The sequence below is a fragment of the Bradyrhizobium lablabi genome (assembly GCF_018131005.1).
Taxonomy (GTDB): domain Bacteria; phylum Pseudomonadota; class Alphaproteobacteria; order Rhizobiales; family Xanthobacteraceae; genus Bradyrhizobium; species Bradyrhizobium lablabi_D.
In genome coordinates this window covers 55,918-113,588 of the sequence record NZ_JAFCJK010000013.1, presented here as the reverse complement: position 1 = coordinate 113,588, position 57,671 = coordinate 55,918, and the positions used below count along the sequence as shown (strand labels likewise).

Here is a 57,671-nt window from a genome sequence, read left to right as displayed (position 1 = left end):
CCGGCGACCGAGGGGCAGGTGCTGCGCCTGCGCATTCCGGAGCTCAACCAGGAGCGCCGCAAGGAGCTCGTGAAGGTCGCACACAAATACACCGAAGCTGCGAAGGTCGCCGTGCGACACGTGCGCCGCGACGGACTCGATATCGTCAAGAAGCTCGAGAAGAATCACGAGATTTCCGAGGACGATCAGGAGCGCTTGTCCGCCGAGGTTCAGAAGGCGACTGACGGAGTGATCTCCGAAATCGACCAGCTGCTCGCCGCCAAGGAAAAGGAAATCCTGACGGTCTGAGGCGGCTTTGGTTTTGACGCGTTTTTTCGTGCGAACCGGTACCACCTCGCTTGAAAGGCGCCACGGGAACGAACTGATGCCGAACGCCGCCGCCCCCGCAACCGATGGCTCGGATCGATCGGGCGGTCCGTTGCATGTGGCGATCATCATGGACGGGAACGGCCGTTGGGCCGCCGCACGGGGCCTGCCGCGTGCGGAGGGGCACCGCCGCGGCGTCGAGGCACTGCGCCGCGTCGTGCGTGCGGCCCATGAACTTGGCGTGCTCTATCTGACCATATTTTCCTTCAGCTCGGAGAACTGGTCGCGGCCCGCGACCGAGATCGGCGATCTGTTTGGTTTGCTGCGCCGCTTCATCCGCAATGATCTGGCGACGCTGCATCGTGACGGCGTAAGAGTGCGCGTGATCGGCGAGCGCGACGGCCTGGATCCCGAGATCTGCGCGCTGCTCAGCGAGGCCGAGGAACTGACCAGTAACAACACCAAGCTCAACCTTGTCGTCGCGTTCAATTACGGCTCGCGGGCGGAAATCGCCTCCGCGGCGCGGCGGCTTGCCCGCGAGGTGGCCGAAGGCAGGCGCACCGCCGATTCCATCGACGCTGATACGCTGGGGCAATATCTTGATGCGCCCGATATTCCCGATCCCGATCTGATCATCCGCACCAGCGGCGAGCAGCGCCTGTCGAATTTCCTGATGTGGCAGGCCGCCTACAGCGAACTCGTGTTCGTGCCGATCCACTGGCCGGACTTCGACAAGGCGGCGCTGGAAAGCGCGATTGCCGAATATGGCAGGCGCGAGCGCCGCTTCGGCGGTCTTGCTGCGAAAACCGGGTCGTGACCGAGGACGACGCCGCGCCCGCGGCATCGAGCGAGCAAGGGTCACGCAATCTCCTGTTGCGCGTCGTCGCCGCATTGGTGATGGCGCCGCTCGCAATTGCCGTGGCCTATGCCGGCGGCATCGCCTGGGTCGCGCTCGTGACGCTGGCGGTGATTGGCATCTTCGTGGAATGGCTGATCATCGCAGGTCTAGCGCGGGAGCAGCGCGCCGTGACAACCGGCACCGCCGCGCTTCTGCTCACCGGCCTCTGCCTGATGGCCGGACGCGTCGATGCGGCGCTGGTCGTTCTCGCCATCGGCGTGGTTGTGCTCGCGCTGATTTCACGCGAGCGGCGGGGTTGGGCGACGGCGGGACTACTTTATGCGGCGGCCGCCGAAATCGCTTCGGTGCTGGTGCGGCTCGATGCGGCCAAGGGCTTTGCCGCGCTGATGTTCGTGTTCCTCATCGTCTGGGTCACCGACATCGGCGGCTATTTCGCCGGCCGCGGCATCGGCGGACCCAAGTTGTGGGTGCGCGTCAGTCCGAAGAAGACGTGGGCCGGCGCCATCGGGGGCTTCGTTGCGAGCCTGCTCGTCGCCGCGGGCTTTGCTGTCGTCGATATTGGCAGAACCGGACCGCTGTTGCTGCTCGGCGCGCTGCTGTCGGTGGTTTCGCAGCTTGGCGATCTCTTCGAATCCGCGGTGAAGCGTCGGTTCGGCGTGAAGGATTCAAGTCACATCATTCCCGGCCATGGCGGGCTATTGGACCGCCTGGACGGATTTGTCGCAGCCGTCATTGTGGCGGCAATTTTCGGCTTTCTTCGCGGCGGCGCCGATAGCGTCGGACGCGGTCTTATGGTTTGGTGAAGAGATGAGCGCAGTTCCATTGCGTAATAGCAAGGCCGCGGCGGCCGACGTGCGGACCGTGACCGTCCTGGGTGCCACCGGCTCGATCGGTGACAGCACTATGGACCTGCTGCGCGGTGCGCGCGACCGCTACCGCGTCGAGGCGCTGACCGCGAACAGCAACGCGCAGGGACTTGCCAAGCTCGCGAAGGAATTCGGCGCGCGGTTTGCCGCCGTTGCGGATCCGGCTCGGCTCTCCGAGTTGAAGGATGCGCTCGCAGGCGCGCGGATCGAATGCGGAGCGGGTGAAAGCGCGATCATCGAGGCGGCCGCACGCCCGGCGGAATGGGTGATGGCGGCGGTCAGTGGCGCGGCCGGGCTGAAGCCTGCGCTTGCGGCAGTCGATCGTGGAGCATCCGTCGCGCTCGCCAACAAGGAGTGCCTGGTCTGCGCCGGCGATTTCTTCATGCAGCGCGCATCGCAGGCGGGCGCCTGCATCCTGCCGGCTGACTCCGAACATAATGCGCTGTTCCAGGCGCTCGGTTGCGGCAACCGCGAGGAGCTGGTGCGGGTGATCATTACCGCCTCAGGCGGGCCGTTCCGCACCTGGGCCGCCGCGGACATCGAGCAGGCGACGCTCGAACAGGCGCTGAAACATCCGAACTGGAGCATGGGCCAGAAGATCACCATCGATTCAGCATCGATGATGAACAAGGGGCTCGAGGTGATCGAGGCTTCTTACCTGTTCGCGCTCACTCCCGACGAGATCGACGTGTTGGTGCATCCGCAATCGATCATTCACGGCATGGTCGAGTTCTCGGACCGTTCGGTGATGGCGCAGCTCGGCGCTCCCGACATGCGGATTCCGATCGCCCACTGTCTCGGCTGGCCCGACCGCATTGTCGGCCCGTCGGCGAGGCTCGATCTGGCCAAGATCGGCCAACTCACCTTCGAAGCGCCTGACTTCGAACGCTTCCCGGGACTGCGGCTCGCCTACGACGCGCTGCGGACCGGGCAGGGCGCGACCACGGTGTACAACGCCGCCAACGAAGTGGCGGTAGCCGCTTTCATCGCCGGCAAGATCAAGTTCGGCGCGATCGCCCGTCTCGTCGAAGCGACCATGAATGATTGGATTCGGTCCGGGAATCTGGCACCGCTGGGGTCGGCGGATGATGCGATTTCCGTTGACCATAAAGCACGAAATACGGCTGCCGCCCTGTTGCCTCAAATTGCCTTAAAGGCATCCTAGACCGTTGGGGGCGGAGCCTTTGGCTCATGTCGAGGGAAATCCGATGCCCGAGTTTTTTCTTCATAGTTTCAATGCGTTGAGCCATGGCCTGATCGGCTACATCGTACCCTTCCTGTTCGTTCTGACGATCGTGGTTTTCTTCCACGAGCTCGGCCACTTCCTGGTCGCGCGCTGGGCCGGTGTAAAAGTGTTGACCTTCTCGCTCGGTTTTGGCCCGGAACTCGTCGGCTTCAACGACCGCCAAGGTACGCGCTGGAAGATCTCCGCGATCCCGCTCGGCGGTTACGTAAGGTTCTTCGGCGACGACTCCGAAGCTTCGACGCCATCGGTGGAGACGCTCGCCGCGATGACGGCGGAGGAGCGCAAGGGCAGTTTCCATCACAAGACTGTCGGTCAGCGTGCCGCTATCGTCGCTGCGGGTCCGATTGCGAACTTCATCCTGGCGATCGTGATCTTCACCTGCCTGTTCACCTTCTTCGGCAAGCCGAGCACCACCGCTCGTGTCGACAAGATCGAGGCCAACAGCGCGGCTGCGGCTGCCGGGTTCCAGATCGGGGACGTCGTAACCGCAATCGATGGCAGCCCGATCGGCAGCTTTTCCGACATGCAGCGCGTCGTCAGCGTTCACGCCGGCGATACCCTGACTTTCACGGTTAAGCGCGGCGATTCGACCGTTCAGCTTCGCGGCACGCCGGAATTGCGCGAGGTGAAGGATCCCTTCGGCAATCCCCACCGCCTTGGTGTACTGGGGATCACCCGGGCGACCGCGCCTGGCGACGCCGTCACGGAACGGGTGGATCCCGCGACCGCGCTCTGGCTCGGGGTCAAGGAGACCTGGTTCGTGATTGACCGGACGTTCGCCTATATCGGCGGCATCTTCACGGGTCGGGAGGCCGCCGACCAGGTCGGCGGACCGCTACGCATCGCGCAGATCTCGGGGCAGGTTGCCACCATCGGCGTGGCAGCTTTGATTCACCTAGCTGCGGTACTCTCAATCTCGATCGGTCTTCTGAACCTGTTCCCGGTTCCATTGCTGGATGGCGGCCACCTTCTATTCTACGCGGTCGAAGCCGTCCGGGGCCGTCCCTTGTCGGAGCGGGCACAGGAGATGGGATACCGAATCGGACTGGGTTTGGTACTGATGCTGATGGTGTTTGCGACCTACAACGACATTCTGCATTTGGCGGCGTCCTGAAGGAGGCTTTTTTGTGGCGTTGCGGATAGGCAACGTCTTGGACCGAAAATGGAATTGCCCGGCGGCAGAACGTTTGCCCACAAGGCAAAATTGGCTACAAGCTGGTCAATGAGGTTGGGATTCTGTCGATCCGTAGAGGGGTATGGTTCGGCGGGGAATAATAAGGGCGCGCAGCGCATGATTTTTGGAATGCGAGTGAGGGGGGGCTTGTTCGCCACCTTGGTCATGTTCGCCGTGCCGGTGGTTGCCACCTTGGCGGCCGTGTCCACCTCTGTGCCGGCGGTCGCGCAGACCGTCGATTCGATCGTCGTCGAGGGGAATCGGCGTGTCGAAGTCGAGACGATTCGCTCCTATTTCCGTGCTGGCCCGGGCGGCCGGCTGAGCCAGGCTCAAATCGATGACGGCCTGAAGGCGCTGATCGAGACCGGCCTGTTCCAGGACGTCCGCATCGATCAGCGGGGTGGCCGACTGGTCGTGGTCGTGGTCGAGAATCCGGTGATCGGCCGCATCGCCTTTGAGGGCAACAAGAAGGTCAAGGACGAGCAGCTCACGTCGGAAATCCAGTCCAAGCCCCGCGGCACCTTTTCGCGCCCGATGGTTCAGTCGGATGCCCAGCGTATCGCCGAGATCTACCGCCGTTCGGGCCGCTACGACGTGCGGGTAAACCCGCAGATCATCGAGCAGCCGAACAATCGGGTCGACCTGATTTTCGAAATCACGGAAGGCGTGAAGACCGGCGTCCGCTCGATTGAATTCGTCGGCAACGTTGCCTATTCGTCCTATCGCTTGCGCGACGTCATCAAGACGCGCGAATCGAACATCCTGAGCTTCCTCGGCGGTAACGACGTCTACGATCCGGACCGCGTCGAGGCCGACCGCGATCTGCTGCGCCGCTTTTATCTCAAGAACGGCTACGCCGACGTCCAGGTTGTGGCCGCGCTGACCGAATATGACCCCGAGAAGAAGGGTTTTCTGGTCACGTTCAAGATCGAGGAAGGCCAGCAGTACCGCGTCGCCTCGGTTAACTATCAGTCCACGATCGCAACCCTCGACCCGAATTCGCTGAGTTCGTTCTCGCGCGTCAACGTCGGCTCGCTCTACAACGCCGAGGCGCTGGAGAAGTCGGTCGAGGAAATGCAGATTGAGGCGTCGCGGCGGGGCTACGCCTTCGCGGTGGTGCGGCCGCGCGGCGACCGCAATTTCGAGAATCACACAGTCTCGATCACCTTCGCCGTGGACGAGGGACCTCGCACTTATATTGAGCGCATCAATATCCGCGGCAACACCCGCACGCGTGACTACGTGATTCGCCGCGAGTTCGATCTCTCCGAAGGCGACGCCTATAACCGCGCGCTGGTCGATCGCGCCGAGCGGCGGTTGAAGAACCTCGACTTCTTCAAGAGCGTCAAGATCGTCACCGAGCCGGGATCCTCAAGCGATCGCGTCATCCTGATCGTCGACCTCGAGGAAAAATCGACCGGCGACTTCTCGGTCTCGGGCGGCTATTCGACGAGCGACGGTGCACTCGCCGAAGTCAGTGTCTCCGAGCGCAATCTGCTCGGGCGGGGTCTGTTCGCGAAGGCGTCGGTGACCTACGGCCAGTATGCACGCGGATATTCGCTGTCGTTTGTCGAGCCTTATCTGCTCGACTACCGCATCGCGCTCGGGCTCGACCTGTATCAGCGCCAGCAGCTTTCCAACAGCTTCATCTCGTACGGCACCAATACGCTGGGTTTCAGCCCGCGGCTCGGTTTCAGCCTCCGCGAAGACCTGTCGCTGCAGTTGCGCTACTCGATCTATCAGCAGGAAATCACGCTGCCGTCGACGCTCGCCAACTGTAACAACAACCCGTTCAACGGCTTGCTGGCGTTCAATCCGTCGCCGGCCTATGCGAACCTGAACGGAATTCCCGCCGGAGGCACGGCAACAGCAGGAGGCCAGTCCGCCACCGATACGGGTGGACAGGGCCTCTGGTGCTACAATGACGGCGAAGCTTCGCTGCCGGTCCGCAAGGAACTCGCGGGCGGCAAGACGCTGACCTCGGCGCTCGGCTACTCGTTGAATTACAACACGCTCGACAACAACAAGAACCCGACCGACGGCCTCATAATCGATTTCAAGCAGGACTTCGCCGGCGTCGGCGGCGACGTCAGCTACATCAAGTCCGCGATGGACGCGAAGTATTACACCCCGATCGTCTCCGACATCGTCGGCGTGATCCACGCCCAGGGCGGTATACTGAACCAGTTCGGAAACACCGAGTTGCGCATGCTCGATCATTTCCAGATGGGTCCGAACCTGGTCCGCGGTTTTGCGCCGAATGGCATCGGTCCGCGTGACATCAATCCCTACGGCACACAGGACGCGATCGGCGGCACCAAGTACTGGGGCCTGTCGGCGGAACTGCAGATGCCGTTCTGGTTCCTGCCCAAGGAAGTTGGCCTCAAGGGCGCGGTCTATGCCGACGCCGGCGGCCTCTACGACTACAAGGGTCCGACGTCGTGGGCGGCAACCGGGGAGGTCAACGTGCCCGGCTGTATCCCGCCCACGCAGAACCCGGCTTCCCCGGGAACTTGCCTCGGACTGCAATTTGATGACAGCAAGGTCGTTCGCACTTCGGTCGGTGTCGGCCTGATCTGGCAGTCGCCGTTCGGTCCGCTGCGCTTCGACTATGCGGTGCCCCTGACCAAAGGTAGGTACGACCGCGTGCAGGAGTTCAGGTTTGGCGGCGGAACGACGTTCTAAGAGCGTCCGTTCTCCGGACCGTGACGGGTGGAATGGCGCAGCCGATATTCTTCAAGAGACCTCCTTCGTCGACGCTGGCCGAGATCGCCGCGCTGACGAAGGCGCAATTGGTTGACCCATCCAGGGGAGATCAGGTGATCCGAGGGCTGGCTTCGCTCGACGAGGCCGGTCCGATGCACCTCACTTTCTTCGACAACCTCAAATACTCCGACCAGCTCGCGGCCACCAGGGCCGGCGCGTGCCTGGTCAGCCAGCGCTTCGAAGCGCAGGTGCCGATGGGTGTGGCCGTGCTCCGGGCGGCCAAGCCGTTCCATGCTTTCGTCCAGGTCGCCCGCGAGTGGCACGCCGATGCGTTGCGGCCGCAGTCCTGGTTCGATACCGACGGCGTCGCGCCGTCCGCGATCATCGATCCTACTGCGCAGCTTGAGGACGGCGTGATCGTCGATCCGCTTGTGGTGATCGGTCCGCGTGTCGAGATCGGCGCGGGTACCGTGATTGGCGCGGGCGCCGTGATCGGCGCCGACGTCAAGATCGGCCGGGACTGCAATGTCGGCGCCAAGACGACAATCCAGTACGCGCTGATCGGCGACAATGTGCTGATCCATCCCGGCTGCAACATCGGGCAGGACGGCTACGGTTTCATCTTCTTCGCACGGGAAGGGCATATCAAGGTGCCGCAGACCGGCCGCGTGCTGATCCAGAACGATGTCGAGGTGGGTGCAGGATCCACCATCGACCGCGGGTCACTGCGCGACACTGTGATCGGCGAAGGCACAAAAATCGACAATCAGGTCCAGATCGGCCACAATGTGACTATCGGTAGGCACTGCTTGCTCGCCGCGCAGATCGGGCTCGCGGGCAGCCTGACGATCGGGGACAATGTTTCGCTCGGCGCCAAAGCCGGCATCAACAACCACCTCACGATCGGGGATGGCGCCCAGCTCGCGGCGATGAGCGCGGTCAAGGACGACATCCCGCCAAACGGCCGTTGGGGCGGGAACATCGCCAAGCCGATCAAGCAGTGGTTCAGGGAGATCGTCGCGGTCGAGCGCTTGGTGCGCGACAATGCCGCCGAAGCGAAGGGTGAGAGGCAGGAGTGATGGAGGAGGCACCGGTCAAGTTCGAACTCGTGGATATCAATGATATTCTGAAGACGCTGCCGCACCGCTATCCGATGTTGTTGATCGACCGGGTCATCAACATCCGTACCGACTACAGCGGCATCGGCATCAAGAACGTGACCTTCAACGAGCCCCCCTTCCTCGGGCATTTCCCGGAACGGCCGGTCTATCCCGGCGTGATGATGATCGAGGCGATGGCGCAGACCGCAGGCGTGATCGGCATCAAGTCGGTCGAGGGCACCGAGAAGCCGCGCGCGGTGTATTTCCTCACCATCGACAAATGCAAATTCCGCAAGCCCGTGCTGCCCGGTGACACCATCGAGTACCACATGCGCCGGACCGGCCGCCGCAAGACGATGTGGTGGTTTCACGGCGACGCCAAGGTCAACGGGCAGATCGTCGCCGAGGCGGATGTCGGCGCGATGCTGACTGACTGAGGCGCAGCGGCGGCTACGTGCGACAGGCGTACCGGCCGTCCGCGCCCGCGATCCGCAGCACACGGTTCACGAACAATCCCATGGACGGCGCGTGCATCAACGCATCGAACGTCTCCATGGGTACGCCGCAATACTGCTGGTAGGTGCCTCTGACGGCGACCAGCAGGGCGCGTTGCGCGGAGTCGTAACAGACGCGCTGGACGATGGTGGTGCGATCGATGTCGCGGCATTCGTACGTTGCCAGATCCACGGCGTTGCCGCTCCCGACGGCAATCCTCTCCGGGCTGATCGGTGCGGCTAGCAGGCTGAAGATAAGCGCGGCGGCCCGGACCATGGTTGGGTGCATCCGTTCATCGCAACAGGCGGTCTATGATATGCGACGAAGGGAAATTCATCCAGCGATCGTCGGCAGTGACGGAAAGTCCATGACCTTCCGTGCAGCATCACCTGAAATTGCCGTCGGGAGTTACCTGGAGGCAGGTCCGCGTACTGGTCGTCGAACATGGCCAAGCCACGCCTTCCCTAGAGCGTTTTCGAGCGAAGTGGAAACCGGTTCGCGTGAAGAAAACGCGTCAAAACAAGAATCTAGAGCCCCATTCCGATTCCATCGGAACGAAAAGGGCTCTAGCTGGTAAGGGCGTGGGCTCGCGAAACTAGTCGGTTAGTTTGATTGCGCTGCGACCCGTGTAATCGGTCCGATGCAACATTAGCGGAATCTTGTGCGCGGCCATGTATTCGTCCACAGCCTTCTTGCAGCCGGACCATGCGCCATAATCATCCACCAGTAATACGCCACCCTTGGCAAGGCGCGGGAACAGGACTTCGAGCTCGATTTTCGTCGAGGCGTACCAATCGGTGTCGAGCCGCAGCACCGCGATCTTGTCAGGAACCTGTTCGTACAGGGTCTCGGCGACGTCGCCCTTGACAAATGTAAGCCTATCCTCCGGGTAGCGGGTCGACAGCAAGTTGCGCCTGACTTCATCGATCGAGGCATAACACCAGTCGTTATGCTCCATCGTTCGGTTTTTCGTCCATAGACGCATTGCGTTGTTTCCGTCCCAAGGGGACACGTCTTCAGCGCCAGGTTCGGCCATGCCGGCGAAGGTATCATAGAGCCAAATTTGGCGCGTGGTGTCGGCGCGCGCCAGCAGGGCCAGGGCCCCTAGCATGGATACGCCGCCGCGCCATACGCCACACTCGACGATATCCCCGGCAATAGCGTGTTCAGAGACGTATTTGACCGCCTGGAACTGCGCATATAGCCGTTCGCGCGAAACCATCGTGTATGGGGCGCAAATGGCCGAATATTCGCGAAACTCAGGCTCTAAAAAGGGAGCATCCTGACGAGCAATATCGAGTCCGAACCGATCAAACACTCTGCGCGCGAGCATCGCCAGATTGGCAGCTTGCATGCCGTATATCCCCCGTAGATCTAAGCTTTTTGTATGTCATGCTGGGGGCCAAAGGGCAAGGCTAGGGCTATATCGCCGCCGCAACAGGGCGGGCCGTCGCGCGAGTATCTTCATTCGGTAACCCTTCGACATCGCGCGCAATGACGCAGGTATTGCGTTGGTCATTGTAAGCCAGAACCGGCGAGATTGATCGTTTCCATCGCCGGAAGAATTTCTGACTGAAGTCTCGCGACAACCACAACCTCGCGTTGCCTCCACGTCGACCGCTTATCGCACGTCAGATTGTCGTAGCAGTAGCCCCGGCATCGAACGGCCGCGGCCTCTCCCAGGCGGCGCAGCCATAAGCGTCGGCGGACGCTCGAGCTGATCAAGTTCGCCCTAAGGGGACGTCCTACATTCTTTGTGGTCCGCTCTGATTCAGAGGAACTGGCGGTATTTTGATCGGCCTGCGGCCTATACGCCGAGCCAAGCAATTTCAAAGACTTGGATGATCTGCTACGTCACTGGACAGATCAGGCAAAGTCGGGCTAACCACCGGAAAACCCGACGATTTAGCGCACTCGGCGCCATTAACGAATTCCGGACCGTTCCTCCATGAGCATAATCGATCCTACTGCGCGGATTGCAGATGGCGCCGTGATCGGCGCGGGCACGCAGATCGGCCCGTACTGCGTCATCGGCCCCGACGTCGTGATCGGCGACGACTGCAAGTTGATCGCCCATGTCACGATCATCGGCCATACTAGAATTGGCGCGGGCTGTGTCATCTCGCCGTTTGCGGCGCTTGGCGGGCCGCCGCAGGACCTCAGCTATCGGGGCGAGCCGACGCGCCTTGAAATTGGCTCCGGCTGTATGATCCGCGAAGGCGTCACAATGAATGTCGGCACCGTCAAAGGCGGCGGCATAACCCGTGTGGGCGATCGCGGCTACTTTATGAACAACAGCCATGTCGGTCATGACTGCACGGTCGGCAACAGCGTGATCTTCGCCACCTCCGCGACTCTCGGGGGACATTGCGAGATCGGCGACTTTGTCTATATCGGCGGCCTGTCCGCGGTACACCAGTTCACGCGTATCGGCCCGCAGGTCATGATCGGCGGTGTCTGCGGCGTGCGGGGCGACGTGATCCCGTTCGGGCTGGCTAACGGTCATCGTGCCGTCCTCGAAGGTCTGAACGTCGTGGGCATGAGGCGCCGCCAGTTCACCAGGCAGCGCCTCGCGACGGTGCGCGGGTTCTATCAAAAGTTGTTCCTTGGTCCCGGCGTCTTCGCAGAGCGTCTGACCGCCGTGCAGCCGCTTGCCGGCGAGGATCCCGCGATCGCGGAAATCCTCGCCTTCATCGAAGGCGGCAGGCACCGCGCGCTCTGCCTTCCCGCCAACACACGGTGAGCGCGGGATGGTCCCAGCATGACGTCACCGGCGCCTTCGATCTCCTCACCTGTCGGTGTGATCGCCGGCGGCGGCGCGATGCCATTTGCGGTGGCGGACTCGCTGGTCGCGCGCGGCATCACGCCGGTGTTGTTCGCGTTGCGCGGCGCATGCGATCCTGCGCGCGTAGAGCGCTTTCGTCATCGCTGGATCTCAGTCGGCCAGGCCGGGCGTGCGACGCGGCTGTTCCGCGAAGAGGGCTGCCGCGACCTGGTCTTCATCGGCACGCTGATCCGTCCGGCGCTTTCGGAGATTCGGATAGACTGGGGCACGCTGCGTGTGCTGGGCCAGGTCGTGCGCGCATTTCGCGGCGGCGACGATCACTTGCTATCGAGCGTCGGCCGCATCTTCGAGCAGCAGGGGTTCCGCTTGATTGGAATCAAGGACGTTGCTCCCGATCTCCTGATGCCGGAGGGCACCGTCACACGCGCAATGCCCGACGGCGGCGCGCTTGCCGACATCGCGCGGGGACGCGGCGTGCTAGAGGCGCTTGGTCCGTTCGATATCGGCCAGGCCGCTGTCGTGATCGATCGGCACGTCGTGGCAGTCGAGGATATCGAAGGCACCGACGGCTTGCTTGCGCGCGTCGCGCGGCTGCGCGCCGACCGCCGGATCCGCGCCGCCGCCGGCCGCGGCGTGCTGGTCAAGGCCCCGAAGCGCGGGCAGGATCTGCGCTATGATCTGCCGACCATCGGGCCGCGCACGGTCGAGAGTGCGGCGAAGGCCGGGCTCGCCGGCATCGCGGTGGTCGCCGGCAACACGATCGCGGCCGACTCGCAGGGCATGATCGAGGCGGCCGACAGGGCCGGCCTGTTCATCCAGGGCCTGCCCGCGTGACGATGTTTCCTCCGAATGGCACGACGGAGCGGAAGATATTTCTGATCGCTACCGAGGAATCAGGCGACCAGCTCGGCGCCGAGCTGATGAAGGTCTTGCGCCAGCGCCTGGGCGACTCGGTTCGTTTCGAAGGCGTCGGCGGCCGCGCCATGGTGCACGAGGGCCTCGCATCGCGGTTTCCGATCGAGGAGCTCTCAATCATCGGCCTTGCTTCGGTCGTGAAGCAGTTGCCGAAAATCCTGCGGCTGATCCGCGAGACGGCGGACGCGGTCATCGATGCAAAACCCGACGTGCTCGTCATCATCGACAGTCCCGACTTCACCCATCGCGTGGCACGCAACGTCCGCCGGCGCAACCCGCAAATACCGATCGTCGATTACGTTTCGCCCTCCGTCTGGGCCTGGCGGCCGGGCCGCGCCCGCGCCATGCTGCGCTATATCGATCACGTGCTGGCGCTGCTGCCGTTCGAGCCCGAGGCATATCAGCGCTTGCACGGCCCACCCTGCAGCTATGTCGGCCATCCTCTCACCGAGCAACTCGGGACGCTTCGACCCAACGAGGACGAACGCAAGCTGCGTGAGGGGGCGCGGCCCGTGCTGCTGGTGTTGCCAGGAAGCCGGCGTAGCGAGGTGCGGCACCATATAACGGTGTTCGGCGACGCCCTTGGTCGCCTGCAAAGGGATGGCGCAGCCTTCGAGCCGGTTCTGCCGACCATGCCGCATCTGGAGGTGGCTGTCCGTGAGGGCGTCAAGGCTTGGCCGGTGCAACCGCGGATCGTGCTCGGCGAGGCCGAAAAGCGCGCCGCATTCCGGATCGCGCGCGCGGCGCTCGCCAAGTCCGGCACCGTGACGCTGGAGCTAGCGCTTGCCGGCGTACCCATGGTGACCGCCTATCGGATGGCGCCGATCGAGGCTTTCATTCTGCGTCGGGCGGTCAAGTTGCAGTCGGTGATCCTCGCCAATCTCGTGATCGGCGGGGAGGTGATTCCGGAATTCCTGCAGGAGGGCTGTACGCCAGATAATCTCGCACAGGCGCTCGGCAAGGTGCTGGCGGATACGCCCGAGCGGCGGCGGCAGCTCGAAGCGTTCGCGACACTGGATGCGAAGATGTCCACCGGCAGTCAGCCGCCGAGTGTCCGCGCTGCCGACATCGTGCTGTCGACCATCGGCCGGCGCTCCGGTTAGTCAATTCGCGTTTGTGGGCCCATGGGCCTTCCGGCAGCTGGCGCAATGGCAATGGACGACGGGAACTGGATCGGCGTCAACCTGATAGGCCATATCTCCGCACACGCGGCTTCCTGTCAGGATGTGGGCTCCCTCCCGCGTGAGCCAGATCGAGCAGGCGCCACAAAAAATCTCGCCCAAAGATGTCTGATCCTGGGGCGAGATCGGTTGGTTCGTCGGCCGCGTCCGCCTGTTATTTGCGATTGTCGATCTGAATGTAGTCGCGGCGGCCGACGCCGGTGTAGAGCTGGCGCGGACGGCCGATCTTCTGCTGCGGATCCTCGATCATCTCGCTCCACTGGCTGATCCAGCCGACGCAGCGGGCAACCGCGAACAGCACGGTGAACATCGAGACCGGGAAGCCCATCGCCTTCAGCGTGATGCCCGAGTAGAAGTCGACGTTCGGGTACAGCTTACGCTCGATAAAGTACGGGTCGTTGAGCGCGATCTTTTCCAGCTCCATTGCGACTTTCAGCATCGGATCGTCGCCGTGACCGGTCTCCTTGAGCACGGCGTGACACATCTTTTGCATGATCTTGGCGCGCGGATCGTAGTTCTTGTAGACGCGATGGCCGAAGCCCATCAGGCGTACTTCGCTGTTCTTATCTTTCACCTTGGCGATGAAGTCCGGAATGTTTTCGACCTTGCCGATGCCGTAGAGCATATTAAGTGCGGCCTCGTTGGCGCCGCCATGCGCCGGGCCCCACAGGCAGGCGATGCCGGCCGCGATGCAAGCGAACGGATTGGCGCCAGATGAGCCGGCGATGCGTACCGTTGAGGTCGAGGCGTTCTGCTCGTGATCGGCATGCAGGATGAAGATCTTGTCGAGCGCGTCGGCAAGCACCGGATTGATCTTGTAGTCCTCGCAAGGCACGGCGAAGCACATGTTGAGGAAGTTCGCGGCAAAGGAAAGCGAGTTCTTCGGATAGATGAAGGGCTGGCCGACCGTGTACTTGTAGGCCATCGCGGCCAGCGTCGGGATCTTGGCGATCATCCGCATCGAGGCGATCATCCGCTGCTGCGGATCGTTGATGTCGGTCGAGTCGTGATAGAACGCGGCGAGCGCGCCGACGGCCGCCACCATGATCGCCATCGGATGGGCGTCGCGGCGGAACCCCTGGAAGAAGCGAGCCATCTGCTCATGCACCATGGTGTGGTGCGTAACTCGGTAGTCGAAGTCCTTCTTCTGCGCCGGCGTCGGAAGCTCCCCGTAAAGCAGGAGGTAACAAGTCTCCAGGAAGTCGCCGTGCTCGGCGAGTTGCTCAATCGGGTAGCCGCGATACTCGAGGACGCCGGCGTCGCCGTCGATGTAGGTGATCTTGGACTGGCAGCTGCCGGTCGAGGTGAAGCCGGGATCGTAGGTGAACACCCCGGCCTGGCCGTAGAGCTTGCCGATGTCGATGACGTCTGGTCCGATCGTGCCGCTCAGGATCGGGAAATCATACGTCTTGTTGCCGATGGTGAGCGTGGCTGTCTTGCTGCTGGATTTTGCGTCCATCGTGAAATCCCCGATGAATTCGTTGCGAAAACCGACCTTGGCCGGCTGCCGGCGCATGGTGGGGCGGCGTGTCTAGAAGACATTGGGTGATGCCTAGCCGATTGCAATGTGCGCTGCAAGGTAGACCCTGGGATGGGTCGTCCACGATTATGGCGTCGCCTGGTCGGCGAGGCGGGCAAGGCATTCCTGACGCCCCAGCACGGCCAGAACGTCGAAAATGCCCGGCGACGTTGTGCGTCCTGTCAACGCTACCCGCAGCGGCTGCGCGACGGCACCGAGCTTCAAATTGTTCTGCTCGGCGAAATTCCGCATGGCGGTTTCAGTGGTTTCCGCATTCCAGTCATTCACCGCTTCGAGCGCTGTGCGCAGCCTGCCGATCAGCGCGCGCGTTTCCGGTGTCAGCAGCGCGGCTGCCTTTGGGTCGAGTTCGAGCGGGCGGTCGGCGAAGATGAAATAGGCGCCGCCGATCAGCTCGATCAGCGTCTTGGCGCGCTCCTTCAGGTTCGGCATCGCCCGCAGCAGTTGTGCGCGCGTGGTGTCGTTGAGCTTGGCCTTGAGCGTCGCGCCCTCTGGGACGTAGTCGAGCACATTCTCGAACTGGATCACGAGGGATTGATCGTCGCTGTGGCGGATGTAGTGGCCGTTGAGGTTCTCGAGCTTGGCAAAATCGAACCGCGCCGCCGAGCGTCCGATCGCCGGCAGATCGAAGGCATCGATCATCTCCTCGGTCGAGAAGATCTCCTGGTCGCCATGGCTCCAGCCAAGCCGTACCAGGTAGTTGCGCATTGCGGCGGGCAGATAACCCATGGCGCGATAGGCGTCGACGCCGAGCGCGCCATGGCGCTTCGATAGCTTCGAGCCGTCGGGACCGTGGATCAGCGGGATGTGAGACATGTTTGGAATGTTCCAATCCAACGCTTCGTAGATCTGCTTTTGGCGCGCCGCGTTGATCAGGTGGTCGTCGCCGCGGATCACATGGGTGACGCCCATATCGTGATCGTCGACGACGACCGCGAGCATGTAGGTCGGGGTGCCGTCGCTGCGCAGCAGCACGAGATCGTCGAGGTTCTCGTTCTGCCACACCACGCGGCCCTGAACCTGATCCTCGATCACGGTCTCGCCGGTCAGCGGCGCCTTGAGACGGATGGTCGGTTTCATGCCGGCGGGCGCGGCGGCGGAATCGCGATCGCGCCACATTCCGTCATAGAGGCGGGTCCGGCCCTCGGCGCGCGCCTTCTCGCGCATCGCGGCGAGCTCCTCGGGTGTCGCATAACAGCGATAGGCCCGTCCTGCCGCGAGCAGGCTCTCGGCGACCTCGCGATGGCGGGCGGCGCGACTATATTGGTAGATGACGTCGCCGTCCCAATCGAGTTCGAGCCACTTCAGTCCGTCCAGAATCGCATCGATGGCTTCCCTGGTCGAGCGCTCGCGGTCGGTGTCCTCGATTCTAAGCAGCATCTTGCCGCCGCGCTTCCTGGCGTACAGCCAGTTGAATAGCGCGGTGCGGGCACCTCCGATATGGAGGAACCCGGTCGGCGAGGGGGCGAAGCGGGTGACGATGGACGAGTCGGTCATTCGAGGGTGAGCAAACCGGTTGGGAAGAGCGCGACCGTGTATCACACGCTCGGGAGATTGTGCCAATGCTAATCCAGGTCGTTCATAGCCATCCGCTTCAGGACAGCTACAATCACGCACTGTTCCGGACCATCGTCGACACGCTCGCACGCCGGCATCAGGTGATCGCGACCGACCTCGACCGTGAAGGGTTCTCTCCGGTCATGACCGAGGCGGAGCGTCGCAGCTACTACCAGGGGCCTTATGCCGAGGAGGGGGTGGCGCGCCTCGTCGCCGACCTGCGGCGGGCGGACGGCATTATCTTCTGCTTCCCGCACTGGTGGTTTTCGATGCCGGCCACGATCAAGGGCTATTTCGACCGTGTTTGGGCGCCGGGAACCGCTTTCGTCCACGATCTGGCCGGCGCCCGCATCAAGCCGTTCTTGACCAACATTCGCCTTTTCGGGGTGGTGACAAGCTATGGATCGCCGTGGTGGCTGACCCGCATCGTGATGCAGGATCCCGGCCGCAAGGTGCTGTTCCGTGCATTGAAGCCGATGTGCGGCCCGGCCGTCCGGTCATTCTACCTCGCGCACTACGACATGGACCGCTCTACGCCCATGTCGCGGCAGGCGTTTCTTGAGCGGGTGCGCGCCCGGGTGGCCGGACTATGACTGCTGCGGCCACAGGGCTTGGCCTGACGGCGCGAATTTGGCAGAAGGTCCGCTAGAACCTTCAGGAAACCCTTGATGACGACTGACACAGCGACGGCAGAGGCAGGGCGCGACTTCATTCGTGACATCGTCCAGGCCGACCTCTCTTCCCACAAGTACGGCCAGATCGTGACGCGCTTCCCGCCGGAGCCGAACGGTTACCTGCACATCGGCCATGCCAAGTCGATTGCGCTGAATTTCGGCATCGCGGAGGAATTCGCCGGGCGCTGCCACCTGCGTTTCGACGATACCAACCCGACGAGGGAGGAGCAGGAGTATATCGACTCCATCCAGGCCGACGTGCACTGGCTGGGCTACGATTGGGGAACCCACCTCTATTACGCCTCCGACTATTTCGAGCGTCTCTACGAGTGGGCCGAAAGCCTGATCAAGGCCGGCTGTGCCTATGTCGACGACCAGTCGCAGGCTGAGATCCGTGCCGCGCGCGGCACGCTGACCGAGCCGGGCAAGAACTCGCCGTTTCGCGATCGCTCCGTGGAGGAAAACCTCGATCTGTTCCGCCGCATGAAGGCAGGCGAATTTCCGAATGGCACCCGCGTGCTACGCGCCAAGATCGACATGGCCGCCGGCAACATCAACATGCGCGATCCCGTGCTTTACCGTATCCTGCACGCCCACCATCCGCGCACCGGCGACAAATGGTCGATCTATCCGAGCTATGATTACGCTCACGGCCAGTCGGACGCGATCGAAGGCATCACGCATTCGATTTGCACGCTGGAGTTCGAGGATCACCGGCCGCTCTATGACTGGCTGCTCGAAAAGCTGCCGGTGCCGTCGACGCCGCACCAGTATGAGTTCGCGCGGCTCAATTTGACCTACACGCTGCTGTCGAAGCGCGTGCTAACCCAGCTCGTGCGCGACGGCCACGTCTCGGGCTGGGACGATCCGCGCATGCCGACGATCGCAGGGCTGAAGCGGCGCGGCGTGCCGCCGGCGGCGGTGCGCGAATTCATCAAGCGCGTCGGCGTGGCCAAGGCCAACAGCGTGGTCGATGTCGGCATGCTCGAATTCTTCATCCGCGAGGAGTTGAACCGCACGGCCCTGCGGCGCATGGCGGTGCTGCGGCCGCTCAAGGTCGTGATCGAGAACTACCCGGAGGGGCAGGTCGAGGAGATCGAGGCGATCAACCATCCTGACAACCCGGATGCCGGCACCCGGAGGATCGCCTTCGGCCGCGAGCTCTTTATTGAGCGCGACGATTTCATGGAGAACCCGCCGAAGAAATTCTTCCGTCTCTCGCCTGGCAACGAGGTACGGCTTCGCTACGCCTACTTCATCAAATGCACGGGTGTCATCAAGGATGCCTCCGGCGAGATCGTCGAGCTGCGATGCAGCTATGACCCCTTGACCAAGGGCGGCAACGCGCCCGACGGCCGCAAGGTGAAGGCGACGATGCACTGGCTGCCGGCGGCGCAATCGAGGCCTGCGGAGATCCGCATCTACAACCAGCTGTTCGCGACGCCCAATCCGGATGCCGGCAATTTCGTCGCCGACCTCAATCCGCAATCGCTTGAGGTGCTGACCGACGCACGGGTCGAGCCCGCAATCGCCGAGATCAATTCGACCGAGGCGATGCAGTTCGAGCGGCAGGGCTATTTCGTGCGCGATCCCGACTCGACCGCGGAGAGGCTGGTGTTCAACCGCACCATCGGCTTGCGCGACACCTTTGCCAAGGAAGTCGGCGGGAAGAGCTAGGCCGCAGTCAAAACGGGGCGACGGATGCCAAGCGAAACCGACGACATCGCTTCCGCCATTATGGAAAAATGGTCGGCGGGCTTCAGCACTCTCGACGCGGCCGCGCTGGCGGCGCTTTATTCGAAAAGCGCATTCTTCTTCGGCTCGAACCCGACGCTCTTTCGTGGCCGCGACGGCGTCAAAGCCTATTTCAGCGGCCTGCCGCGCTGGAGCGCGCCACGCGTCCAGTTCAGCGAGGTCAGGACCGAGCGGGTGAATGCCGATCTGGTCAACATGGCGGGCATCGCGTCCTTCTTCCTTGAAGACAATGCGCCGCCTCTGTCTTTGAAGATCACCTGGGTGATCGCGCGCGAGGACGGCGACTGGAAGATCGTCTGCCATCACGTGTCGTCGCAGACGCGGCTGATCTAGCCATTGCACGGGCACGAGGCGCCAGCGCAGCCTTTGTAGTCAGCGAGAGTGCGTGGGCAGAGCGCGCGGCCGGGCATCACGCTGCATCTGGAGATGGGACCAAGCTCGTAGACCATCGAGGGCACATTTCGGGTGTTGGGCGGTCCGGATTGTCGTGGGCTTGCGGATCAGCAGCGGCAACACATCGCAGGCCGGACAAGTGCTTTATCGTCCCTCCGGCACCATATCCCCGGAAGAGGGAGGTGAGCATTATGCGCATTCAACACTGGCAGGACGCTGCCAGCCTGTTGGTAGGCGTCTGGCTGGTCGCGTCGCCGTTTGTCCTGGGCTTCTCCGGGGCGGCTCTCTGGATCTCCGTCGTGCTTGGATTGAGCGTCGTGCTGTTTGCCGTCGAGGCATTCATCATTCCGTCCTATCTGGAGGAATGGGGTGAGATGCTGATGGGGTTGGCTCTGGTGCTGGCACCTTGGACGTTCGGCTACGACCAGGGACCGGTCACTACAAGTAGCGTGCTGGCCGGCATCGTGGTGATCCTGCTCGCTGGCTGGGAACTGCTGACGGATCGTGATTTCGCCACCTGGTGGCACGATCATTGGCATCACCGGGCTGGCTGAGAAGTGAAGCTGACAGCGGTATTGGCCCGACCGTCATTCGCTGGCGGTCGGAGAAGCGACGATTGGTGTGAGTACTCCTGATACCCGCGTTTTCCAAAGGATCACGCGAAAGGCAGAGCGGGGCGACGTCACAGAAGCATTGTCCCGCTCTTGCCGAAATGGATCACAACCGGGGCCGCAGGGGCGACCGCCTGCGGCGGGGTATTCCTCACGCGGCGGTTCTCGCCTCAATTTGCTCCCAGATTCTGGTTCTGCGAGTCTCCGGCATCAGGAAGACGGCAAGTACGAAGCACACGGCGGGCACGACAATCGGGTAGATCAGCGCGTAGCCGATGCTGCCGGTGGCCGCGAAAGCCGCCGAGGTGATGAACGGCACCAGTCCGCCACCCCACCCGTTGCCGATGTGATACGGCACCGATACTGACGTGTATCTGATCCTTCCCGGGAAGAACTCCGCCAGGAACGCGCCGACCGGCCCGTACACCATCCCGACGTAGCAGACGAGGATGAAGATGATGAACACCGCGACCGGATAATTGATGTTTCCGGGGTGCGTGACCGAGCCGAGCCACAGATACAGCGGATAGTAGGTGATGGCGGCGAGCAGCATGCCTCCCAGGATCACGGACTTGCGGCCGATGTGATCCGACAGCCAGCCAAAGAAGATCAGGCTCGGAGTTGCGATCAGCAGTGCTGCTCCCACGATGTAGGCCGAGGTTACCGCGTCCACCTTCGAAACCTGCTGCAGGAAGTACAGTGCCCAGAACTGGCCGCTGTACCAGACCACGCCCTGTCCGATCAGGACCACGGTCGCGATCAGGATGTATTTGATATTCGAACTCAGGAAAGCTTCCTTCCACGGGTTCATGGTCATCTGCCCGCGGGCCTTGATCTCTTGGAAGATCGGCGTCTCCTGCAACTGAAGCCGGATGTAGATGGCAATCGCCACCAAGAGGAACGATAGCAGGAACGGAACGCGCCACGCCCATTGATTGAAGGCCTCGTTACCGAACCAGGTCCGAGTAAGGATGATGACGGCCAGCGACACCACGATGCCGAGAGTAGGAGAGGTCTGCAGCCAGCCGGTATAGTAGCCGCGCCTGTCGTCGGGCACATGCTCGGCGACATAGGTGATGGCGCCGCCATACTCGCCGCCCAGGCAGAGGCCCTGGATCATGCGCAGACCGAACAGAATGAATGCGGCGGTGAGGCCGATCGACTGGTAGGTCGGGATCAGTCCGATCGCGCCCGTTCCCAGTCCCATGCCGGTCAGCGTGATGAGGAAAGTATATTTGCGGCCGACCCGGTCGCCCATCCATCCGAACAGGAATGCTCCCAGTGGGCGGATCAAAAAGCCCGCGGTGAACAGCGCGATCGTGCTCAGCAGCGCTGCAACGGGGTGGGACTGCTCAAAGAACTTGACCGACAGGACTGCGGCCAGGCTGCCAAAGATGTAGAAGTCATACCATTCGATGATGTTTCCCACCGACGCAGCGACAATCACGCGACGAAAATCGCTCGGTACTTGAATTGCCATGTGCTGCTCCTATCAATTCAAACGCTACTCCTCGCTTTTTTTCAGCGATCTGCTCGCTCGCGGAGGACGCGTGGTGCGTGGCGTTGCAGGCGAGAATTGCGAGGTCGTCCGCAACGCCTGGTCTCTGGGGAGTCTTGGTCCACCAGAGAGGAGCTCCAGCGGCCTTCAGTGCCGCGAGCCGTCAACCGCCTCTTGCGGCGGTCCCGAAGAGGTGGCGGTGCCGGCAGTTTAATCCCAATGGGATTGGTACCTAATGAGACTTTCGGCTCGATCGGTTTGACGCAGGCGAGAACTGCGGTCGGCATGTGGCAGCGGAGGGGCCGTTGGGTCTGGCGGCCGACCTTGTTGATCGGCATTCTGCATCCGTTCCGCTAGCGGTGAGGTTACACCTTCCGGTAGTTTTGCGCCCCGACAGGGATCGCAAAGCGAGAGATGGCGGAGCAGGGCACGACGCCGGGCGGCAAACGCGGCTATGCGGGGACGTGGCCGCCACGCGCGGTCGCACCTGCCGGCGGCTACGTGCCGGTGCGGGTCAGCGTTTGGCCGTCGTTCGTCGAAACGTTGCGGCAATGGGCTCGCGCCGAGGCGGGCCCCGGGCGCCTGCTGCCCTGGGTGCCAGTGGCCTTCGGCAGCGGCATCGCATTCTACTTCGCCGCCGACCATGAGCCGGTGCTGTCTGTCGCAGCGCCGGTCGCCATTGTGCTTTGCGTGCTGGCGTTGCTGCTGCGGCGGCAGAAGGTCTTTCCCGTCATCATCATGGTGGCGGCCTTGGCGGCGGGCTTTGCGACCGCGAGTTGGAAGACCGCGCGCGTGGCGCATGGTGTGCTGGCGCGGCCGATCTTTTCGGCATCACTCACCGGCTTTGTGGAGACGCGCGATATTCGCGAGAGGACTGACCGCTTCGTGCTGCGGGTGGTCACGTTGGAGAGCCAGCGCGACACGATCAGGCTGGAGCGCGTGCGCCTGTCGGTCAGGAAGGGCACTGCGCCGGCGGTCGGCAGCTATGTCGAGTTGAAGGCGCGGCTGTTGCCGCCGCTTGGGCCGCAGCGTCCCGGCTCCTACGATTTCGGCCGCGATCTCTATTTCCAGGGCATCGGTGCCTCCGGCTTTGTGATGGGGTCGATCAGGACGAAGGAGCCGCCCGCGAGCGGCGGCCTGGCGCTGCGCTACGCGGCCTTCATGCAGGGGCTGAGGGACGCGATCGACGCGCGCATCCGCACGACGCTCGACGGCGACAGACGCGCAATCGCGACCGCGCTGCTCACCGGCCGGCGCGATGCGATCTCCGAACCTGTCAACGACGCGATGTTCATCTCCGGGCTTGGCCATGTTCTGTCGATCTCCGGCTATCACATGGCTGTTGTCGCCGGCGTCGTCTTCTTCGCGGTGCGCGCGCTGCTCGCGCTGTTTCCGGTGCTGACCGTCGGCCGTCCGATCAAGAAGTGGTCGGCCGCGGCCGCGCTCGTCGCCGCCGCATTCTATCTGCTGCTGTCGGGCGCGGAGGTCGCAACCCAGCGGTCGTTTTTGATGACGGCCGTGGTGCTGATCGCAGTCATCGTCGATCGCCGTGCGATCACGTTCCGCACGTTGGCCGTGGCCGCGCTGATTGTGCTGGCGATCGCACCCGAAGCGCTGGTGCATCCAAGCTTCCAGATGTCGTTCGCGGCGACCCTCGGGCTGGTCGCGCTGGTGCAGGTCGGGATGCCGAGCCTGCTGGCGTCTCCCGATCATTCGGCGACCGCGCGCGTCGCACTGTGGGGCGGCCGCGAGATCGCCATGCTGGTGCTGGCGTCGCTGGTGGCAGGACTTGCGACGACGCCCTATGCCGCGTTCCACTTTCACCGCATCACGCCCTATGGGCTGCTTGCCAACCTCGCCGCGATGCCGGTGGTTTCGGCGCTGGTGATGCCGGCCGGGCTGTTGGGGCTTGTCGCCATGCCCTTCGGCTTCGACGGCGTGTTTTGGGCGGTCATGGGCGCCGGCATCGACTGGATGATCGTGGTCACGCAATGGGTCGCGGGCCTGCCCGGCGCGGTCGGCCGTATCGGGGCGTTCGGGATCGGCCCGCTGATCGTCGCGAGCGCGGGCATCATCCTGTTTGGGCTGTTGCGTTCGCCGCTGCGCTGGTCGGGCGCAGCCATGCTGGCGGTGGCGCTGGTCTGGGCCGTGAGGGCACCGCAGCCGGATGTCATGGTCTCCGCCGACGGCCGCAACGTTGCCGTGCGCGGCGGCGACGGGCGGCTGCACCTGATGCGAACCGCCAAGGATGCCTTCCTGGTCAAGGAGTGGCTGGCAGCGGACGCGGACGCGCGCACGGCGACCGATCCTTCGCTCGCGGATGGCGTCTCGTGCGACGGGACCGGCTGCGTCACGCAGGTCGGGGGCGGCGGCTTCGTCGCCCTGGCGACGCGGCCCGAGGCGCTTGCCGATGATTGCAAGCGGGCGGCGCTGATCGTGACCGCGCGGCCCGTGCCGCCCGGGTGCGTCGCCGCCGTGATCGATGCCGAGCGGCTGCGGCGTCACGGCGCTCTCACACTGCGCCGCGTCGGCGGCGCCTTCCATTTTGAGGCGGTCAAGCCGGGTGGGATCGATCGGCCGTGGTCGCCGGCGGCGCCTGGGGACGGCGAGCCGGAGCCGCTGTTGCGCGCGCGCAGCGACGCGTCGGGGCCGGCGGTCGATACGACGCCGGCACAAGCCGACCTACAGGGGGACGACTAGCGGTCACCCCGACGAAGAGTGGGGCGGCAGCTCGAAGGCGCCGAGATGGTATTCATCGGAGCCGGCGTCGGGCCGCCTGACGAGGGTGAAGGCCGCTTCCGGATATTGCTGCCAGATATTCAGGTCATCGGCCGTGACCGTGAGCCAGCCGAACCGGAACATGTAGCGGCCCGGCTCGGTGACGCGTCCAGCCCGTTGCCATGTGACCTTGTCGACCACCGATCACGCCCCCATCCGCGGGCGATGATGCGCCAAGGCACCGCTGAACGCAATTCGCCAAATGGCCCCGGAACCAGTGGTCCCGGGGGCATTGAAATCGTTCAGGTCACGCGCCGCGGGGCCGGGCAAGGCCAAGCCTGCAGCTACGATGCTCTCAACCCAAAAACAGCGATGCGAATGCGGACGGCCTCGTTTCCGCGACCTTGGGCTTGTGCTCGACGGCCGGATGAACGGCGGGAAGTTGCAGCACGGTCACCCGCTGTCCCTCGCGGAGCTGGGTCACGAGCACATGGCTGCCGTCGGGGAATTCGACCGCATCATGATGGCGGTCCGGAACGTCGGGCTCGACCTCATTGAACACGCCGACGCGATAGCCGATCGTCTTGGTCCAGATCCAGCGGCTGTCGTAGCGGACGTTTTCGGCGAAAGCGAGCTCGGTGCCGGGCAGCATGCAAACCGCCACGGTCGGATCGTTCTCCGACGCAAAACCGCGGGTCGAGGTGCCGCGGAATGTCGTGGTGATCAGCGTCTCTCCAACTATGGCGGGACGCGACTGCACGGCGTGCAGACTATAGTCACACATCGGATAGCTCCTCGGTTCGAGATAGCGACCCTTGCCTCTCCCTGAGGCGCGGGCCTCTACCAGAGTGGACGACAGCAGACGAGTTTTTCCTCTTTTATGGGCGATTGTACGACTGGCCGCGCCGCTCTCCGATCACAAACGCGCTACAGTGCCCAGGAAGGTATCCGGGCGCACCGGTGGGCAGCCACACGGGCGCAGTCCACAAAGCAACGGCGCCGCGCGCCGCGCGTTCCATCGCACCGATGTGCATTGCGACTCTGCGCTCGAGTCCGGCGCCAAGTGAGACACCCAAGCCCCGCGTCAAAGTCAGTATTTGCGATAGAGCGCGATCAGCTTGCCCTGGATGCGCACCCGGTTCGGGGGCAGGATGCGCACTTCATAGGCCGTGTTGGCCGGTTCGAGCGCAATCGATGCGCCGCGGCGGCGGAAGCGCTTCAACGTCGCTTCCTCCTCGTCGATCAGCGCGACCACGATATCGCCCGTGTTGGCGGTATCGTTGCGTTGGATCAATGCCACATCGCCGTCGAGGATCCCGGCATCGACCATGGAGTCGCCGCGCACCTCCAGCGCATAGTGCTCGCCGGAGCCGAGCATATCCGGCGGCACGCTGATGGTGTGGCTGCGGGTCTGCAGCGCCTCGATCGGCGTGCCGGCCGCGATCCGGCCCATCACGGGGACGGCGACGGGGCGGTTGCCGTCATCCTCGGCGGTCGGCGGCGTGCTGCTGCGCCTGCCAAGCGTGCCCTCGATCACGCTCGGGGTGAAGCCACGCCGGCCATTGCCGCCGCCTGCCGAGAGCTCGGGAAGCTTGATCACCTCGATGGCACGGGCACGGTTGGGCAGGCGACGGATGAAGCCGCGCTCCTCGAGCGCGGTGATGAGGCGGTGGATACCGGATTTCGAGCGCAGATCGAGCGCATCCTTCATCTCGTCGAAAGAGGGCGGCACGCCGGCTTCCTTCAGACGTTCATTGATGAAACGCAGAAGTTCGTACTGTTTGCGCGTAAGCATCTCGCGTATTCCCCCGGTTGATGGCGTCGTTCGATCCAAGATTCAGGAAGCCTGACCTTGAGGAGCATTGCGCTCCTGGCCGGTGACACTAGGTCTCGAAACAAATCATGAACGGACACTATATGTTCGATATGTGTTCCGCAACCACTTAATTTCCGGTGAACATGGGTGAGCATAGCCGATGAAACGCAGCCGCGCGCTTCATTCCGGCAGCGACAGGATTTCGCAGGCGGCGCCTTTCTCGGCCGCGGGCGCGAACGGCGGACGGATCACAAGTGCCCGCGCCGCAGCGAGATTCCCCAACAGCGAGCTGTCCTGGTGGGTGACGGGGGTCGCGATCAGCGTGCCGTCCTCGCGCTCATCGAGCTGCGCCCGCAGATAGTCTTCGCGCTGGTCGTTGGCTGCGAGATCGCGGCCGAGCAGGGCGCTTTCGCGGACATGATGAATCGCCTTGCGGCCGCTCAGTGCCCGAATCAACGGCACCAGGAACAGGAAGCCGCAGACATAGGATGACACCGGATTGCCGGGCAGGCCGATCACCCGCATTCCGCCGAGCCGCCCATGCATCATCGGCTTGCCCGGCCGCATCGCGATCCGCCAGAACGCGATCCTGACGCCCTCGGCCTCCAGCGACTGCTTGACCAGATCGTGGTCGCCGACAGATGCGCCACCCGTGGTGATCAGGATGTCGGCGCCGACCTCGTGCGCCCGGCGGATGCCAGCCGAGGTGGCCGCCACAGTGTCGGCGGCGACCCCGAGATCGACGGTCTCGGCACCCTCGGCGCGCGCCAGCGCGCGCAGGGCATAGCCATTGGAGTAGACGATCTGGCCGGGCCCCGGGACCGATCCCGGCATCACCAGTTCGTCGCCAGTCGCGAGGACCGCGACCTTTGGCCTGCGGCGCACCGGCAATTCCGGATAGTTCATGGCGGCGGCGAGCGAGAGCGCGCGGTCGGAGAGGCGGCTGCCTCCGGCGAGCAGGATATCGCCCTCACGGAAATCGACGCCGGCGACGCGGATATGCCGTCCCTTGGCGGCGGTTTCGGTAATGGTGATGTGCTCGCCGTCGGCCCGCGTGTTCTCCTGGATGATCACGGCGTCGGCTCCAGCGGGGACCACGCCGCCGGTGAAGATCCTGACCGCCTCGCCGGCGCCGACCGTCCGCTCGAATGGCCGGCCGGCCGCGACTTCGCCGATCACCTTGAGGCGGGCCGAAAGATCGGATGCGTCGGCCGCGCGGACGGCGTAACCGTCCATCGCCGACATCGCCTGCGGCGGCTGGGTGCGGCGCGCCGCGATGTCGCGCGCAAGCGTGCGGTGCCAGGCGGCGTCGAGCGCAACATTCTCTTCGGGCAGCGGGTCGGCGCCGGCGAGAATGGCGGAGAGGGCATCGGCAACCGGCATCAAGGCCACGGGCAGAACTCTTTTTGTTTGAGCATGATCTCCGCGCCAAACGCTACGCGCTTGTCGCGTGGGAAAACCGGTGTCCACTTTGCGCTAACGCCGCCCTCCGGGTCCGGATCATGCTCTAGCCTGTCGGAATCTCAAGTGCGCTCAGTGCCCTCGCCACGTCATCCGTCGATGTCACGTGGATGGCACGAAGGCCGCGCGCCCGCGCGCCCTCGATGTTGGCGACCGAGTCGTCGAAGAACAGGATACGCGACGCCGGCGCGCCGATCGCTTTGACCACGTGATCATAGGCCTCGGCATCGGGTTTTCTCAAGCCGATCGCAGAAGACAGGAAAATCTCGCGGAAGTGTCCGAGCACGTCGGCATAGGCAACCGAGAAGTGTTCGATATGGGCGGGATTGGTATTGGAGAAGGCATAGATCGGCATCCGTTTCGCGGCGCTCGCGAGCAGGGCCGCGATGCCGGGTATTTCGCCCGCGATCAGGGCGTTCCAGCCTTCGAGGAACTGTGCGTCCGTCAGCTCGATCCCGAGCGAGCGGCGCAGGTTCGCAAAGAACGCCGCGTCGTCGATCCTGCCGGTCTCGTGATGCCTGAAGCTGTCGTCGATGACGAAGCGTCCCATGAGGTCAGCAGGCGCGCAACCGGCGTGGCCGGCCCAGATCGCCATGACATTGTCGAAGCTGATATCCAGCACGACGCGGCCGAGATCGAACAACAGCACGTCGACGGAGTTGGGGGCGAGGGAGGAGGTCATTGCGCGAAGGGTGTACGAAAATCCGGGGCGGGCGGCAATGCGTTCGAGAGGGGCGGATCGAGCGGGCGACAGCAGTCTCATTGTTGCGGCAATGACGGGGTGAAGAGTTCGGATTCACGTTTCAATCAGCCTTTCGCGGTGTCATCACCCACGAAAGCGGGTGATCCAGTATTCCGGAGACGTCAGCGCGAGAGCCGAAAGGCCGCGGCGTACCGGTTGCCCCGCCCTCGCGGGGCATGACGGAACGAGAGGACATGCGCTCACATTCTCGCGGCACGATCTGCCCGAGCTTTAAGTCTCTTTCCACCCTCTCCCGAAGTGGAGGGCGCAGGGAATGCCGGGTGCGCGCTGCACCCGCGGTCTCGTGTGCTGATTGTAGAAGGAAGCGCACACGAGCATACAGGTTCAGCGGAGGCAATCCGGCATTCCCTGCGCGATGGTTTTACGGCTTATACGTGTTCTTCCCGGTGAGACCAGGCTTTGTTGTCACCGTCATCCCTGAGGAGCGTGAGCTTCTTAAGAACTTGACACCTGCCACTGGGGCGTCAGAACCACACGACTTCGCCGTCCGCCTCTCGCGCACTCGTCAGTTGCGCGCTCGGCGTCCACCGCATCTCACCGCAACGTTCGTGACGATCGCGAAGCGCCCCTCGATCGGGTGAGATGGGCGGAATTGAACAACTGATTTGCCCGACGACGGAAGTGAAATATTTTTCGTGGCAGCGCTTGCCACGTCGGGCAAATCAGTGATCGCCTACCGCTCGGCGTTCACGAACTGATAGGCGCCGCGTTCGAATGCGTCGTAGACGGTGAGCGCCTTGGGGTCGGCGAACGGGAGGTACTGCATCATGATCACGCCGGCGATGCCGCGCGTGGGGTCGATCCAGAAGAACGTGTTGTTGATGCCGCCCCAGCTCAGGCTGCCCGGGGAACGCTTGCCGGGGACCTGATCGGTCGTGATGAGGAAGCCGAGCCCCCATTTGTCCCGGCCGTCAGCGATGAACGTGAAATCGGCGCTGCGCGGCAGCGCGCTCTTGAGCGCCGGCACCGAGATCGCGCCGATCTGGTTCTGCTCCATCAGCGCGACCGTCTCGGCCTTGAGCACGGGCACGCCGTCAAGCGCGCCGCCATTGAGCAACATACGCATGAAGCGCCCGTAATCATCAGCGGTCGAGGCGAGGCCGCCGCCGCCGATCGGCGCCGCTATGGTGAGCCCGGGCTGCGGCTTTTGCAGCTCGACGGCGCCGTCCATGCGCTCGCCTGCGCGCTGCTGCTGCGCCACGAGGCGCGGTCCCTTTGCTTCCGGCACGTTGTAGGAGGTGTCGTCCATCTTGAGCGGGGCAAAGATGTGTTCGCGGAAATAGTTCTCGAGCCTCTCGCCAGACACGACCTCGACCAGCCGTCCGACCACATCGGTGCTGGTGCTGTAATGCCAGCGTTCGCCCGGATCGAACAACAGCGGTCCGCCGAACGGATAGGTTTCGCCGGCGCGCGGCTTGAAATCGCGCCATATCGCGCTGGTGAACGGATAGGCCAATCCGGACGTATGCGTCAGAAAGTGTCTGACAGTCGCCGGCCTTGATGCCGGGCGGAGCCGATAGGCTCCCGTCGCCGCGTCGAATGATTCAAAGACCTGAAGTCCGGCAAGCTCCGGCAGATATTTCTCAGCGGGGTCATCGAGACCGAGCCGGCCCTGCTCGACGAGCTGCATCAGCGCCGCCGACGTGATCGGCTTGGTCATCGAGGCGATGCGAAACAGTGCGTCGGCCTCGAGCGGGCGGCCGGTCGCTACATCGGCCACGCCGAATGCGCCCCGATAAAGCACGTGCTCGCGATCGCAGATCAGCGCGACCACACCCGGCACGTCCTTGCGCTCGACCGCGCCGCTCAAGCTCGCGTCGATGGCAGCGCTTCCTGGCCGGTTCTGCGCGCTCGCGGTCCCGGCCAATGCACCGATCGTGACACCCACGGTGAAAGCAATTTCGGCGGTCTTTCGATGCATTGAAGCCCCCCTGTTGCACGCCTCTTGTTTATCAACACTGGGTTGATCGGGCGGACGCGCTTGTTTAGCCCTTTCGGTCTCCGACCAAAAGGTTCTTGTAGATCTTTCCGTCCTTCATGATCACGAGGAAATTCTTGGCCGGATTCTCGACGAGCTTGATATTGTCGGTGGGATTGCCATCGACCAGCAAGAGGTCAGCCAGCGCACCTTCCTCCACCACGCCGAGCTTGCCGGGATAGGGATTTCGGAGACCGGACAGGCTCAATAGCTCGGCATTCGTCGATGTCGCCATTCTCAGCGCTTCGGCTGGACTATACCAGCGCGTCAGGCTCGCCAGCATGGCGCCCTGCTGCTCAGCCAGCGCCTGCGAGAACAGAACGTCGGTGCCGAACGCGGTCTTGATTCCGTATTTCTTCGCCAGGGCGTAGACACGGTCGGTCCCGCTGACCACTTGCCGCATCTTGTCTTGCTCCGAGGGCCCCAGAGCACTTGCGGCGGCCGCGTCGAGGAAAGGCTGCGTGCTCAACCAGATTCCCTTTTCGGCCATCAGGCGGGCCGTGTCCTCGTCCATCAAGTGCCCATGCTCGATGCATTTGACCCCGGCCGCGATCGACCGCCGGATCGCAACCGACGTATAGGCGTGGGTAGCGACGTAGGTGCCCCAGTTCTCGGCGGCTTCGACGGCCGCGCGTAACTCGGGCTCGGTGAATGTGGATACGTCGAGCGGACTGAATGGCGACGCGACCCCGCCGCCCGCGGTGAGCTTGACCTGCGTCGCCCCTTGCATGAGTTGCTCACGCGCGCGAACGCGGACCTCGTCCGGACTGTCCGCGACCATGCTGCCCCCGATTTTCTCCATGCGGCTGAGCATGCCGCCGATCGTTCTCGGCAGGTCCGAGAGTTGCCGGAAATCGCCATGGCCGCCAGTAATGGTGATGATCGCACCGGACGGATAGATGCGAGGTCCGGCGACGAGGCCGTCATCGATGGCACGCTTGAGGCCGAAGGTCGGCCCGCCCATGTCGCGAATGGTAGTGAAGCCGCGCATCAGCGTGGCCGTGGCCTCCGCGGCTGCGAGAAGATTGAGGTAGCCGACGTCTCCCGAGATGGCGGCCACCGGCGTCGGACGCACCAGCATCGCATGCCAATGTGCGTCGATCAGCCCGGGCATCAGCACGCGCTCGCCGCCGTTGATCACCTCGGCGTCTGCCGTGATCGCCGCGGTCGAGATCTTCTCGATCTTGTTGTTCCGGACCAGGACATTTGTGGGTGCGGAGATCGCACTGTCCTTCCCGTTAAAGATGCGGACGTTCCGGAACAGCACAGCCGAACCCTGCTGAGCCCGAGCAGGGGACAAAGCCTCAAGGCTCAGTCCGATCAACGCGAGCAGTACGAGAATTCTGAAGACTGCTCCCAGCTTCTTCAAATCTGACATATTCGATCTCCGCCGATGACGCGCGGGTGCGGAATTCCCATCGATCTCGCTGTGGAGGAGGCAGTCCGATCTGATCCCGGCTGGTTAGGGAAAGCTACGCCGCCTTGGCTGTCGGCAGCCACGCATAGGTCAGCCATCCGATGCCGTGAGACAGCAGATCGATGCCCAGCAGCAAGCCGAGCACCCACAGACCCGTTGCCGGAAATCCGGTCAGGATGACGAGACCCGCCAGGGTGCCGAATATCCCGGAAATCAGTATGACCCAGCCGGTCTGCCAATGACTGACGCCGATCAGGATGCGGACGATCCCGGACAGCAGCAGCAGCAGACCAAGAACATAGGTCAGGATCAGCGCACCGGTCACCGGCTGGCTCAGCAGGACGATTCCGAGCGCCAGGTAGAGAGCGCCGAGGAGGAGTTGCCACACAAAACCGCCCCATCCCTTGGTCCAGAAAGCGTGCACGATCTCGAAGCCGCCGGCGACGATGGCTGTCCAGCCGATGAAGATCGTGCTGATCACCGTGAAGAGCGCGACATCACCCAAAACCAGAAGGCCTGCGCCGATCATGACGAGTCCTAGCAGGACGCAGACCCACAGGGGAGGTGTTGGCGGGCCGCCGAGCCGCGTCGCTGAACTGCTGTCATAGGTCGTCATGTCATGCTCCTCAACTTCATGGCTTGTTCGCCATTTCATCCGCCGGGATTTCTCCCGGTCGGTAATTCGGCAGCCGCCCGGCCGGAATGATCGCGATCAGAGCCAGTCCCGCCATGATCAGCAGTCCGATCTTGAGCGCCCGCAGGCGCGCCTCGGTGTTGACTTGAACGGCTTCCTCGACCTGCTGCGGCGTAGCGTTGGTACCCTCGAGCGCGCTGCGCAGCCGGTCATTGCTGACGAAGGTGATGTTGTCGAGATCAAGCTGACTTTGCAGCTCTTTCGTCAGGAGCGGACTGGCCGTGATCCTGCCCAGGGCGATCGTGCTCAAGAGACCGACAAGAAGAGCTCCAGCCACCGCAGTGCCGACCGCGGCCGCGAGGTTTTGCGTCGTTCCGCGGAGCGACCCGACGTCCCCCGCCAGGGCCTTGGGCGAGGCCGTCACCAGAACGTTGAACAGCAAGGTCACCAGAGACCCCTGGCCGATACCGAACAGGACGAGCCCAAAGAGAACGGGAATCTCGCTCCAGTCGTTGCGCACTACGAACGCCAGCCATACCAGTGCGATGGTGCAGAGCGTAAAGCCGAGGCGTCCGATCTGCCGCGGCGTCAGCCTGCTGTAGACATTGACGATCAACATCGCCGCAAAGAAGACAGTAAGGTTGAACGGCATCATCGCGATCGCTGTGGCGATCGGCGTGCGTCCCTGCACAATCTGGATGTAAAGCGGCACTGTGAAGTTCAGAGCGGCCTCCAGCGCGACCACCGCGAACAACGCAAAGACCGCACATCGCTCCTCCGGCGAGTCGATCACCTCCAAGGCAAGCAGCGGTGTCTTCCCCGCGGCCTGTTGCCGATGTGTCCACATCAAGAACGCCTGGCCGAGCACAATGCCGAGGACGATCATGACGGGCGCCGGCGAAAGACCCAACAGGTCGAACGGGGCGTTGGGGGTCGCTACCGCCAGTCCCCATCTGTTCAGATTGTTGAAGCCGAAACTGATGAGAATGATCGCACTTGCCGCGAGCGCGACGCCGACCAGATCGATCTGAACATCGGCGCGGCCGTGATCGGGCTTCAGGCGGAAGCTCAGGAGGAAGACGATCGCCGAAGCAGCGATCAGGATCGCGAATGCCGGCCGCCAGCCAATGTTGGTTCCGAGCACTCCGCCGATGATGAATGCCAGCACTCCGGCAGCGGCGCGCGCCGACCCCAGCGCACCAACCGCAGTGGCCTGCTGGCGTCCGGCATAGTTCTCGGCGATCAGGGCGACAAGCGAAGGCACGATCACTGCGCCCGCGGCCCCGCAGAGTGCCTGCGCGGAGATCATGACGGTGGCCGTAGGGCTGAACGTCATCGCGATCTGGGACACAAAGAAGACGACGACCGCAGCGCGGAAAACCCGCACCGCCCCGAAGCGCTGGGCAAGTTTCGCTCCAAGCATGACAAATCCGGCCACCAGCATCGAGTAGGCCACGATTCCGGTCGCTACCGTGGTCGGAGGCACTCCGAAGCTTTCCACCATTCCTCCCAGGGCGACCGGCAGCGACGCAACGTTGTACGACATGATCATTTGACCGAGCGCAATCGCGATCATGGGAACCCATGACGCGCGTTCCTCCCGGTGGATGTCTTCGACCGAGATTGTTTCCGTGGTCATGCCGTCCTCCAATCTCCTCGACTCGCGTGATCAGCCGGGGCGCCGATCCCTGTTGCTTCATTCTTCTGGTTGCGACACGAACAGATCCATGCCCAGTCGTTGCGATAGAAACTTCGCGGCGAGCTGTCCTCTCACGCTGTTTCCGGCGGCATCCAGCGGCGGACTGAAGGTGCCGAAACCGCCCTTTCCAGGGGATACCGCGACGATACCGCCGCCGATGCCGCTTTTTCCGGGCAGGCCTATGTCGTACAGCCAGTCGCCCGATGTCTCGTACAGTCCGGCAGTGACCATCACGGCCAGCGCGTAGTGGCATACGGCCGCATCGACCACGCGTTGCCTGGTCACCGGGTTCACTCCGCCGTCGGCCAGCGTCGCGCCCATCACTGCCAGATCGCTGGCGCTCACATTCAACGAACATTGCCGCGTGTAGAGATCGGTGGCCTGCTTGGCGTCGCAGTAGATCCGCTCATAGCTCTCCAGCAGTCGCGCGATGCTGCGGTTGCGAAAATTGGTCTGTGATGCTGACGTATACACCTCCTCGTTGAGCAGGAGCTTACGGCCGGCGAAGCGCGATAACCCATCGTGGATGAATTGCCACTGCGCCTCGGCTGAAGCTCCGGGCGCAAGGCTTGTCGTCGCGATCGCGCCGGCATTCACCATCGGATTGGTGAGTCCGTTCCCATTCTCGATTGCGGCGAGCGAGTTGAACGGAAGTCCGGTCGCGTTGGCGCCCAGCTTCTCGCGCGCCTCGGCAGGTCCCAGCGCCTCGCAGATCAACGCAAACAGGAACGGCTTCGAGACGCTCATGATGGAGAATTCGTAGTCGACGTCGCCCGCGCCGTAGACGCGCCCGTTCGTTCCGACGACACAGACGCCGAACAATTCCGCGGGGACTCGTGCGAGCGCCGGGTAAACCTGTGAATTGGTACCGTCAGTGTCTGACTTGAAACGCTGATGGGCGTCATCCACCAGCGACTGCACGATCTCCGGACCGGGTAGATGGCCGGTCGAGACGTAAGCCGGCTCTCGTTCATCGACGACCGATCGTGACGCCATGGCACCACTCTGTCGAAAGGACTCAGCTCCAGACGACTTTGTTCGAGAACGGGCCGCGCGTCAACAAATCAGCGCCTCGGCTTTGGGCGGGTCTAATCACAACCGGGTCGGAAATTTGCTACCCAGCCATCCGATGAGGTGGGACGTGCTATTCGCCACATTGTTTCGAGCAAGCCTTCAACCTCGGGCACCGGGCCGAGTGCTTCGCAACAGTTTTCAATTGATTAAAACGACGCGTACGACATGAGGTCCTGGAAGCCTTATCAGAGACAGATTGCAACATTTCGGGCCGGGCGTACTATCGTGCCCAACGCGTGCGAGCCGAGACTGGGCGAGAATTTGCAGACATGGGGCGTGAATCTCATGGGGGCATCATCTGAAAGGCGAGGCGTATCATGGTGGCGCAAACGAGTGACGGACATCTCTTCCTGGTAAAGAAGCTTGGCGGCCTGGTCTCCATCATCATCGGATGCCTGCTGACCGCGGTCGGGGTGAGTTTCGAGTCCACGAGTACAATCACTGTCGGCGTACTGTTTCTTGTGCTCGGCGCCGTTCTGCTGACGCTCAAGATCCTGAGGCGAAATCGGGAAGATTCGCTGGGATAGTCGACCGATCCGCGCCTCCTCGTGGCAGGCCGCGTGGCCTTACCGGCCACGCGATGGCTTCGCACCAATAGATTTGCGAAGATGGCCAACTGCTGGGATGGCCTCAGCGAGTTCTGCCTCACCTTGCTCGATGAGCCTATAAGGGAGAGTTCCGGCTATCGCTTTCCCGCGCGGCGTGCCTCGGCAATTTCCAGTTCTGCCTGTCAATCTGCTGTTCCACGAACTCCGCAAGGAGGGCATTCAGGTGCGTCGTCGGGTGCAGCGCGTCCGCAAACATGAAGGTCTCATCGGCTCCCTTGCTCACATAAGTCTGCGGCGAACAGAACAGCGACTGACCGAATACCGATGGATGGTCCAAGTGCAAGTTGGTGGCTTTTGTGACCTGAGCCGATAGATTACAGGCGAACCCGGTATTCGATACTTGAAACCCATGCTGTTGGTAGTTGGCAACCATGTCGTCGAGGAACGAGAAGGAATCTAGCAGGAGAACCTTTTCGCCAAGATCCTGCCGACCCAGCGCGCCCGTCAGCGCCAAATTGAACGATTGGGAAATCTGCGTGAGCGACCGACCTCGATCCACGCTGGCAACTCCCATCGGAGTCTTTCCGATATCGGGCATGTTGAACACCACGACATGCGTCGCGCCGCTTTTGACGATCGTGCCGACAATGTCGGCCAGGTCGAGAGCGGACTGGCCGATGGCTTTGACCGCATCCTGCTGGGCCTGTTCAGTGCCGGCCGCCTGGGCCGCGGCCAATTGAAGGAAGATGTCGTTTGCTCCGCCATTGATGATGATCAGCTGGTCTGGACTGAACCGTTCATGAGCCTTGAGGAATTCGGCCACCTGATCCTTCACCGGTATCGTCGTCGCCAATGCGAAGTCTGCATGCGATGATCCTGCCGCGGCATGATCGCTGCCGGGCTGCATCGTCACGCGCGAGCCTCCTTGCGCGTAGTTCCTGCCGCCGGTTGGAACGAGAGGCAGGCCGAAGCCGCCAACGAATGCGGGCGTCAGTTCATCGCCATAAGAGCGAGCGACCAGTTGGGTGAAATTGAGGCCCGGATTTGTTGTGGAGCGACCGCCGCCAAACTTCGCTTTGGCGACCGGCGAATATGTACCGGCATCCAGGAGACTGTCGCCGAAGACGACGACCTCGACTTTGTTGCCACCAAACGAGGCGCTCGATGAGACGAACCCCAGACTGATCGCCGCCACCGCGGAGGCTTTGAGCAGCAGGCCGGCGAGGACCTTCTGCGGTCTTACGGGAGCTTTACGACGTTGCGGATGATCCACGTTGTGACTTCCATTGTGGTTGCTGATTGCCGCGGTGAACCTAAGTCGGCCACATGACAAAATTATTCCCGCTACGCGGGTAATGTGTTGCGGGCGTAACTCAACGGTCTGCAATTATCCACGGCAACCGGGCCGAGCAGACCCAGCGCGACGAACAAGCAGATTTGATCGCGCAGCGCCGTGAAATCCTCGACAATCCGAACTGCCGATGGAGACGCAGCGCTGAGGCCCGGCATGGAGGGCGCATTCCGTCATGTCCCGCCGCAGTTCGGCTATCGGCGCGAGAGGAAAGCGTGCTTCGATACATGGCCGTTCGATCTGGCGGAACGGGCTGAAATGAGACCGGAAGGCGTCTTGAGAGGCGGAAGCGATGAGTATTTTCAGAGGCTTCGGCAGGCTGAAATGCCCAGCTTTTCATCACGGGCGGGCTAGTCCTGGGAGCCACACCCTGAACGAACCGTAATGGACCGGTGGCTGACGGCCTTGATCCGACCAAAAAGCCGGTGTGTTCTGGCCCGCGTTGGGTGGGGCGGTCGATTTGTTACGAGACAATTGCCGGCCATAGCGAAGGGATCGCCGATAATGCGCAAGAATATGAGTTTCTTCCTTGGTACGGTCGCGGGTGCGTGTCTCACAATTCTTGTCACCGCGCCGCAAGGGGGAGCACATCTCCTCGCCGCCGCCAAGGCGGCCGCGCGCTCCGACACCTATTCGCAACTCAACCTGTTCGGCGACGTGTTCGAACGCGTCCGGACCGACTATGTCGAGAAACCCAACGACGCCAAGCTCGTCGAGGGCGCGATCAACGGCATGATCTCCTCGCTGGACCCGCATTCCCGTTACATGAACGAGAAGAGCTGGGCCGACATGCAGGAGACCACGCACGGCGAGTTCGGCGGATTGGGCATCGAGGTCACGATGGAGGATGGCCTTATCAAGGTGGTGGCGCCAATCGACGACACGCCGGCCTCGCGCGCCGGCATCATGTCCGGTGACGTCATCACCGCGATCGACGACGAGGCGATCCAGGGCATGACGCTCGATCAGGCGGTCAACAAGATGAAGGGTGCTCCCAACAGCGCGATCCGGCTCAAGATCATCCGCAAGGACGCCGACAAGCCGATCGAGCTCGCGATCACCCGCGAGATCATCCGCGTCCGCCCGGTGCGCTACCACACCGAAGGCGGTGACATCGGCTATATCCGCATCACCTCGTTCAACGAGCAGACCACCGACGGCCTGCGCAAGGCAATCACGGAGATCTCCAAGCAGATCCCGCAAGACAAGCTTGCGGGCTATGTCATCGATCTCCGCAACAACCCCGGCGGCCTGCTCGACCAGGCGGTCTCGGTGACGAGCACGCTGATGCAGCGCGGCGAGGTGGTCTCGACCCGTGGCCGCACGGCGGAGGAAACCCAGCGCTTTACCGCGCGCGGCGGCGACATGACCAAGGGCAAGCCGCTCGTGGTGCTGATCAACGGCGGATCGGCTTCGGCGTCCGAGATCGTGGCCGGCGCGCTGCACGATCACAAGCGCGCAACGCTGATCGGCACGCGTTCGTTCGGCAAGGGCTCGGTGCAGACCATCATTCCGCTCGGACCCGGCAACGGCGCGCTGGCGCTGACGACCGCGCGCTATTTCACGCCCTCGGGCCATTCGATCCAGGCGCTCGGCGTCAAGCCCGATATCGAGGTGCTGCAGGACGTGCCCGACGAGTTCAAGACCCGCTCTGAAATCATGAGCGAGGCCAAGATGCGCGGACATCTCGCGGCCGAGGGTGCCGAGCAGACCGGCTCGCAGTCCTATGTCCCGCCCGATGAGAAGAGCGACAAGGCGCTGATCGCGGCCTTCAACCAGCTCCGCGGCGTCAGCGTCAACGCCGACGCGAAGAACGCCGATGTCAAGACGGCGCCGAAGCGCCCGATTCCGAACTAGGGTCGGTTGATCATGGTTTGATCGGCCCGTCCGCGGGCCGGTCACGTCTCGCGCCAACTACGCCAGCGAAGACGCGTTCGTGCTTTCCAGCGTCGCCATGCGGTTCGCATTTCTCGGCGAGCAGCTTGAGTTCGGCGGTGACATTGGCAGATCAAGCGATCGTGCTTCAAACCGAGGTGCGCGTGATCTCCGAAGCGCAGTTCACGGAGATCGTGAATGCAAAACGCCGTCCCATGCCTTGTTGAAAGCGGCCGGACCAACAATAGTTGGCCGAAACGGGTGTTTGGGAATCGAGAATGTTGCCGGGATTTGCAGGCAAGACAGAGTTCAATGTGAAACGCGCAGCATTTGCCGCAACCATCGGCAACATGCTGGAGTTCTACGATTTCATCACCTACAGCTTCTTCGCGATCGAGATCGGGCGCGCCTTTTTCCCCGTTCACAGCGCATATGGCAGCCTGATGCTGTCGCTTGCGACCTTCGGTGCCGGCTTTGTGACGCGACCGATCGGGGGCATCGTGCTCGGCATCTATTCCGACCGCGTCGGCCGGCGACCGGCGATGCTGTTGAGCTTTGCGCTGATGGGAATCGCCATCCTGACCATCGCGCTCACGCCGTCCTATGCCGCGATTGGCGTGGCGGCGCCGATCCTCGTGATCGCGGCGCGCATGGTGCAGGGATTTGCGCTGGGCGGCGAGGTGGGCCCGACCACGGCCTACCTCATCGAGATTGCCCCTCCGAAGCACAGGGCGCTGGTGGTGGCGTGGCAGCCGGCCAGCCAGGGGATCGCGGCAGCCGCCGGCGCGTTGGTCGGCGTCGCCCTGAGCGCGACGATGGCGCCCGAGGCGCTCGAAGCCTATGGCTGGCGCGTCGCATTCCTGATCGGCGCGGTCTGCCTGCCGTTCGGGTTCTGGATGCGCCGGACGCTGCCGGAAACCATTGAGCACGGTGACACGGCTGCCGCGGGCGCCGAGCGTTCAAATCACTTCACGCTGGCACGGCGGCATATCCGCGTCATCGCGCTGGCGCTGATGATCGTGGCAAGCGGCACGATATCGACCTATGTGACGCAGTACATGACGACCTATGCCAAGAACACGCTGCATGTGTCGCCGTCGCTGGCTTTCACCGTCTCGCTGGTGAGCAACGCCCTGCAGATCGGAGGCACGCTGTTCGGCGGCTGGCTCGCCGATCGCTTCGGGCGCAAGCCGGTCATGGTCTGGCCGCAGCTCGTCAGGCTGGTGCTGACCTATCCGGCCTTTCTGTGGATCGTCCATGCTCCCGGCGCGCCGTCGCTGCTGCTCGGTTTCGGCCTGTTGTCGCTGATCGGATCGCTGCCGTTCACGGCGTTCTATGCGAGCTTCACCGAAGCGCTGCCGCAGAACATTCGCGGTGGCGTGTTCGCCACGATCTACGCGGTCGCGATCGCAATATTTGGCGGCACGGCGCAGCTGGTCGTGACCTGGCTGCTGCACGTCTCGGGCGATCCGCTGGCCCCGTCCTGGTATCTTCTGCTCGCGGCGATCGTCGGGGTCGTGGCCATGAGCCTCTTGCCGGAGACTGCGCCGGTCAAGACCGGCCGGACCTGACGATTGTTGTGACGCGTCGGGGAGGCTTACGCCGTGCCGGCGACCGGCTTGCGCGGGCGCACGCGGCCGGTACCGGTGGCGAGCGGTGCTCGCCGATGCGCGGCCAGCAATTGCCTGATCTCGGCGGCGGGCTTCGGCGCGCTGAACAGATAACCCTGCATCTCCGAGCAGCCAAGCTCGCGCAGCGTCTGCTGCTGCTCCGCCGTCTCCACGCCTTCCGCCGTCGTGGTCATGTTCCGCTCTGCGGCGATGTTGACGACTGCCTGCACGATGCCGGCCGATCCCCGCGGCTCCGCGACGTCGGCGATGAAGCAGCGATCGATCTTGATCTTGTCGAACGGGAAACGCTTCAGATAGCTCAGCGAGGAATAGCCGGTGCCGAAGTCGTCGAGCGCGATCCGCACCCCGATCGCGCGCAATTGATGCAGGATCGAGAGCGCAGCCTCATCGTCGCGGATCAGCACGGCTTCGGTGATCTCGAGCTCGAGCCGGTGCGCGGCCAGACCGGACGCCGCCAGCGCCGCGATCACCTTTAACGCCAGCGTGCCGCTCTTGAACTGCACCGGCGAAACGTTGACCGCGAGGTTGACGTGGTCCGGCCAGTTCGCGGCTTCCATGCAGGCCGTCGTCAACACCCATTCGCCAAGCTGGTTGATCAGCCCGGTTTCCTCGGCGATCGGAACGAAATCGGCCGGGGAGATCATGCCGCGCTCGGGATGACGCCAGCGCACCAGCGCCTCGCAGCCGTTGATCTCGTTGGTCCGCAGGCCGAGACAGGGCTGGTAATATACTTCCAGGCCGCGGCGCGCGGCGATCGCCTGCCGCAATTCCATCTCGAGCTCGCGCCGTGCGCGGGCATCCGCATCCATCGCGGCCTCAAAGAAACGCCAGGTGCGGCGGCCGGCCGCTTTCGCCGCATACATCGCGAGATCGGCATTCTTGAGGATCTGGTCGAGATCGGTCCCGTCCTGCGGGGCAAGCGAGATGCCGATGCTGGCGTCGGTCGAGACCTGATGGCCGAGACACTGGTAGGGCGCGCGGATCGCCTCGTGGATGCGGACCGCGAGGTCGACCACCTCGTCGGTGCTCTTCACCCCGGTTTGGACGATCGCGAATTCGTCGCCGCCGAGACGCGCCACGAAATCGTCGTCGCGCACGCAGTTGCCGAGGCTCAGGGCAACGGATTTGAGCAGTTCGTCGCCGACCATGTGGCCGAGCGAGTCGTTGACGCCCTTGAACTCGTCGATGTCGATATAGAGCACCGCAAGCTGACTTTCCGGCGTGACATGCGGCAGCTCGCGCTTGATCTGCTCATGGAACAGGGTGCGGTTCGGCAGGTCGGTCAGCGCGTCGTAATGGGCGAGGTGGGTGATGCGCTCCTCGGTGCGGCGGCGTTCGGTGATGTCCTCGTGGGTCGCAACCCAGCCGCCGTCGGCAAGCGGTTCGTTGACGACCTGGACCGAGCGCCCGTCGGGCGTTGCGATTACCATCACGTTGCGAATGCCGATGTCGCGCAGCACGTGGTTGGCGTACCTGTCGACATCGCCGGTGAACGAGCCGGTCTCCCGGCGATGCTCGATGACGTCGTGGAAGCTGCAGCCGGGCTTGATCACGTCGGCCGACAGCTCATACATCTCGATATAGCGCTTGTTGCAGATCACCAGGCGCTGCGAGGCGTCGAACAGCAGCAGACCCTGTGTCATGTTGTTGACGGCGGTATCGAGCCGCAGCTTCTCCAGCGTCACTCGCTCCTGTTCCGCCCGGTGCTGCTGCATGAGTTTTCGAACCACGAGCGTGATCAGGAGCGCGATCGCGAGCCCAGCCGCGACGGTCACCGCGATCAGGATGTTGATCTGCTCGTGCCAGTCGGCCAGCGCTGCGGCCGTGGTCGTCGTTGCCACGACCACCATCGGGAATTTTGCGAGCGCTCGCGACGACACCAGGCGGTCCTTGCCGTCGATCGGGCTGGTCAGCCGCGACGTGCTTTGCGGCAGTTCGAACACCTGCTGCTGGCTGGGCGGGCCGGCACGGAAGTTCTTGCCGATCAACTCCTCGACATGGGGGAAGCGCGCGAGCAGGGTGCCGTCGCGATGATGCATCGAGATCGCGGCGCCTTCGCCGAGCGCGACGGTTGCGAAGAATTTCTCGAAACTGGCCGGCTCGACGCCGCGAGCGACCACGCCAAGGAACTCGCCGTTCGGCCCCGTGACCTTGCGGGCGATCACCGTGGTCCAGTTGCCGGTGACGCGGCTGAATACCGGCTCGACCAGCATCTCGGGCGAATAGGGGCTTGCCTTGAAGAGGCGGAAATAAGTGCGGTCAGCGATGGTGACTCGTGGCAGCGGCCATATCGCCGAGCTGTTGATCAGCATGCCGTCGGCGTCGAACACGTTCATGCCGCCGACATAGGACAGTGCCTCCATCTTGGACTTGAGCATGTCGTGGATATCCGCTGTCGACATTCGCCGCTTGTAGTTCTCAGCGGTCGCGATCCCGGTGTCGCGCATGAACGCGATCAGGTCCTTCTGGACCACCTCGAAATCCTCGAGCTGCTGATCGAAATGCCGCGCGAGCAGCAGCACGGTGTTTTCCAGCTCGCGCTCCCTGTTGTGCAGGGCGCGCTCGCGGAAGTTGCCGGCCATCAGCGTCGCGCCGATCGCAAGTGCGACCATCAGCAGTGCGCCGCCGAGGATCAGCCAGCGGATCGGACCGCTGCGGAAAACAGATGTGAACGTGGCAGAACCGTTCGAACTCATGGCACCAGATCACTTCCAGGCACTTCCCCGGAAGCAGGTTGCGCGCACCTCCGGCCTGCCGCGATGGGTAGCGAAGCGAGGTGGAGTTGCCGTTAGCAAGGCTAGTTAACAAACGGTTATCGCGGGGTGCGTCTCAACCACGGCAACGTGTATCCAGGCAAATGGCTGCGCCAAGGTCCGGCAAAGCGCCATGCCACGAAAACGCAGTTACATCATGGCTCTACGCGCGGTCTTCAAAATCAATAGATAAAGTTTCTCGTGCGGTACCGCAAAGTTTGCCGCGTCGGCACGTCGCCCGGCAGGGCTTGTCGAGTGCCAAGCCGCCGCAAGAAACCTTTTACGATCTAAGCCTATGGCTATGCGTACTGTCACCCTGGGCACGCCGTTGCCTGTATCGTTGCACCGAGTTCAGAACCTGTGAGTGTCAAATGAACAAGCTGCTGCAGGAGTTTTGCGCCGACGAGACCGCAGCCACCGCGATCGAATACGGGCTGATCGCAGCCGGCATCGCCATCGCGATCATCACGACGGTGCAGGGCGTAGGAAGCAGGATGACCACCAACTTCAACACGATCAGCACGTCGCTGAAGTGACCGGGTGGGCCGAGGCGCGCGGCGATCACTCGCTCGCGCGATAGTGCCCTGACTTGCCGCCGATTTTCTCGACGAGATGGATCCCCTCGATGCGCACACCGCGCTCGACGGCCTTGATCATATCGTAGATCGTCAGGCACGCGACCGATACGGCGGTCAGCGCTTCCATCTCGACGCCGGTCGGCCCCGTCACGCTTACGTCGGCGCGGACGATGCAGCCGGGCAACGCGCGATCGGTCTCGATGTCGACCGTGACCTTGGTGAGCGCGAGCGGATGACACAGCGGGATCAATTCCGAGGTCCGCTTCGCCGCCATGATGCCGGCGATCCGCGCGGTGGCGAGCACGTCGCCCTTCTTCGCCCGACCCGACTCGATCAGCGCGAGCGTCGCCTTGCTCATCACGACGCGGCCCTCGGCGACCGCGGTCCGTTCCGTCGCGGGCTTGGCCGACACGTCGACCATCCGCGCCTCGCCCCTGGCGTCGATATGGGTGAGGGTGCCAACTGCCCCTGATGATTTCGCCTTGGCGGGCCGCCGCGCCATAGCGTCAGCCAGTTCCGGTGGCCCGCGGCGCAACCCGTGTCAGCAGCGCGCGGGTCGCCCCGGTGACGTCGGCCTGCCGCATCAGGCTCTCGCCGACCAGGAAGGTCGACATGCCGACGCGCTCGAGGCGGGCAAGATCGTCCGGCGTGAAGATGCCGCTCTCGCCGACCATCAGCCGGTCCCTCGGGATCAGCGGCGCCAGCGCCTCGCTGGTCGCAAGCGTGGTTTCGAAGGTGCGCAGGTTGCGGTTGTTGACGCCGATCATCGGCGAGCGAAGTCTCAGCGCCCGGTCGAGCTCGGCGCGATTGTGGATCTCGATCAGCACGTCCATGCCGTGCGCGAGGGCGGCATCCTCGATGTCCTTGGCGGCGGCGTCGTCGAGCGCGGCCATGATGATCAGGATGCAGTCGGCGCCGTGGGCGCGGGCCTCGACGACCTGGTAGGTGTCGAACATGAAGTCCTTGCGCAGCGCCGGCAGACCCGTCGCTGCGCGGGCCGCGACCAGGAAGTCGAGATGGCCCTGGAATGAGGGCGTATCGGTCAGTACCGACAGGCAGGCCGCTCCGCCGGCCTCATAGGCCTTCGCGAGCGCCGGCGGGTCGAAATCGGCGCGGATCAACCCCTTTGACGGAGAGGCCTTCTTGATCTCGGCGATCAGGGCGTAATCGCCGCGGTCGTGCTTGGCGCGGATCGCGCGCACGAAACCGCGCGGCGGAGCGGCCGCCCTGGCGCGCGCCTCGATCTCGGAGAGCGGATGCGCACGCTTGGCGGCGGCGATCTCCTCGCGCTTATAGGCCTCGATCTTGGTCAGGATGTCCGACATCGCTGCGTCTCCGTTAGAGCATGATCTCCATGAGAGCATGATCTTTGCGAAAGCCGGTTCACAGTTTTCTGGACCATGCTTCAACTGTTCGAGACCGCGACGAGGCGCTGCAGCCGCAAGGCGGCCGCACCGCTGTCGAGCGACTGGATGCCCAGCGCGACGCCTTCCTTCAGCTCGCGGACGCGTCCGGCGACAACGAGCGCCGCGGCGGCATTGAACAGCGCGACGTCCCGGTAGGCGCTCGGCTTGCCGTTCAGCACGCTTTGCAGCGCGACCGCATTGGCGTCGGCGTCGCCGCCCTTCAGCGCCTCGCCGGCGACGCGGCCGAGGCCGGCGTCTTCCGGCTTCACCTCGAACGTCCCGATCTCGCCGTTCTCCAGCGCGGCGACGAAGGTCGGGCCGGTGAGGGTGATCTCGTCGAGCCCATCCGAGCCGTGCACCACCCAGACCGATTCCGCGCCGAGGTTTTTCAACACCTGCGCGAGCGGCTGCACCCATTGCCGCGAGAACACCCCGACCATCTGCCGCCTGACGCCGGCCGGGTTCGACAGCGGGCCGAGCAGGTTGAAGATCGTGCGGGTCGCGAGCTCGACCCGGGTCGGACCGACATTCTTCATCGCCGGGTGATGGGCAGGCGCGAACATGAAGCCGATGCCGGCCTCCGACACGCAGCGGCCGACGCGCTCCGGCGACAAATCGATCTTGACCCCCAGCGAGGCCAGCACGTCGGCCGCGCCCGAGCGCGAGGACAGCGCGCGGTTGCCGTGCTTCGCGACCGGCACGCCTGTGCCCGCGACGATGAAGGCCGCGCAGGTCGAGACGTTGACCGAGCCCGAGCCGTCGCCGCCGGTGCCGACGATATCGACCGCCTCCGGCGGCGCCTTGACGCGCAGCATCTTGCTGCGCATCGCCGACACCGCGCCGGTGATCTCGTCGACGGTTTCGCCGCGCACCCGCAGCGCCATCAAAAGACCCCCCATCTGCGATGGCGTGGCCTCGCCCGACATCATGGCGTCGAAGGCGGATGCCGCCTCGTCGCGCGTCAAGGTGGCGCCGGTGGCGACTTTTCCAATGATCGATTTCAGGTCGTCCATTCGCGTACTGGTCCAGGTTTCTCGTTGGAGCGTGCCCTTCGCGCAAACGCCGGGCGCCTGTCGCGAGGAAACCGGTGCCCCCTTGTCCGGATCATGCTCAATTATTCGCGCCTGTCACCTGTGCAAAGGCGGCCTGGTTGATACTCATCCCGATGACGGATTCGATTTTCGTGACATATTGTCCGAACTGCTCGTCGCTGAGCGAGCGCTGCAGCGTCTCCTTGATCTGCTTCACCTCGTTGGAGGCGAGGTCGACAGGCGGCACCGTCACGTCCGTTACGCGGAATACGATCCATTCGCTGCCGCCCGCTGCTGGCGTCTGCCCGACGCCGTCCTTGGCGGTGCGGAAGGCGGCGCTGACGGCGGCAGCCGGCACCCCGGCCGGCGATGCGTCGCGGCGGAAGTTGACGGCGGTCTCGACCTTTGCCCCGACCGCGGCGGCTACGTCGGCAAGCTTGCCGCCATCGTTGAGCTTCTGGACGATCTCGGTCGCCTTGGCGCGGAGCTTGGTCGAGATCTGGTCCTCGCGCCATTTCGCCTCGACCTGGTCGCGGACTTCGTCGAGATTGCGCTCGCGCGACGGCGTGATGCCGAGAACGTCGTACCAGACATAGCCGCCGTTGAACTGGATCGGGTCATTGTCGACGCCGACGTCGCTGCTGAAGGCCTGCGACGCAACGTCGAGCCCCTGCGGGATCTCGGGCGCGAGCTGACCATTCGGCAGACGCCCGGACCGGTCGATCGCATCTATCGTGACCGGGGTGAGGCCGAGCTTCTGTGCGGCCTCGACCACGCTGGCGCCGCCGCCGCGTTCGTCTTCCATCTTGTTGTGCAATTCGGACACCTTCGCGCGAGCGCGCTCGGTGGCGATCTGCCGCTTGATCTCGGGAGCCAGGCTCTCATAGGTCGGCGTCGTGCCCGGCTCGATCTTGCCGACCTTGACGAGCGCGACACCGAAGCGGCCCTGCACAGGTTCGCTGATTTCGCCCGTGGGCAGCGTAAACGCTGCGCCGGCGACCGCAGGATCCAGGATAGCCGACTTCGCGACCATGCCGAGATTGACGTCGGCGAGGTTGAGGTTGCGTTCCTTGGCGATGTCGTCGAACGAAGTGCCCGAGGTGATACGGCTGCGCGCCGCACTCGCCTCGTCGGCGTTAGGGAACACAATCTGCGACACCTCGCGCCTTTCCGGCGCGCCAAGCTGACTGCGTCGCTGCTCGAAGACTTTCCTCGCATCGTCGTCGGAGACAGTCTCCCATTTGCCGACTTCGTCCGGCGTGATCGCGACGAAGGAAATCTTGCGGTATTCGGGCGCGCGGAATTGGACCTTGTGGTCCTCGAAATAGGCGGCGAGCGCCTCGGGCGATGGCGGATCAATGGCGCCGGCCTGCGCCGCGTCGAGCTTGATGTATTCCATTGAGCGCTGTTCGTTCTGAAAACGTGTCAACGCCTCGATCATCGTTTTCGGCGGTTCGAGCCCGGACTGGATCGTGCCGGCGATCTGCCGCCGCAAACCGACACGGCGCTGCTCGGCGATGTAGCGTGGCTCGGTATAGCCAACGTTGCGGATCATCGCGGCAAAGCGCTGCGGGTCGAACTGGCCGTTGAGGCCCTTGAAGTTCGGATCGTTGTAGATGATGCGAAGCGTCTCGGCCTCGGACTGGCCGAGGCCCATGCGGCGGGCTTCCTCATCAAGAGCGGCTTCGGCGAGCGTTTGCTGCAGCACCTGCCGGTCGATCCCGAAGTTGCGGGCCTGCTCGGGGCTCAGGGGACGGCCGAACTGGCGGCCGATCTGCTGCAGGCGATCGGTATAGATTTGGCGGAACTGCTCGGCCGAAATCTCAGTGCTGCCGACCTTCGCCAGCGTCGATTGACCGAAGCCCCTGAAAATGTCCGCAATGCCCCAGATTCCGAAACTGACGATCAAAACGCCCATCACCGTGGCCATAATCGCCTTGCCGAGCCAGTTTGATGAGGCTTTCCGCATTCCTCGAAGCATGGGTCCAACTTGTTTTTCAGGAGGGGAACCGGGTCGTGCCGAAGGCGAAGCTTAAGCCTCGCAACAGGGCATCACCGAATTGAAAACCCATCATAAAGTGGCCGCCGTTCCCCCGCAACCTCGCTCGCACCGATGGATTGAAGCGGCTAATCACCGCGTGGCAGTGGCGGGTCGGTTCTCTGGAAGTTGCAACCCGCCTCTGCTAGCGCAGGGACAGATTTGAGCAATGGGAATTTTGACATGAGCGACGCCATCCGGCCGTTGATTGCCGGCAACTGGAAGATGAACGGCCTGAAATCCTCCACAGGCGAATTCGAGGCCATGCTGGGGGGCGCCGGCGCGCTCTCCGGGAAAGCCGACCTTCTGGTTTGTCCGCCGGCAACGCTGGTGGCGGCCTTCGCCGGAATGGCGCGGGACGGAATGGTCGCGGTCGGCGCGCAGGATTGCCATCCCAAGCCATCGGGTGCCCATACCGGCGATCTTGCCGCGGAGATGTTCCGGGATCTCGGTGCCACGGCGATCATTGTCGGCCATTCGGAGCGGCGTGCCGATCACGGCGAGAGCGATGCGCTGGTCCGGCAGAAGGCGGAGGCCGCCTGGCGCGCGGGCCTGACCGCGATCGTTTGCATCGGCGAGACCCGCCAGCAGCGCGATTCCGGCAAGACCCTCGATATCTGCAAGACCCAGCTTGCCGGATCGCTGCCCGACGGAGCGACCTCCACCAATCTGGTGGTGGCCTATGAACCGGTCTGGGCAATCGGCACCGGTTTGACTCCGACCACCGGGGATGTCGAGGAAGTTCATCGGTTTATCCGAGGTGTGCTCACTGATCGCTTCAAGGAAGAGGGCGACAGGATCCGCATCCTCTATGGCGGTTCGGTCAAGCCATCGAATGCTGCCGAGCTGATGGGGGTCGCCAACGTCAATGGCGCATTGGTCGGCGGCGCCAGCCTGAAAGCGGCCGATTTCCTTGCGATAGCGGCAGGATGTCCCTAGCTAGCCTGTGAGACGGCAAGTGGTGGCGCCATTCCGCGACGTTTTGAGGGTGGCCATGGCCGACCTGATCGTGTAACACCGCGCAACTTCAGGAAAACACGCGAGTTCGATGGGCTGCCGGAACCGGCGCCGTTGGCCTGTGACGGAAGGTTCGATTCGAGATGCTGACTGTCGTCATCGTTATTCACCTCATGATCGTCGTCGTTCTGATCGGCTCGGTGCTGCTGCAGAAGTCCGAGGGCGGGGGCCTCGGCATGGGGGGCGGCGCGGGCTTCATGTCGAGCCGCGGGACCGCGAACCTGTTGACGCGGACGACGGCGGTCCTTGCCGTCGGCTTCTTCCTGACCAGCCTGTTCATGTCCTGGTACGCGGGCTACGACCGCAAGCCGAAGTCGCTCATCGGCATCGGCGCGCCAGGGCAGTCCCAGCCGGCCGGCGGTGCCGCTCCGATCAGCCCGCCGACCTCCGGCGGCGTCCTGGATTCGCTGAAGAAGGCCGACGAGCAGCAGGGCCAGCCGGCCCCGGCCGCCCCGCAGGCCCCGCGCTCGCAATAAAGCAGGGTGGCCATGCAGGATGAGGCTCTGGCATCCTGCATCAGAAATCCCCATCAATGCTCTGAAATTGCTCTTAGATTTGGCATGATTCACAGCCCGGCGGATTGGCTGCCGGGAGCAGGCGATTCGTTTTGCGAATCGCGGAAGTCGGATTAAAGGTTAAGTCCCATGGCGCGGTACATATTCATCACCGGCGGCGTGGTGTCTTCGCTCGGAAAGGGTCTGGCTTCGGCGGCACTCGGCGCGCTGCTGCAGGCTCGCGGGTACAAGGTCCGTCTCCGCAAGCTCGATCCCTATCTCAACCTCGATCCCGGAACGATGTCGCCGTACCAGCACGGCGAAGTGTTCGTGACCGACGACGGCGCCGAGACCGATCTCGATCTCGGCCATTACGAGCGCTTCACCGGACGGCCGGCCACCAAGGCCGACAACATCACCACCGGGCGCATCTACCAGGACATCATCAGCAAGGAGCGCCGCGGCGATTATCTCGGCGCTACCATCCAGGTGGTCCCGCACGTCACCAATGCGATCAAGGAATTCGTGCTTGATGGCAATGACGAGTTCGATTTCGTGCTCGTCGAGATCGGCGGCACTGTCGGCGACATCGAGGGCCTGCCGTTCTTCGAGGCGATCCGCCAGCTCAAGAACGAGCTGCCGCGCGATCACGCGGTCTACATTCACCTGACGCTTTTGCCCTACATTCCAAGCGCCGGCGAGCTCAAGACAAAACCGACCCAGCACTCGGTGAAGGAGCTGCGCTCGATCGGCATCCAGCCGGATATTCTGCTCTGCCGCACCGATCGCGAAATCCCGAAGGAGGAGCGGCGCAAGCTCGGCCTGTTCTGTAACGTGCGCGAAAGCGCCGTGATCGAGGCGCGCGACGTTGACAACATCTACGCGGTCCCCGAGGCCTATCACGCCGCCGGCCTCGACGACGAAGTGCTGGCCGCATTCGGCATTCAGCCGAAGATTCCGCCGGCGTTGCAGAGCTGGAACGTCATCAATGAGCGCATCCGCAACCCCGAAGGCGCGGTGACCATTGCTGTCGTCGGCAAGTACACCGGCATGAAGGACGCCTACAAGTCGCTGATCGAGGCGCTCTCGCATGGTGGCATCGCCAACAAGGTGAAGGTCAATCTCGACTGGATCGAGAGCGAGGTGTTCGAGAACGAGGACCCGGCGCCGTTCCTCGAGCACGTCAACGGCATCCTGGTGCCCGGCGGCTTTGGCCAGCGCGGAGCGGAAGGAAAGATCAGGGCGGCACAGTTCGCGCGTGAGCGCGACGTGCCCTATTTCGGCATCTGCTTCGGCATGCAGATGGCCGTGATCGAGGCCGCGCGCAATCTGGTCGGCATCGAAGACGCCAACTCGACCGAGTTCGGCCCGACCGAGGAGCCCCTGGTCGGCCTGATGACCGAATGGCTGCGCGGCAACGAACTGGAGAAGCGCGCGCGGAACAGCGATCTCGGCGGCACGATGCGGCTCGGCGCCTATCCCGCAACGCTCAAGCGCGGCAGCCGTGTTTCGCGGGTCTATGGCGGCGCCACCGAAATCTCCGAACGTCACCGCCACCGCTACGAGGTCAACACCGCCTACAAGGACCGCCTCGAGCAGCACGGCCTGCGCTTCTCAGGGCTTTCGCCGGACGGCGTGTTGCCGGAGATCGTCGAATATGAGGATCATCCCTGGTTCATCGGCGTGCAATTCCATCCCGAGCTGAAATCGCGTCCCTTCGAGCCGCATCCACTGTTCGCGTCCTTTATTCAGGCCGCGGTGGTGCAGTCGCGCTTGGTCTAGACCGCAGCGGACGACGCGTTGAGCATCGCGCGGACGAGCAGGGTGCCATGTTGTCACCCCTCAAGACAGTGACTGATGCGCTCGCTATAACCTCCCGCTCAACCATCAGGAGGGATCGCCAATGATTTACGAGAGCCGCGTCTATCGTTGCCTGCCGGGCCGGCTACCGGCGCTGCTGAAGCGCTTCGAGACCGTCACGCTCAAGCTGTGGGACAAGCACGGCATCCGTCAGGCCGGGTTCTTCACCACGCTGGTCGGCGATTCCAACCAGGAACTGACCTATCTGCTCGCCTGGGAATCGCTCGCCGAACGCGAGAAGAAATGGACCGCATTCATGGGCGATCCGGATTGGCTCGCCGCGCGTGCGAAGAGCGAGGAGGACGGCCAGATCGTCGCCAACGTCACCAATCAATTGCTGGCCCCGACTGCGTTTTCCTCAGTAAAGTGAGGTCGTTGCAACCCTGATATTCAGGGCCCGACGGGGTTGATCCTGACGGCGCGGACCGGCATGGTCCGCGCGAATTGCAAGGGAAGCCCAGTGACGACGAAGACCTCTGCAGCACCGATTGTAACCGTTGGTCCGGTCAGGTTCGGCAATGATTTGCCGATCTCGATCATCGCCGGGCCGTGCCAGCTCGAGAGTCGTGCGCACGCGCTGGAAGTGGCCTCCGCGCTGAAGGAGATCGCCACTCGCCTGAGGATCGGGCTGGTCTACAAGACCTCGTTCGACAAGGCCAACCGCACCAGCGCGTCGGCAGCGCGCGGGATCGGCTTGGCGCAGGCGCTGCCGATCTTTGCCGAGATCCGCTCCTCGCTCGGCCTGCCCGTGCTCACCGATGTGCACGAGCCTGCCCAGTGCGCCGAACTGGCGCAGGCCGTCGACGTGCTGCAGATTCCGGCCTTCCTGTGCCGGCAGACCGATCTGCTGCTGGCAGCGGCGGCGACCGGCAAGGTCGTCAACGTCAAGAAGGGACAATTCCTGGCGCCCTGGGACATGGCGAACGTGGTTGCGAAAATCACCGGCGCAGGCAACGCCAACGTGCTGGTCACCGAGCGCGGCGCGTCGTTCGGCTACAACACACTGGTCTCGGACATGCGTGCGCTGCCGATCCTGGCGCGCACCACCGGCGCGCCCGTTATCTTCGACGCCACCCATTCGGTGCAGCAGCCGGGCGGCAAGGGGACGTCGTCCGGTGGCGAGCGCGAATTCGTGCCGGTGCTGGCGCGCGCGGCGGTTGCGGTCGGCGTCGCCGGCGTCTTCATCGAGACCCATCCCGATCCCGATCACGCGCCCTCGGATGGTCCGAACATGGTGCCGCTCCGCGATTTCGAATCTCTCATCAAGCGGCTGACGGCTTTCGACGCGCTCGCCAAGGCAACGTCCTGATGGAGCCTTTGCTGCCGTGACGGCCAAGAGCGGGATGCCGCCCGCCCTCAACATCATCACGCTGGCGACCTTCGCGGCGAGCCTGTCGGTGCGCGCGCTCGATCCTGTGCTGCCGCACGTCGCCGATGATTTCGGCGTCAGCATCGCGACCGCCGCGAGCTTTGCCGCGGTGTTCGCCTTCACCTTTGCCGTGGTCCAGCCGGCGATCGGCGCAGCCGCCGACCTGTTCGGCAAGGCGCGGTTGATGACCATCTGCCTCGTGCTGCTCGGCGCCGCCAACGTCCTCGGCGCGCTCTCGACGTCGTTTCCGATGCTGTTCGTGACGCGGGTGCTGGCCGGCATCGGCTCGGGCGGCGTATTTCCGGTGGCGCTGTCGCTGACCAGCGATCTCGTCGGCCCCGACAAGCGGCAGCTCGCGATCGGGCGGACGCTCGCGGGATCGATGAGCGGGAATCTGCTCGGCGCGACCGCCTCGGGTCTGATCGGCGATCTGCTCGGCTGGCGCGGCGTGCTCGCCGTGCTTGGCGGGCTCGTCATTATCGTGGCGATTGCGGTGGCGGCGGGGTTTCGCGGCGCGGCGCTGAGGCGTCCGCCGAGGACGAGCTTCACTGCGCTCAAGGCGGGATATCGCACCATCCTGGCCAACCCGAATGCACGTATCTGCTATTCCGCCGTCTTCATCGAAGGCTGCTGCGTGCTCGGGCTATTTCCCTTCATCGCCTCGTTCCTGTTCGAACTCGGCGAGACCTCGCTCTCGATCGCCGGCATCGTGATCGCCGGCTTCGCGGTCGGCGGCCTGCTCTACACGCTGACCGTGTCGCGCTTCCTGCCGTGGCTCGGGGTGAGGGGCATGATGATCGCGGGCACGACGTTGGTTGGCATGCAGCTCGGCGTCGTCGCCTTCGGGCTTGGCTGGAAGCTGCAGACGCTCAGCCTGCTCCTGATGGGTTGGGGATTTTACATGATCCACGGCTGTCTGCAGGTGTTCGCCAGCGAACTCTCCGTTGAAGCGCGCGCCACCGCGCTGTCGCTGCACTCATTCTTCTTCTTCATGGGCCAGACCGTCGGTCCGATCGTTTATGGCTTCGGCCTGCAGCACGCCGGCAAGACGCCCACCCTCATCGCTGCTGCAGCGATCATGGTGGTGCTCGGCTTCGTCTGTGCAAAATTCCTGAAACAGCAGCTTCCGGCCGATGCTGCGGCCCGGCCGGACGTCAAGCCTTGAGGCTAGCCCCGCCCGCGATAGGGCTCGACGCCCTGATCCGGCACCCACACGCCTTTCGGCAGACGGCCGGTCTGGAAGAACACGTCGATCGGGATGCCGCCGCGCGGGTACCAGTAGCCGCCGATGCGCAGCCATTTCGGCTTGATCTCGGCCGCGATGCGCTTGCCGATCATCACGGTGCAATCCTCGTGGAACGCGCCGTGATTGCGAAAACTCGCGGTGTAGAGTTTCAGCGATTTGGATTCGAGCAGCCAGCGGCCGGGCACATAGTCGATCACCAGATGCGCAAAATCCGGCTGGCCGGTCACCGGACAGATCGAGGTGAATTCCGGGATGGCGAAACGCACCAGATAGTCGGTGCCTGCCTGCGGATTGGGGACGCGGTCGAGTACCGCCTTTTCCGGGCTGTCCGGCCATTCAACGGCGCGGCCGAGTTGCAGGGGTTTTTTCGCCATGGGCCTCATCTTTCCGGAGGCCGAAATGGACGCAAGCGGGCCCTTTCGTCAACTGCCTGCGTGCCAGCAAACGTCAGGCAGGCTCCGCTGTCTGGATCAGGACCAGGCGGTCCTGGCCGGACTCGCAGCCCCAGACCTCACCGCGCCTGCCGTCGAGCTGGCGCACATTGGCGCCCGTGCGGTCGCTCGGAAACGCGTTGAACGTTTCACTTGCGGGATCGAAGCGCACAATCGCGTTGGCCGAGAAATCGGTGAGCCAGACCTTGTCCTTGTCGTCGACGAAGACCGCGTAGGTGCGTGGGCTCCTGCCGGGCAGCTTCCAGGCTTTCCACGATCCGTCCGCGGGGTCGTGCACCGAGACGTTGCCGCTGTTCCACTCGCTGACCCAGATCCGCCCTTTGGAATCCGACCAGACCCGCCGCGCGCCCTGGTTCGGTGTCGGCGGCTCAATCACGTTGGCCTTGCCGGTCGCAAGATCGATCCGCGCGATATGGCTACCGGCGAGCGAGGCGTACCAGATGTCGCCCTTCGGCGTGACCGTGATCCCATAAGGCCCGACGCCGCGGGGCGCCTCGAACACCTCGATGTCGCCGGACTTCGGATCGAGCCGGCCGTAGAAGCCGGATTGGCCAGTGAACCAATAGACCCCGCGCTTGTCGAACACGCCGGTGTTGAGATTGGCATAGGCGGCCTTCCCGGGCAGTCGGAACAGCGTAACCTTGTGATCGCCAGGGTCGACCCGGGCGATGGCATTCTGCCCGCCCTCCGTCACCCACGGTGCGCCGTCGGGTCCGATCGTGACGCCGTGAGGCGCGGCGCCCTTGCCGAGAGCGACCAGCTTGAATGAGCCGTCACGCGGGTCCAGCCGTCCGAGCGCGCCGTTGCGTTGGCCGGTGAACCAGACAGCACCGTCGGGAGCGGCCGTAACATCGTGCGGGCCGGTCCCGGTGTCGAGGTTGAAATATTTCGTCCGGAACGGACCGTCCTGGGGCGAGGCGGCCCGCGCGCCTGCGCTGGTGGTCAAAATTGCGGCCGTTGCGGAGGCGAGAAACTGGCGGCGATTCATCGCGTTACCTCGGCATTGTGAAGCGGTGGGCCAGCACGCGAAGGTAATCTCCAAACAGCATAAACCCACCACATTGCCGCGTCAGACCCGCGGGCGAGCCGAGCCGTTCACATTTGCTTGCGCGCCGTGTATGACGCGGCGCATCAAGCCCACCCTCTCGAGAAAGAGTACGTCATGACCGCAATCATCGACATCATCGGCCGCGAAATCCTCGATAGCCGCGGAAATCCGACCGTCGAGGTCGATGTGGTGCTCGAGGACGGTTCGATCGGCCGCGCAGCGGTGCCGTCCGGGGCCTCGACCGGTGCGCATGAGGCGGTTGAACTGCGCGACGGCGACAAGGCGCGCTATCTCGGCAAGGGGGTGCAGAAGGCGGTTGCCTCCGTCAACGGCGAGATCTTCGAGGCACTGAGCGACCAGGCCGTCGAGGATCAGGTCGCGATCGACCAGGTCATGATCGAACTCGACGGCACGCCGAACAAGAGCCGGCTTGGCGCCAATGCCATTCTCGGCGTCTCGCTTGCCTGCGCCAAGGCGGCGGCAGAGGCCCACGACATGCCGCTCTATCGCTATGTCGGTGGCACCTCGGCGCGGACGCTGCCGGTGCCGATGATGAACATCATCAACGGCGGCGTGCATGCCGACAATCCGATCGACTTCCAGGAGTTCATGATCCTGCCGGTCGGCGCCAACACCTTCGCCGAGGCGTTGCGCTGCGGTTCGGAAATCTTCCACACGCTGCGCGGCGAGCTGAAGAAGGCCGGCCACAACACCAATGTCGGCGACGAGGGCGGGTTCGCGCCGAACCTGCCGACGGCCGATGCCGCGCTCGATTTCATCATGAACGCGATCGGCAAGGCAGGCTACACCGCGGGCAGCGACGTGATGCTCGGGCTCGATTGTGCCTCGACCGAATTCTTCAAGGAGGGCTCTTACGTCTACGGCGGTGAGCACAAGACCCGCTCGCGGTCGGAGCAGGCGAAGTATCTCGCCGACCTCGTCGCGCGCTATCCGATCGTCACCATCGAGGACGGCATGTCCGAAGACGACATGGAAGGCTGGAAGGAACTGACCGACCTGATCGGCAAGAAGTGCCAGCTCGTGGGAGACGACCTCTTCGTCACCAACGTCACGCGGCTCGCCGACGGCATCAAGAACGGCCGCGGCAACTCGATCCTGATCAAGGTCAACCAGATCGGCACGCTGACCGAGACCCTCGCCGCCGTCGAGCTGGCGCACAAATATGGCTATACGTCCGTGATGTCACACCGCTCCGGCGAGACGGAAGACTCCACCATCGCCGACCTCGCGGTCGCCACCAATTGCGGTCAGATCAAGACCGGCTCGCTGGCGCGCTCGGACCGCACCGCCAAGTACAATCAGCTGCTGCGGATCGAGCAGCAGCTTGGCACGCAGGCGAAATATGCCGGGAAGGCGGCGCTGAAGGCGCTTGCCTGAGACGTCATCGGGGCAGCGGGGCTGGCGACGTGGCAGACGTCGCCGGCGACGGACGCTTCTCCGGTTTCCGGCCGTTCGGCTCATGCAACAGGTGGACCTCGTTGCGCAAGCCGCGACGCGTCAAGGTCGCGCTCCTTCCTGAAATCGTCAGCGACTGGACATCATTGCCGGCCCGGCGCATATCGACATGCGCCAAACGCGGCCCAGGCTCCCCCCGCAGGGCATCCGGGGCCCAGGCGGTACATGGAAGTTCAGGGAGGACATGCAATGAGCGACGGCAAGAGCGGCTTGCAACTGCGTTCGCTGATCAAGAAGAGCGGCGAGCTCGAAATTTCGCTGGTCAACGTCCCGACACCCG

51 protein-coding genes (2 of these 51 only partly in view) are annotated in these 57,671 nt (G+C 63.7%); 28 read left to right on the top strand and 23 right to left on the bottom strand.

Going from position 1 to position 57,671, the window contains the following annotated elements; translation table 11 throughout:
- The 8 genes from frr to fabZ form a co-directional block, all read left to right on the top strand.
- Positions 1–288, top strand: the 3' portion of a protein-coding gene (gene frr / locus JQ553_RS30280) for a ribosome recycling factor (protein WP_212503723.1). The gene continues 276 nt to the left of window position 1, outside the view; 288 of the gene's 564 nt are visible here — the last part of the coding sequence; the start codon falls outside the window, past its left edge; its stop codon occupies positions 286–288.
- Positions 289–364: 76 nt separating this feature from the next.
- A complete protein-coding gene (locus tag JQ553_RS30275; protein ID WP_212503722.1) occupies positions 365–1,123 on the top strand; it encodes an isoprenyl transferase in 759 nt (252 codons plus the stop codon).
- Entirely contained in the window at positions 1,120–1,968 is an 849-nt protein-coding gene (locus JQ553_RS30270) for a phosphatidate cytidylyltransferase (RefSeq protein ID WP_212503721.1), read from the top strand. Before JQ553_RS30275 ends, JQ553_RS30270 begins: the two co-directional genes overlap by 4 nt.
- A 4-nt stretch (positions 1,969–1,972) precedes the next feature.
- Positions 1,973–3,196 carry a 1-deoxy-D-xylulose-5-phosphate reductoisomerase gene (gene dxr / locus JQ553_RS30265; RefSeq protein ID WP_212503720.1) on the top strand — a complete coding sequence of 408 codons (1,224 nt, stop codon included), beginning with the start codon at positions 1,973–1,975 and terminating at the stop codon, positions 3,194–3,196.
- A gap of 43 nt (positions 3,197–3,239) precedes the next feature.
- Positions 3,240–4,391, top strand: a complete 1,152-nt coding sequence (rseP, locus tag JQ553_RS30260; protein ID WP_212503719.1) for an RIP metalloprotease RseP — start codon at positions 3,240–3,242, stop codon at positions 4,389–4,391.
- 177 nt (positions 4,392–4,568) lie between these two features.
- A complete protein-coding gene (gene bamA / locus JQ553_RS30255; RefSeq protein ID WP_212503718.1) occupies positions 4,569–7,136 on the top strand; it encodes an outer membrane protein assembly factor BamA in 2,568 nt (855 codons plus the stop codon).
- Positions 7,137–7,168: 32 nt separating this feature from the next.
- Positions 7,169–8,236: a UDP-3-O-(3-hydroxymyristoyl)glucosamine N-acyltransferase gene (gene lpxD, locus JQ553_RS30250; RefSeq protein ID WP_212503717.1), complete on the top strand. Its 1,068-nt coding sequence runs from the start codon at positions 7,169–7,171 to the stop codon at positions 8,234–8,236.
- A complete protein-coding gene (gene fabZ, locus JQ553_RS30245) occupies positions 8,236–8,694 on the top strand; it encodes a 3-hydroxyacyl-ACP dehydratase FabZ (RefSeq protein ID WP_212503716.1) in 459 nt (152 codons plus the stop codon). Before lpxD ends, fabZ begins: the two co-directional genes overlap by 1 nt.
- 13 nt (positions 8,695–8,707) lie before the next feature.
- Here the strand turns inward: fabZ and JQ553_RS30240 are convergent, their stop codons facing one another.
- Both JQ553_RS30240 and JQ553_RS30235 read right to left on the bottom strand, forming a co-directional pair.
- Entirely contained in the window at positions 8,708–9,028 is a 321-nt protein-coding gene (locus JQ553_RS30240) for a KTSC domain-containing protein (protein ID WP_212503715.1), read from the bottom strand.
- Positions 9,029–9,347: 319 nt separating this feature from the next.
- Positions 9,348–10,106 (bottom strand): TylF/MycF/NovP-related O-methyltransferase, encoded by a 759-nt coding sequence (locus tag JQ553_RS30235; protein WP_212503714.1) that lies wholly within the window; start codon positions 10,104–10,106, stop codon positions 9,348–9,350.
- Between the two features lie 594 nt (positions 10,107–10,700).
- On the opposite strand from JQ553_RS30235, the gene lpxA reads away from it, so the two are divergent.
- Genes lpxA through lpxB form a run of 3 tightly spaced genes read left to right on the top strand, consistent with a single transcriptional unit; the run spans position 10,701 to position 13,555 of the window.
- On the top strand, positions 10,701–11,495 hold the full coding sequence (lpxA, locus tag JQ553_RS30230; protein WP_212503713.1) for an acyl-ACP--UDP-N-acetylglucosamine O-acyltransferase: 795 nt from the start codon (positions 10,701–10,703) through the stop codon (positions 11,493–11,495).
- An 18-nt stretch (positions 11,496–11,513) separates the two neighbouring features.
- Positions 11,514–12,371: an LpxI family protein gene (locus JQ553_RS30225; RefSeq protein WP_212503712.1), complete on the top strand. Its 858-nt coding sequence runs from the start codon at positions 11,514–11,516 to the stop codon at positions 12,369–12,371.
- Positions 12,372–12,373: 2 nt separating this feature from the next.
- Positions 12,374–13,555 (top strand): lipid-A-disaccharide synthase, encoded by a 1,182-nt coding sequence (gene lpxB, locus JQ553_RS30220; RefSeq protein WP_212503794.1) that lies wholly within the window; start codon positions 12,374–12,376, stop codon positions 13,553–13,555.
- 232 nt (positions 13,556–13,787) lie between these two features.
- Here lpxB and gltA read toward each other — a convergent pair whose 3' ends face one another.
- Together gltA and gltX are read right to left on the bottom strand one after the other, a co-directional pair.
- On the bottom strand, positions 13,788–15,092 hold the full coding sequence (gltA, locus tag JQ553_RS30215; RefSeq protein WP_212503711.1) for a citrate synthase: 1,305 nt from the start codon (positions 15,090–15,092) through the stop codon (positions 13,788–13,790).
- Between the two features lie 147 nt (positions 15,093–15,239).
- Positions 15,240–16,667, bottom strand: coding sequence for a glutamate--tRNA ligase (gene gltX / locus JQ553_RS30210; RefSeq protein WP_212503710.1), 1,428 nt, complete (start codon positions 16,665–16,667; stop codon positions 15,240–15,242).
- A 65-nt stretch (positions 16,668–16,732) separates the two neighbouring features.
- Here gltX and JQ553_RS30205 point away from each other — a divergent pair, with 65 nt between their 5' ends.
- The 4 genes from JQ553_RS30205 to JQ553_RS30190 all read left to right on the top strand — a co-directional run bounded on the left by JQ553_RS30205 (position 16,733) and on the right by JQ553_RS30190 (position 20,103).
- Positions 16,733–17,320, top strand: coding sequence for an NAD(P)H-dependent oxidoreductase (locus tag JQ553_RS30205; protein ID WP_212503709.1), 588 nt, complete (start codon positions 16,733–16,735; stop codon positions 17,318–17,320).
- Positions 17,321–17,395: 75 nt separating this feature from the next.
- Positions 17,396–19,078 carry a glutamine--tRNA ligase/YqeY domain fusion protein gene (locus JQ553_RS30200; RefSeq protein ID WP_212503708.1) on the top strand — a complete coding sequence of 561 codons (1,683 nt, stop codon included), beginning with the start codon at positions 17,396–17,398 and terminating at the stop codon, positions 19,076–19,078.
- 24 nt (positions 19,079–19,102) lie between these two features.
- On the top strand, positions 19,103–19,489 hold the full coding sequence (locus JQ553_RS30195) for a nuclear transport factor 2 family protein (protein WP_212503707.1): 387 nt from the start codon (positions 19,103–19,105) through the stop codon (positions 19,487–19,489).
- Between the two features lie 251 nt (positions 19,490–19,740).
- The gene (locus JQ553_RS30190; protein WP_212503706.1) at positions 19,741–20,103 is read left to right on the top strand and encodes an SPW repeat protein; all 363 of its coding nucleotides are present in this window, start codon (positions 19,741–19,743) and stop codon (positions 20,101–20,103) included.
- A gap of 208 nt (positions 20,104–20,311) precedes the next feature.
- Here JQ553_RS30190 and JQ553_RS30185 read toward each other — a convergent pair whose 3' ends face one another.
- On the bottom strand, positions 20,312–21,640 hold the full coding sequence (locus tag JQ553_RS30185) for an MFS transporter (protein ID WP_212503705.1): 1,329 nt from the start codon (positions 21,638–21,640) through the stop codon (positions 20,312–20,314).
- 432 nt (positions 21,641–22,072) lie between these two features.
- Between JQ553_RS30185 and JQ553_RS30180 the strand changes: the two genes are divergently transcribed.
- On the top strand, positions 22,073–24,358 hold the full coding sequence (locus tag JQ553_RS30180; protein WP_212503704.1) for a ComEC/Rec2 family competence protein: 2,286 nt from the start codon (positions 22,073–22,075) through the stop codon (positions 24,356–24,358).
- Between the two features lie 3 nt (positions 24,359–24,361).
- Here JQ553_RS30180 and JQ553_RS30175 read toward each other — a convergent pair whose 3' ends face one another.
- From JQ553_RS30175 to glsA, 10 genes are all read right to left on the bottom strand, one after another.
- Positions 24,362–24,577 carry a hypothetical protein gene (locus JQ553_RS30175; RefSeq protein ID WP_212503703.1) on the bottom strand — a complete coding sequence of 72 codons (216 nt, stop codon included), beginning with the start codon at positions 24,575–24,577 and terminating at the stop codon, positions 24,362–24,364.
- A gap of 154 nt (positions 24,578–24,731) precedes the next feature.
- Positions 24,732–25,160 (bottom strand): hypothetical protein, encoded by a 429-nt coding sequence (locus tag JQ553_RS30170; RefSeq protein WP_212503702.1) that lies wholly within the window; start codon positions 25,158–25,160, stop codon positions 24,732–24,734.
- Between the two features lie 306 nt (positions 25,161–25,466).
- Positions 25,467–26,171, bottom strand: coding sequence for a transcriptional repressor LexA (lexA, locus tag JQ553_RS30165; protein ID WP_212503701.1), 705 nt, complete (start codon positions 26,169–26,171; stop codon positions 25,467–25,469).
- A 201-nt stretch (positions 26,172–26,372) separates the two neighbouring features.
- Positions 26,373–27,584 carry a gephyrin-like molybdotransferase Glp gene (gene glp, locus JQ553_RS30160; protein ID WP_212503700.1) on the bottom strand — a complete coding sequence of 404 codons (1,212 nt, stop codon included), beginning with the start codon at positions 27,582–27,584 and terminating at the stop codon, positions 26,373–26,375.
- A 115-nt stretch (positions 27,585–27,699) separates the two neighbouring features.
- Complete coding sequence (locus JQ553_RS30155; RefSeq protein WP_212503699.1) at positions 27,700–28,335, bottom strand: HAD family phosphatase; 636 nt, start codon at positions 28,333–28,335, stop codon at positions 27,700–27,702.
- Positions 28,336–29,089: 754 nt separating this feature from the next.
- A complete protein-coding gene (locus tag JQ553_RS30150; RefSeq protein WP_212503698.1) occupies positions 29,090–30,337 on the bottom strand; it encodes a serine hydrolase in 1,248 nt (415 codons plus the stop codon).
- Between the two features lie 64 nt (positions 30,338–30,401).
- A complete protein-coding gene (locus JQ553_RS30145; protein ID WP_212503697.1) occupies positions 30,402–31,772 on the bottom strand; it encodes an amidohydrolase family protein in 1,371 nt (456 codons plus the stop codon).
- Between the two features lie 94 nt (positions 31,773–31,866).
- Positions 31,867–32,427: an HdeD family acid-resistance protein gene (locus JQ553_RS30140; RefSeq protein ID WP_212503696.1), complete on the bottom strand. Its 561-nt coding sequence runs from the start codon at positions 32,425–32,427 to the stop codon at positions 31,867–31,869.
- 16 nt (positions 32,428–32,443) lie between these two features.
- The gene (locus JQ553_RS30135) at positions 32,444–34,084 is read right to left on the bottom strand and encodes an MFS transporter (protein ID WP_249144694.1); all 1,641 of its coding nucleotides are present in this window, start codon (positions 34,082–34,084) and stop codon (positions 32,444–32,446) included.
- Positions 34,085–34,141: 57 nt separating this feature from the next.
- Positions 34,142–35,140: a glutaminase A gene (gene glsA / locus JQ553_RS30130; protein ID WP_212503695.1), complete on the bottom strand. Its 999-nt coding sequence runs from the start codon at positions 35,138–35,140 to the stop codon at positions 34,142–34,144.
- A gap of 395 nt (positions 35,141–35,535) precedes the next feature.
- Here glsA and JQ553_RS30125 point away from each other — a divergent pair, with 395 nt between their 5' ends.
- Positions 35,536–35,745, top strand: coding sequence for a hypothetical protein (locus tag JQ553_RS30125; RefSeq protein WP_212503694.1), 210 nt, complete (start codon positions 35,536–35,538; stop codon positions 35,743–35,745).
- Between the two features lie 136 nt (positions 35,746–35,881).
- On the opposite strand, the gene JQ553_RS30120 is transcribed toward JQ553_RS30125, so the two are convergent.
- Positions 35,882–37,039: an SGNH/GDSL hydrolase family protein gene (locus JQ553_RS30120; protein ID WP_212503693.1), complete on the bottom strand. Its 1,158-nt coding sequence runs from the start codon at positions 37,037–37,039 to the stop codon at positions 35,882–35,884.
- A gap of 582 nt (positions 37,040–37,621) precedes the next feature.
- Between JQ553_RS30120 and JQ553_RS30115 the strand changes: the two genes are divergently transcribed.
- The gene (locus JQ553_RS30115; RefSeq protein WP_212503692.1) at positions 37,622–38,974 is read left to right on the top strand and encodes a S41 family peptidase; all 1,353 of its coding nucleotides are present in this window, start codon (positions 37,622–37,624) and stop codon (positions 38,972–38,974) included.
- A gap of 296 nt (positions 38,975–39,270) precedes the next feature.
- Positions 39,271–40,563: an MFS transporter gene (locus tag JQ553_RS30110; RefSeq protein WP_212503691.1), complete on the top strand. Its 1,293-nt coding sequence runs from the start codon at positions 39,271–39,273 to the stop codon at positions 40,561–40,563.
- A 26-nt stretch (positions 40,564–40,589) separates the two neighbouring features.
- On the opposite strand, the gene JQ553_RS30105 is transcribed toward JQ553_RS30110, so the two are convergent.
- Entirely contained in the window at positions 40,590–43,319 is a 2,730-nt protein-coding gene (locus JQ553_RS30105; RefSeq protein WP_212503690.1) for an EAL domain-containing protein, read from the bottom strand.
- A gap of 428 nt (positions 43,320–43,747) precedes the next feature.
- Here JQ553_RS30105 and JQ553_RS30100 point away from each other — a divergent pair, with 428 nt between their 5' ends.
- Positions 43,748–43,912: a Flp family type IVb pilin gene (locus JQ553_RS30100; RefSeq protein WP_212503689.1), complete on the top strand. Its 165-nt coding sequence runs from the start codon at positions 43,748–43,750 to the stop codon at positions 43,910–43,912.
- Between the two features lie 25 nt (positions 43,913–43,937).
- On the opposite strand, the gene moaC is transcribed toward JQ553_RS30100, so the two are convergent.
- The 4 genes from moaC to JQ553_RS30080 all read right to left on the bottom strand — a co-directional run bounded on the left by moaC (position 43,938) and on the right by JQ553_RS30080 (position 48,372).
- Positions 43,938–44,456: a cyclic pyranopterin monophosphate synthase MoaC gene (gene moaC, locus JQ553_RS30095; RefSeq protein ID WP_212503688.1), complete on the bottom strand. Its 519-nt coding sequence runs from the start codon at positions 44,454–44,456 to the stop codon at positions 43,938–43,940.
- 4 nt (positions 44,457–44,460) lie between these two features.
- Positions 44,461–45,279 carry an indole-3-glycerol phosphate synthase TrpC gene (trpC, locus tag JQ553_RS30090; RefSeq protein WP_212503687.1) on the bottom strand — a complete coding sequence of 273 codons (819 nt, stop codon included), beginning with the start codon at positions 45,277–45,279 and terminating at the stop codon, positions 44,461–44,463.
- A gap of 80 nt (positions 45,280–45,359) precedes the next feature.
- Entirely contained in the window at positions 45,360–46,373 is a 1,014-nt protein-coding gene (gene trpD / locus JQ553_RS30085) for an anthranilate phosphoribosyltransferase (protein WP_212503686.1), read from the bottom strand.
- 97 nt (positions 46,374–46,470) lie between these two features.
- Entirely contained in the window at positions 46,471–48,372 is a 1,902-nt protein-coding gene (locus JQ553_RS30080; RefSeq protein WP_212503685.1) for a peptidylprolyl isomerase, read from the bottom strand.
- A gap of 240 nt (positions 48,373–48,612) precedes the next feature.
- On the opposite strand from JQ553_RS30080, the gene tpiA reads away from it, so the two are divergent.
- From tpiA to JQ553_RS30050, 6 genes are all read left to right on the top strand, one after another.
- Positions 48,613–49,368 carry a triose-phosphate isomerase gene (gene tpiA / locus JQ553_RS30075; protein ID WP_212503684.1) on the top strand — a complete coding sequence of 252 codons (756 nt, stop codon included), beginning with the start codon at positions 48,613–48,615 and terminating at the stop codon, positions 49,366–49,368.
- A 161-nt stretch (positions 49,369–49,529) separates the two neighbouring features.
- Complete coding sequence (secG, locus tag JQ553_RS30070) at positions 49,530–49,922, top strand: preprotein translocase subunit SecG (protein WP_212503683.1); 393 nt, start codon at positions 49,530–49,532, stop codon at positions 49,920–49,922.
- 168 nt (positions 49,923–50,090) lie between these two features.
- Positions 50,091–51,722: a CTP synthase gene (locus JQ553_RS30065; RefSeq protein ID WP_212503682.1), complete on the top strand. Its 1,632-nt coding sequence runs from the start codon at positions 50,091–50,093 to the stop codon at positions 51,720–51,722.
- A 121-nt stretch (positions 51,723–51,843) separates the two neighbouring features.
- Positions 51,844–52,170, top strand: a complete 327-nt coding sequence (locus JQ553_RS30060; protein WP_212503681.1) for an NIPSNAP family protein — start codon at positions 51,844–51,846, stop codon at positions 52,168–52,170.
- 60 nt (positions 52,171–52,230) lie between these two features.
- Entirely contained in the window at positions 52,231–53,109 is an 879-nt protein-coding gene (gene kdsA, locus JQ553_RS30055; RefSeq protein WP_249144693.1) for a 3-deoxy-8-phosphooctulonate synthase, read from the top strand.
- A 34-nt stretch (positions 53,110–53,143) separates the two neighbouring features.
- Entirely contained in the window at positions 53,144–54,334 is a 1,191-nt protein-coding gene (locus JQ553_RS30050; RefSeq protein WP_212503792.1) for an MFS transporter, read from the top strand.
- Between the two features lie 2 nt (positions 54,335–54,336).
- Here JQ553_RS30050 and queF read toward each other — a convergent pair whose 3' ends face one another.
- Both queF and JQ553_RS30040 read right to left on the bottom strand, forming a co-directional pair.
- Positions 54,337–54,798 (bottom strand): preQ(1) synthase, encoded by a 462-nt coding sequence (gene queF / locus JQ553_RS30045; protein ID WP_212503679.1) that lies wholly within the window; start codon positions 54,796–54,798, stop codon positions 54,337–54,339.
- A 64-nt stretch (positions 54,799–54,862) separates the two neighbouring features.
- Positions 54,863–55,855 carry a lyase gene (locus tag JQ553_RS30040; RefSeq protein WP_212503678.1) on the bottom strand — a complete coding sequence of 331 codons (993 nt, stop codon included), beginning with the start codon at positions 55,853–55,855 and terminating at the stop codon, positions 54,863–54,865.
- Positions 55,856–56,029: 174 nt separating this feature from the next.
- Here JQ553_RS30040 and eno point away from each other — a divergent pair, with 174 nt between their 5' ends.
- Both eno and JQ553_RS30030 read left to right on the top strand, forming a co-directional pair.
- Positions 56,030–57,313, top strand: a complete 1,284-nt coding sequence (gene eno / locus JQ553_RS30035; RefSeq protein WP_212503677.1) for a phosphopyruvate hydratase — start codon at positions 56,030–56,032, stop codon at positions 57,311–57,313.
- A gap of 267 nt (positions 57,314–57,580) precedes the next feature.
- A protein-coding gene (locus JQ553_RS30030) for a zinc-binding dehydrogenase (protein WP_212503676.1) crosses the window boundary here: on the top strand, positions 57,581–57,671 show its start. The gene runs 1,046 nt beyond the window's last position; the window shows 91 of its 1,137 coding nt (coding positions 1–91); its start codon is at positions 57,581–57,583; its stop codon lies beyond the right edge, outside the window.

Coding starts and splice junctions, on each gene's coding strand:
- JQ553_RS30135 (WP_249144694.1), bottom strand. CDS start 34,084: ATGACCACGGAAACAATCTCGGTCGAAGACATCCACCGGGAGGAACGC.
- JQ553_RS30185 (WP_212503705.1), bottom strand. CDS start 21,640: ATGGCAATTCAAGTACCGAGCGATTTTCGTCGCGTGATTGTCGCTGCG.
- JQ553_RS30145 (WP_212503697.1), bottom strand. CDS start 31,772: ATGTCAGATTTGAAGAAGCTGGGAGCAGTCTTCAGAATTCTCGTACTG.
- kdsA (WP_249144693.1), top strand. CDS start 52,231: ATGGTCCGCGCGAATTGCAAGGGAAGCCCAGTGACGACGAAGACCTCT.
- glsA (WP_212503695.1), bottom strand. CDS start 35,140: ATGGCGTCACGATCGGTCGTCGATGAACGAGAGCCGGCTTACGTCTCG.
- dxr (WP_212503720.1), top strand. CDS start 1,973: ATGAGCGCAGTTCCATTGCGTAATAGCAAGGCCGCGGCGGCCGACGTG.
- JQ553_RS30060 (WP_212503681.1), top strand. CDS start 51,844: ATGATTTACGAGAGCCGCGTCTATCGTTGCCTGCCGGGCCGGCTACCG.
- JQ553_RS30040 (WP_212503678.1), bottom strand. CDS start 55,855: ATGAATCGCCGCCAGTTTCTCGCCTCCGCAACGGCCGCAATTTTGACC.
- JQ553_RS30150 (WP_212503698.1), bottom strand. CDS start 30,337: ATGCATCGAAAGACCGCCGAAATTGCTTTCACCGTGGGTGTCACGATC.
- lpxD (WP_212503717.1), top strand. CDS start 7,169: ATGGCGCAGCCGATATTCTTCAAGAGACCTCCTTCGTCGACGCTGGCC.
- lpxB (WP_212503794.1), top strand. CDS start 12,374: ATGTTTCCTCCGAATGGCACGACGGAGCGGAAGATATTTCTGATCGCT.
- JQ553_RS30180 (WP_212503704.1), top strand. CDS start 22,073: ATGGCGGAGCAGGGCACGACGCCGGGCGGCAAACGCGGCTATGCGGGG.
- JQ553_RS30225 (WP_212503712.1), top strand. CDS start 11,514: ATGACGTCACCGGCGCCTTCGATCTCCTCACCTGTCGGTGTGATCGCC.
- JQ553_RS30105 (WP_212503690.1), bottom strand. CDS start 43,319: ATGAGTTCGAACGGTTCTGCCACGTTCACATCTGTTTTCCGCAGCGGT.
- JQ553_RS30065 (WP_212503682.1), top strand. CDS start 50,091: ATGGCGCGGTACATATTCATCACCGGCGGCGTGGTGTCTTCGCTCGGA.
- JQ553_RS30275 (WP_212503722.1), top strand. CDS start 365: ATGCCGAACGCCGCCGCCCCCGCAACCGATGGCTCGGATCGATCGGGC.
- JQ553_RS30115 (WP_212503692.1), top strand. CDS start 37,622: ATGCGCAAGAATATGAGTTTCTTCCTTGGTACGGTCGCGGGTGCGTGT.
- JQ553_RS30050 (WP_212503792.1), top strand. CDS start 53,144: ATGCCGCCCGCCCTCAACATCATCACGCTGGCGACCTTCGCGGCGAGC.
- JQ553_RS30235 (WP_212503714.1), bottom strand. CDS start 10,106: ATGCAAGCTGCCAATCTGGCGATGCTCGCGCGCAGAGTGTTTGATCGG.
- trpC (WP_212503687.1), bottom strand. CDS start 45,279: ATGTCGGACATCCTGACCAAGATCGAGGCCTATAAGCGCGAGGAGATC.
- JQ553_RS30200 (WP_212503708.1), top strand. CDS start 17,396: ATGACGACTGACACAGCGACGGCAGAGGCAGGGCGCGACTTCATTCGT.
- JQ553_RS30080 (WP_212503685.1), bottom strand. CDS start 48,372: ATGCTTCGAGGAATGCGGAAAGCCTCATCAAACTGGCTCGGCAAGGCG.
- JQ553_RS30240 (WP_212503715.1), bottom strand. CDS start 9,028: ATGGTCCGGGCCGCCGCGCTTATCTTCAGCCTGCTAGCCGCACCGATC.
- rseP (WP_212503719.1), top strand. CDS start 3,240: ATGCCCGAGTTTTTTCTTCATAGTTTCAATGCGTTGAGCCATGGCCTG.
- JQ553_RS30195 (WP_212503707.1), top strand. CDS start 19,103: ATGCCAAGCGAAACCGACGACATCGCTTCCGCCATTATGGAAAAATGG.
- secG (WP_212503683.1), top strand. CDS start 49,530: ATGCTGACTGTCGTCATCGTTATTCACCTCATGATCGTCGTCGTTCTG.
- JQ553_RS30100 (WP_212503689.1), top strand. CDS start 43,748: ATGAACAAGCTGCTGCAGGAGTTTTGCGCCGACGAGACCGCAGCCACC.
- JQ553_RS30205 (WP_212503709.1), top strand. CDS start 16,733: ATGCTAATCCAGGTCGTTCATAGCCATCCGCTTCAGGACAGCTACAAT.
- JQ553_RS30140 (WP_212503696.1), bottom strand. CDS start 32,427: ATGACGACCTATGACAGCAGTTCAGCGACGCGGCTCGGCGGCCCGCCA.
- fabZ (WP_212503716.1), top strand. CDS start 8,236: ATGGAGGAGGCACCGGTCAAGTTCGAACTCGTGGATATCAATGATATT.
- trpD (WP_212503686.1), bottom strand. CDS start 46,373: ATGGACGACCTGAAATCGATCATTGGAAAAGTCGCCACCGGCGCCACC.
- tpiA (WP_212503684.1), top strand. CDS start 48,613: ATGAGCGACGCCATCCGGCCGTTGATTGCCGGCAACTGGAAGATGAAC.
- JQ553_RS30110 (WP_212503691.1), top strand. CDS start 39,271: ATGTTGCCGGGATTTGCAGGCAAGACAGAGTTCAATGTGAAACGCGCA.
- queF (WP_212503679.1), bottom strand. CDS start 54,798: ATGAGGCCCATGGCGAAAAAACCCCTGCAACTCGGCCGCGCCGTTGAA.
- JQ553_RS30190 (WP_212503706.1), top strand. CDS start 19,741: ATGCGCATTCAACACTGGCAGGACGCTGCCAGCCTGTTGGTAGGCGTC.
- moaC (WP_212503688.1), bottom strand. CDS start 44,456: ATGGCGCGGCGGCCCGCCAAGGCGAAATCATCAGGGGCAGTTGGCACC.
- bamA (WP_212503718.1), top strand. CDS start 4,569: ATGATTTTTGGAATGCGAGTGAGGGGGGGCTTGTTCGCCACCTTGGTC.
- JQ553_RS30125 (WP_212503694.1), top strand. CDS start 35,536: ATGGTGGCGCAAACGAGTGACGGACATCTCTTCCTGGTAAAGAAGCTT.
- JQ553_RS30170 (WP_212503702.1), bottom strand. CDS start 25,160: ATGTGTGACTATAGTCTGCACGCCGTGCAGTCGCGTCCCGCCATAGTT.
- gltA (WP_212503711.1), bottom strand. CDS start 15,092: ATGGACGCAAAATCCAGCAGCAAGACAGCCACGCTCACCATCGGCAAC.
- eno (WP_212503677.1), top strand. CDS start 56,030: ATGACCGCAATCATCGACATCATCGGCCGCGAAATCCTCGATAGCCGC.
- lpxA (WP_212503713.1), top strand. CDS start 10,701: ATGAGCATAATCGATCCTACTGCGCGGATTGCAGATGGCGCCGTGATC.
- gltX (WP_212503710.1), bottom strand. CDS start 16,667: ATGACCGACTCGTCCATCGTCACCCGCTTCGCCCCCTCGCCGACCGGG.
- lexA (WP_212503701.1), bottom strand. CDS start 26,171: ATGCTTACGCGCAAACAGTACGAACTTCTGCGTTTCATCAATGAACGT.
- JQ553_RS30155 (WP_212503699.1), bottom strand. CDS start 28,335: ATGACCTCCTCCCTCGCCCCCAACTCCGTCGACGTGCTGTTGTTCGAT.